The organism is Enterobacter sp. 168J2 (genome assembly GCF_034107265.1).
Lineage (GTDB): Bacteria > Pseudomonadota > Gammaproteobacteria > Enterobacterales > Enterobacteriaceae > Enterobacter > Enterobacter nematophilus.
This window is the reverse complement of the sequence record NZ_JAWNEB010000016.1, coordinates 1-52,065: the sequence shown is the minus strand read 5'-3', so window position 1 is coordinate 52,065 and position 52,065 is coordinate 1. Positions and strand designations below refer to the sequence as shown.

At 54.8% G+C, this 52,065-nt stretch carries 60 protein-coding genes; 48 read left to right on the top strand and 12 right to left on the bottom strand.

Going from position 1 to position 52,065, the window contains the following annotated elements; translation table 11 throughout:
• From USG84_RS22895 to USG84_RS22855, 9 genes are all read left to right on the top strand, one after another.
• Positions 1–276: transposase (locus tag USG84_RS22895; protein ID WP_320738468.1), on the top strand; the 276-nt coding region annotated here is incomplete at its 5' end.
• Between the two features lie 317 nt (positions 277–593).
• On the top strand, positions 594–1,019 hold the full coding sequence (locus USG84_RS24120; RefSeq protein WP_123061118.1) for a conjugation system SOS inhibitor PsiB family protein: 426 nt from the start codon (positions 594–596) through the stop codon (positions 1,017–1,019).
• Positions 982–1,227: a conjugation system SOS inhibitor PsiB family protein gene (locus USG84_RS22885; RefSeq protein WP_233469448.1), complete on the top strand. Its 246-nt coding sequence runs from the start codon at positions 982–984 to the stop codon at positions 1,225–1,227. Before USG84_RS24120 ends, USG84_RS22885 begins: the two co-directional genes overlap by 38 nt.
• 445 nt (positions 1,228–1,672) lie before the next feature.
• The gene (locus tag USG84_RS22880) at positions 1,673–2,047 is read left to right on the top strand and encodes a hypothetical protein (protein ID WP_095105040.1); all 375 of its coding nucleotides are present in this window, start codon (positions 1,673–1,675) and stop codon (positions 2,045–2,047) included.
• A 50-nt stretch (positions 2,048–2,097) separates the two neighbouring features.
• A complete protein-coding gene (locus USG84_RS22875; protein WP_228717766.1) occupies positions 2,098–2,388 on the top strand; it encodes a hypothetical protein in 291 nt (96 codons plus the stop codon).
• Between the two features lie 46 nt (positions 2,389–2,434).
• A complete protein-coding gene (locus tag USG84_RS22870; protein ID WP_095105042.1) occupies positions 2,435–2,779 on the top strand; it encodes a hypothetical protein in 345 nt (114 codons plus the stop codon).
• Between the two features lie 85 nt (positions 2,780–2,864).
• Complete coding sequence (locus USG84_RS22865; RefSeq protein ID WP_008324174.1) at positions 2,865–3,128, top strand: hypothetical protein; 264 nt, start codon at positions 2,865–2,867, stop codon at positions 3,126–3,128.
• A 42-nt stretch (positions 3,129–3,170) separates the two neighbouring features.
• Positions 3,171–4,001, top strand: coding sequence for an N-6 DNA methylase (locus USG84_RS22860; RefSeq protein WP_123061121.1), 831 nt, complete (start codon positions 3,171–3,173; stop codon positions 3,999–4,001).
• A 628-nt stretch (positions 4,002–4,629) separates the two neighbouring features.
• A complete protein-coding gene (locus USG84_RS22855; RefSeq protein WP_123061123.1) occupies positions 4,630–5,160 on the top strand; it encodes an antirestriction protein in 531 nt (176 codons plus the stop codon).
• 46 nt (positions 5,161–5,206) lie between these two features.
• On the opposite strand, the gene USG84_RS22850 is transcribed toward USG84_RS22855, so the two are convergent.
• Positions 5,207–5,683 carry a transglycosylase SLT domain-containing protein gene (locus USG84_RS22850; protein WP_151413349.1) on the bottom strand — a complete coding sequence of 159 codons (477 nt, stop codon included), beginning with the start codon at positions 5,681–5,683 and terminating at the stop codon, positions 5,207–5,209.
• 431 nt (positions 5,684–6,114) lie between these two features.
• Between USG84_RS22850 and traM the strand changes: the two genes are divergently transcribed.
• From traM to USG84_RS22655, 39 genes are all read left to right on the top strand, one after another.
• Positions 6,115–6,507, top strand: coding sequence for a conjugal transfer relaxosome DNA-binding protein TraM (gene traM, locus USG84_RS22845; RefSeq protein WP_063925875.1), 393 nt, complete (start codon positions 6,115–6,117; stop codon positions 6,505–6,507).
• Positions 6,508–6,695: 188 nt separating this feature from the next.
• Positions 6,696–7,385, top strand: coding sequence for a PAS fold family protein (locus USG84_RS22840; RefSeq protein ID WP_123061125.1), 690 nt, complete (start codon positions 6,696–6,698; stop codon positions 7,383–7,385).
• Positions 7,386–7,471: 86 nt separating this feature from the next.
• Positions 7,472–7,696 carry a TraY domain-containing protein gene (locus tag USG84_RS22835; RefSeq protein WP_008324165.1) on the top strand — a complete coding sequence of 75 codons (225 nt, stop codon included), beginning with the start codon at positions 7,472–7,474 and terminating at the stop codon, positions 7,694–7,696.
• Between the two features lie 57 nt (positions 7,697–7,753).
• A complete protein-coding gene (traA, locus tag USG84_RS22830; protein WP_123061126.1) occupies positions 7,754–8,104 on the top strand; it encodes a type IV conjugative transfer system pilin TraA in 351 nt (116 codons plus the stop codon).
• A 150-nt stretch (positions 8,105–8,254) separates the two neighbouring features.
• On the top strand, positions 8,255–8,560 hold the full coding sequence (traL, locus tag USG84_RS22825; RefSeq protein ID WP_060446825.1) for a type IV conjugative transfer system protein TraL: 306 nt from the start codon (positions 8,255–8,257) through the stop codon (positions 8,558–8,560).
• Between the two features lie 14 nt (positions 8,561–8,574).
• The gene (gene traE, locus USG84_RS22820; protein ID WP_151413348.1) at positions 8,575–9,141 is read left to right on the top strand and encodes a type IV conjugative transfer system protein TraE; all 567 of its coding nucleotides are present in this window, start codon (positions 8,575–8,577) and stop codon (positions 9,139–9,141) included.
• Positions 9,128–9,871: a type-F conjugative transfer system secretin TraK gene (gene traK, locus USG84_RS22815; protein WP_151413346.1), complete on the top strand. Its 744-nt coding sequence runs from the start codon at positions 9,128–9,130 to the stop codon at positions 9,869–9,871. Before traE ends, traK begins: the two co-directional genes overlap by 14 nt.
• On the top strand, positions 9,858–11,252 hold the full coding sequence (traB, locus tag USG84_RS22810; RefSeq protein WP_058670648.1) for an F-type conjugal transfer pilus assembly protein TraB: 1,395 nt from the start codon (positions 9,858–9,860) through the stop codon (positions 11,250–11,252). Before traK ends, traB begins: the two co-directional genes overlap by 14 nt.
• A gap of 21 nt (positions 11,253–11,273) precedes the next feature.
• Entirely contained in the window at positions 11,274–11,813 is a 540-nt protein-coding gene (traV, locus tag USG84_RS22805) for a type IV conjugative transfer system lipoprotein TraV (RefSeq protein ID WP_151413344.1), read from the top strand.
• A 119-nt stretch (positions 11,814–11,932) separates the two neighbouring features.
• On the top strand, positions 11,933–12,157 hold the full coding sequence (locus USG84_RS22800) for a TraR/DksA C4-type zinc finger protein (RefSeq protein WP_045379436.1): 225 nt from the start codon (positions 11,933–11,935) through the stop codon (positions 12,155–12,157).
• A 169-nt stretch (positions 12,158–12,326) separates the two neighbouring features.
• Positions 12,327–12,623, top strand: a complete 297-nt coding sequence (locus tag USG84_RS22795; RefSeq protein ID WP_151413343.1) for a hypothetical protein — start codon at positions 12,327–12,329, stop codon at positions 12,621–12,623.
• A complete protein-coding gene (gene traP, locus USG84_RS22790) occupies positions 12,613–13,179 on the top strand; it encodes a conjugal transfer pilus-stabilizing protein TraP (protein ID WP_045379430.1) in 567 nt (188 codons plus the stop codon). The genes USG84_RS22795 and traP overlap by 11 nt, the downstream gene beginning before the upstream one ends.
• Positions 13,172–15,802 carry a type IV secretion system protein TraC gene (gene traC / locus USG84_RS22785; protein WP_320738467.1) on the top strand — a complete coding sequence of 877 codons (2,631 nt, stop codon included), beginning with the start codon at positions 13,172–13,174 and terminating at the stop codon, positions 15,800–15,802. The genes traP and traC overlap by 8 nt, the downstream gene beginning before the upstream one ends.
• Positions 15,799–16,146: a type-F conjugative transfer system protein TrbI gene (trbI, locus tag USG84_RS22780; RefSeq protein ID WP_060446830.1), complete on the top strand. Its 348-nt coding sequence runs from the start codon at positions 15,799–15,801 to the stop codon at positions 16,144–16,146. Before traC ends, trbI begins: the two co-directional genes overlap by 4 nt.
• Positions 16,146–16,793: a type-F conjugative transfer system protein TraW gene (gene traW / locus USG84_RS22775; RefSeq protein ID WP_060446831.1), complete on the top strand. Its 648-nt coding sequence runs from the start codon at positions 16,146–16,148 to the stop codon at positions 16,791–16,793. The genes trbI and traW overlap by 1 nt, the downstream gene beginning before the upstream one ends.
• Positions 16,794–16,795: 2 nt before the next feature.
• Positions 16,796–17,782, top strand: a complete 987-nt coding sequence (gene traU, locus USG84_RS22770; protein WP_060446848.1) for a conjugal transfer pilus assembly protein TraU — start codon at positions 16,796–16,798, stop codon at positions 17,780–17,782.
• Between the two features lie 16 nt (positions 17,783–17,798).
• A complete protein-coding gene (gene trbC, locus USG84_RS22765) occupies positions 17,799–18,428 on the top strand; it encodes a type-F conjugative transfer system pilin assembly protein TrbC (RefSeq protein WP_049047529.1) in 630 nt (209 codons plus the stop codon).
• Entirely contained in the window at positions 18,425–20,305 is a 1,881-nt protein-coding gene (traN, locus tag USG84_RS22760) for a type-F conjugative transfer system mating-pair stabilization protein TraN (protein ID WP_151413341.1), read from the top strand. The genes trbC and traN overlap by 4 nt, the downstream gene beginning before the upstream one ends.
• 31 nt (positions 20,306–20,336) lie before the next feature.
• Positions 20,337–20,525 carry a conjugal transfer protein TrbE gene (gene trbE / locus USG84_RS22755; protein WP_058654348.1) on the top strand — a complete coding sequence of 63 codons (189 nt, stop codon included), beginning with the start codon at positions 20,337–20,339 and terminating at the stop codon, positions 20,523–20,525.
• Between the two features lie 30 nt (positions 20,526–20,555).
• A complete protein-coding gene (gene traF, locus USG84_RS22750) occupies positions 20,556–21,305 on the top strand; it encodes a type-F conjugative transfer system pilin assembly protein TraF (RefSeq protein ID WP_151413340.1) in 750 nt (249 codons plus the stop codon).
• Between the two features lie 16 nt (positions 21,306–21,321).
• Positions 21,322–21,570 (top strand): type-F conjugative transfer system pilin chaperone TraQ, encoded by a 249-nt coding sequence (gene traQ / locus USG84_RS22745; protein WP_045379412.1) that lies wholly within the window; start codon positions 21,322–21,324, stop codon positions 21,568–21,570.
• Positions 21,560–22,114, top strand: a complete 555-nt coding sequence (gene trbB / locus USG84_RS22740; protein WP_151413339.1) for a type-F conjugative transfer system pilin assembly thiol-disulfide isomerase TrbB — start codon at positions 21,560–21,562, stop codon at positions 22,112–22,114. Before traQ ends, trbB begins: the two co-directional genes overlap by 11 nt.
• Complete coding sequence (locus USG84_RS22735) at positions 22,107–22,535, top strand: conjugal transfer protein TrbF (RefSeq protein WP_151413338.1); 429 nt, start codon at positions 22,107–22,109, stop codon at positions 22,533–22,535. The genes trbB and USG84_RS22735 overlap by 8 nt, the downstream gene beginning before the upstream one ends.
• Complete coding sequence (gene traH / locus USG84_RS22730; protein WP_032672666.1) at positions 22,522–23,892, top strand: conjugal transfer pilus assembly protein TraH; 1,371 nt, start codon at positions 22,522–22,524, stop codon at positions 23,890–23,892. Before USG84_RS22735 ends, traH begins: the two co-directional genes overlap by 14 nt.
• Positions 23,892–26,756 (top strand): conjugal transfer mating-pair stabilization protein TraG, encoded by a 2,865-nt coding sequence (traG, locus tag USG84_RS22725; protein ID WP_151413337.1) that lies wholly within the window; start codon positions 23,892–23,894, stop codon positions 26,754–26,756. The genes traH and traG overlap by 1 nt, the downstream gene beginning before the upstream one ends.
• Before the next feature lie 16 nt (positions 26,757–26,772).
• Positions 26,773–27,204, top strand: coding sequence for a hypothetical protein (locus tag USG84_RS22720; RefSeq protein ID WP_151413336.1), 432 nt, complete (start codon positions 26,773–26,775; stop codon positions 27,202–27,204).
• Between the two features lie 74 nt (positions 27,205–27,278).
• A complete protein-coding gene (gene traT, locus USG84_RS22715) occupies positions 27,279–28,010 on the top strand; it encodes a conjugal transfer complement resistance protein TraT (protein WP_096198065.1) in 732 nt (243 codons plus the stop codon).
• Positions 28,011–28,377: 367 nt separating this feature from the next.
• Entirely contained in the window at positions 28,378–30,546 is a 2,169-nt protein-coding gene (traD, locus tag USG84_RS22710; RefSeq protein ID WP_151413335.1) for a type IV conjugative transfer system coupling protein TraD, read from the top strand.
• On the top strand, positions 30,546–35,786 hold the full coding sequence (gene traI / locus USG84_RS22705) for a conjugative transfer relaxase/helicase TraI (protein ID WP_172689893.1): 5,241 nt from the start codon (positions 30,546–30,548) through the stop codon (positions 35,784–35,786). The genes traD and traI overlap by 1 nt, the downstream gene beginning before the upstream one ends.
• A 1-nt stretch (position 35,787) precedes the next feature.
• Positions 35,788–36,525 (top strand): type-F conjugative transfer system pilin acetylase TraX, encoded by a 738-nt coding sequence (traX, locus tag USG84_RS22700; protein ID WP_151413334.1) that lies wholly within the window; start codon positions 35,788–35,790, stop codon positions 36,523–36,525.
• Between the two features lie 66 nt (positions 36,526–36,591).
• Positions 36,592–37,311, top strand: coding sequence for a fertility inhibition protein FinO (locus tag USG84_RS22695; RefSeq protein WP_151413333.1), 720 nt, complete (start codon positions 36,592–36,594; stop codon positions 37,309–37,311).
• Positions 37,304–38,095 carry a DsbA family protein gene (locus tag USG84_RS22690; RefSeq protein WP_172689894.1) on the top strand — a complete coding sequence of 264 codons (792 nt, stop codon included), beginning with the start codon at positions 37,304–37,306 and terminating at the stop codon, positions 38,093–38,095. The genes USG84_RS22695 and USG84_RS22690 overlap by 8 nt, the downstream gene beginning before the upstream one ends.
• A gap of 147 nt (positions 38,096–38,242) precedes the next feature.
• Entirely contained in the window at positions 38,243–38,788 is a 546-nt protein-coding gene (locus USG84_RS22685) for a phospholipase D family protein (protein WP_151413332.1), read from the top strand.
• Positions 38,789–38,939: 151 nt separating this feature from the next.
• The gene (gene repA / locus USG84_RS22680) at positions 38,940–39,179 is read left to right on the top strand and encodes a replication regulatory protein RepA (RefSeq protein ID WP_048960020.1); all 240 of its coding nucleotides are present in this window, start codon (positions 38,940–38,942) and stop codon (positions 39,177–39,179) included.
• Between the two features lie 246 nt (positions 39,180–39,425).
• Positions 39,426–39,503 carry a RepA leader peptide Tap gene (tap, locus tag USG84_RS24115; protein ID WP_011201829.1) on the top strand — a complete coding sequence of 26 codons (78 nt, stop codon included), beginning with the start codon at positions 39,426–39,428 and terminating at the stop codon, positions 39,501–39,503.
• The gene (repA, locus tag USG84_RS22670) at positions 39,484–40,359 is read left to right on the top strand and encodes an incFII family plasmid replication initiator RepA (protein ID WP_151413331.1); all 876 of its coding nucleotides are present in this window, start codon (positions 39,484–39,486) and stop codon (positions 40,357–40,359) included. Before tap ends, repA (USG84_RS22670) begins: the two co-directional genes overlap by 20 nt.
• 985 nt (positions 40,360–41,344) lie before the next feature.
• Entirely contained in the window at positions 41,345–42,250 is a 906-nt protein-coding gene (locus USG84_RS22665) for a hypothetical protein (RefSeq protein ID WP_172689891.1), read from the top strand.
• Positions 42,251–42,346: 96 nt separating this feature from the next.
• Complete coding sequence (locus USG84_RS22660; protein WP_172689892.1) at positions 42,347–43,168, top strand: hypothetical protein; 822 nt, start codon at positions 42,347–42,349, stop codon at positions 43,166–43,168.
• Between the two features lie 126 nt (positions 43,169–43,294).
• The gene (locus tag USG84_RS22655; protein WP_063941969.1) at positions 43,295–43,912 is read left to right on the top strand and encodes a DUF2913 family protein; all 618 of its coding nucleotides are present in this window, start codon (positions 43,295–43,297) and stop codon (positions 43,910–43,912) included.
• A gap of 55 nt (positions 43,913–43,967) precedes the next feature.
• Here the strand turns inward: USG84_RS22655 and USG84_RS22650 are convergent, their stop codons facing one another.
• From USG84_RS22650 to USG84_RS22600, 11 genes are all read right to left on the bottom strand, one after another.
• Complete coding sequence (locus tag USG84_RS22650) at positions 43,968–45,017, bottom strand: Abi family protein (RefSeq protein ID WP_166479508.1); 1,050 nt, start codon at positions 45,015–45,017, stop codon at positions 43,968–43,970.
• A 265-nt stretch (positions 45,018–45,282) separates the two neighbouring features.
• Complete coding sequence (locus USG84_RS22645; protein WP_151413636.1) at positions 45,283–46,155, bottom strand: restriction endonuclease; 873 nt, start codon at positions 46,153–46,155, stop codon at positions 45,283–45,285.
• Positions 46,152–46,802 (bottom strand): recombinase family protein, encoded by a 651-nt coding sequence (locus USG84_RS22640; RefSeq protein ID WP_151413637.1) that lies wholly within the window; start codon positions 46,800–46,802, stop codon positions 46,152–46,154. Before USG84_RS22640 ends, USG84_RS22645 begins: the two co-directional genes overlap by 4 nt.
• 423 nt (positions 46,803–47,225) lie before the next feature.
• Positions 47,226–47,450 (bottom strand): hypothetical protein, encoded by a 225-nt coding sequence (locus USG84_RS22635; protein ID WP_151413638.1) that lies wholly within the window; start codon positions 47,448–47,450, stop codon positions 47,226–47,228.
• A gap of 28 nt (positions 47,451–47,478) precedes the next feature.
• Positions 47,479–47,766, bottom strand: coding sequence for a type II toxin-antitoxin system RelE family toxin (locus USG84_RS22630; protein ID WP_000222768.1), 288 nt, complete (start codon positions 47,764–47,766; stop codon positions 47,479–47,481).
• A complete protein-coding gene (locus tag USG84_RS22625; protein WP_123061107.1) occupies positions 47,763–48,014 on the bottom strand; it encodes a type II toxin-antitoxin system Phd/YefM family antitoxin in 252 nt (83 codons plus the stop codon). Before USG84_RS22625 ends, USG84_RS22630 begins: the two co-directional genes overlap by 4 nt.
• 254 nt (positions 48,015–48,268) lie before the next feature.
• Positions 48,269–48,562, bottom strand: coding sequence for a CopG family transcriptional regulator (locus USG84_RS22620; RefSeq protein WP_123061108.1), 294 nt, complete (start codon positions 48,560–48,562; stop codon positions 48,269–48,271).
• Positions 48,562–49,200, bottom strand: a complete 639-nt coding sequence (locus USG84_RS22615; protein ID WP_123061109.1) for an AAA family ATPase — start codon at positions 49,198–49,200, stop codon at positions 48,562–48,564. The genes USG84_RS22620 and USG84_RS22615 overlap by 1 nt, the downstream gene beginning before the upstream one ends.
• A 152-nt stretch (positions 49,201–49,352) precedes the next feature.
• Positions 49,353–50,627 (bottom strand): Y-family DNA polymerase, encoded by a 1,275-nt coding sequence (locus USG84_RS22610; RefSeq protein WP_151413639.1) that lies wholly within the window; start codon positions 50,625–50,627, stop codon positions 49,353–49,355.
• Positions 50,627–51,049 carry a translesion error-prone DNA polymerase V autoproteolytic subunit gene (gene umuD / locus USG84_RS22605; RefSeq protein ID WP_123061113.1) on the bottom strand — a complete coding sequence of 141 codons (423 nt, stop codon included), beginning with the start codon at positions 51,047–51,049 and terminating at the stop codon, positions 50,627–50,629. Before umuD ends, USG84_RS22610 begins: the two co-directional genes overlap by 1 nt.
• Positions 51,050–51,228: 179 nt before the next feature.
• The gene (locus USG84_RS22600; protein WP_123061114.1) at positions 51,229–51,900 is read right to left on the bottom strand and encodes an SOS response-associated peptidase family protein; all 672 of its coding nucleotides are present in this window, start codon (positions 51,898–51,900) and stop codon (positions 51,229–51,231) included.
• Positions 51,901–52,065 lie beyond the last annotated feature (165 nt).

Genomic DNA, 52,065 nt, shown 5'->3' with positions numbered 1-52,065 from the left:
GACGTGCTGGCGTACTTCGGCTTCCCGAAAGCGCACCGGGTGAAAATCCACTCGACCAACACGCTGGAGCGCCTGAACAAAGAGGTGAAACGGCGTGCCGACGTAGTGGGCGTCTTCCCCAACGAAGACAGCATCATACGGCTTCTGGGTGCGGTCCTGACGGAGCAGAATGAAGAATGGTTGCTGCAGAACCGCTACCTGCCGCAACACAGCATGGCGGAGACAGACCAGCTCGCTGAAACCGAAGTAATCGACGCGCTGCCAATCAGCGCATAACAGGCTCATTGCCGGACCGGAAAGCTGTAACTGAATTTACACCACCTTGACGGACTCGACCTAATAGCTGTGATTACCGCGGGATATGGATATCTCATCATCAGTGTTTTTATGACCCGGAAGCGGGCATTTATTCTTCAGCTTTTGTCTCTTGCCGGACTCGGTGCGTTATTTTCATTTCTGGTGTTCAGGAGTGACAGTATGTGGTCAGGTGCTCCGGAAGTATCTCTGGCGATACTCATCGGCATGTTTACTGCGACGGTCATCTTTTACATGTTCTTTCTGCTTATTCGTGCCGTTGGTCGGCTAATACCCCAATGATATTCATGGTCAAAGGTGATGCAGAAACATGTGATGACGAACAGGAAGGTGGTAGCTCGACCAGACTATTATCGCGGAAAGTCTCACCGGTGAGTGTTGTTATTTCCCCTGCAAATCTTCGGGTCTGCAGGGGCCGGAGAGCAGTTGTAGTCTGCAGCTATAAAAGGAGACTGATTCTGAATAAAGGACTGACATTATCGGCGCTGGTTGCCATGACGCCGGAGGATTATGAGCTGTTTCGCTCTGATGGATGGACTTCACGCCAGGGGCTGACGCAGGCCGTTTTGCGGGCGCTGCTTTTGCCGGAGGGCTGGGTGGTTTCACCCGAATGCCACACTGAATACGATGGCGTATGGCCCGTTAGCCTGCGGTATGTTCCACCGCATGGCAGACACATGGTTCATGCTGACCAGCCCCGGTGAAGTCTGTGACCACTGGATGCTGTTGCTGCAGTCTGCCAGCGGACAGCGGATTAAATGTCTGCGCAGAATGCCGGTGCTGGACACTTTTCTGGTTAACAGACTGCTTCAGCGGGCTGATGTGCTGGATAAAAAGCGGTATACGCTGGCGGGTCTGGCTAATGAACTGGCTGTTTTCACAGAAACGGCAGAACGAGGGCGTCGTCCCTGAAGGGACACGGCTGTCGTGAACAGAGCCAGCAAGCTGTCTCTGCCCGGCCCTTCGGTAAACCTCAGGGCAGCGGGCTTCCATCCTGACGCAACGTCAAACCCTGCGCTTGCTGCGTCCGTAAACGGACGCGCCGCTTCACCCTGTCGGCGGTAAAACTGCCGACAGTCATCTGACGCCCCGTCGTTCCGCCGTGTCGGGTGTGTTCATCCTCTCCCTGTACCTCTGGTGAGCCCTCTCCCGTTAAGTCCCCGGGCGGAGGGCTGGTCGTAGCACCGTCGTGTCGTCATCCGAAGGGTGAAATGAACTCCGCCAAAACTTTTTGCGAAGGACCGCAAAAACTTTTGTCTCCGCCCTTCTCCTGCCGCCCCGCCGTCGCTCCTTTGCCCTTTGCCGCCAGGGAACTCACCGAGAGATGGATTAACCACCAGACAAGAGGAAAAGCAGAATGAACACACAGAACGTCAACGTCAAAACCGCCACCAAAGAATCTACCGAAAGATGGGTGAAAACCTCGTTCCTGCGTACTGATGGCTTTGTGCGCAATATCCATTCCCGTAACCCGTTCGATGTTATTCGCGCGGACGTGGTGCTGGCCCGTATGGAAATACAGGCTAACCGGGGGTGTGGCCTGCACTACGAGATTTATGAGTCCCGTCTGCTGGGTATGGCTATGCATTACCTGGCAGAACTGCCACTGAAAGACCGTCCTGTGTTTATGGGGGCGGCAGCGAAACGGGGTTACATGCTGACGACTGCGGAAGAAGAACGTGCCGATGGTGAATGTGCTGACCTGATGATCGAGCTGGCGGCGGATTACTGATTACTTAACCGGCTGGCGGCAGGGGATGCCGCCAGTCACAACGGAGAAACATGATGAGCAACAGCAACACGAACAGTACGTTCAGCTTCGACGCATGGGAGAAAAGCGCGCTCAGCGAGCTTGATACCCTGCAAAACCACGTCAGTAAAGCCCTGATGAAGTACCAGAGCAATACGGACAAAACGGCGCTGGGCGAGTCTGCAAACCGCTATATGGGCGAGCTCAGAACCGCTGTCACGCGCATCCTGAAAGCCACGCCAGCCATTCAGCAGAAAGTCGACGGGATTGCCGACATGCTGCACCTGATGGCGCATTTTTCCGGCATCACGCTCGACGAATAACCACCACGGCGAAATATCAACGCCATTAACCAGAAGGAGATAAACCATGCACTTAAATCTGACCGAATCCAGTGCCGAAGCAGGTATTTACGCGACCAGTGAGGCCGAACGCGCGTACTGGCTGAGCCGCGAAAAGTCATATCTGACCGCGCCCGTCGAAATCGACGTTCACGCCTTCCATGATGCGCTGGGGGTGATGTACCCGATGAACTGGCGCAGCAGTGAGAACGGCGAGTGTGAAACCTTCATGCTGGCGGAAATGGTCTGCGGCAATGTGACCGAAATCTACGCGCGGATCGGTATCCGTTATTACCGGATGCGTGACTACAGCAACCTTGACCACGCTGAGATTCTGGCACGCGTTAAGGAGGGAGTGCAGCGCCAGAAATGAGAAAAGCAGGCTTTCGCCTGCCTTAACCCGCCGGATTTACCCGCTTGCAACGATTAATCCGGCCTTCACCAAAAGGAACAAACCAATGCAATTCAGTGAAGTTTCGATTGTTACACCGACCGCCCTGTATGTCCAGATGCTTGAGGCGGAAAACGCACCCGTAAAAAAACAGGTGCGTATTAAACGCAGTGATATCGACCGTGACGACATCAGCGCCGAAATGCGGGCGCTGGGCCGTCACATAGCGCACTGCCGGAAGAAGGGGCGCGCCGTTCGTATTCCTGCCATGCGCGGGAGTGAGTGGGGGCAGGTGTTACGCACGCTCGAACTGAAGCGGGCATTTAACTGATAACTGAGCCGCTCCTTACGGGGCGGCATTTAAGGAGGAACTATGTCTCAACTCAGTTTTGCCCGCTTTTTTGACCAGGCGAAAGAGGCCGCACCAGTAACACCCGCTAAACCCGTCTTGCCCACAGTTAATGCGCAGCCGATACCGCACCGGATGATGACCATCGGGGAATCCCGCCGCCAGTTTGTCACCGTGTTCATGGACACCGCCCGCAGCCTGCGCCGCTGGGAGGTGTTCAGCGACTTTATCACGCTGGCGGCCAGTGAACTGGATATGGCGCAGATAAGAACGCCGGAGAACATTGAGCAGAGCCGTGAAATCTGCGCGAAGTACGGCGAGAGCGATATCAGCAATCTGCATACGCTTTTCTGCCTGATGGTCTGCGCACTGGAGGCCAAATTCCACGACTTCCTCGGCGCGATCTTCATGGAGCTTGAGCTTGGCGACGACCGCAACGGACAGTATTTCACGCCGTATCACGTCCAGTCACTGCTGGCGAGGCTGCTGATGCCGGACGTCGACGAAACGATACGCCGTGAGGGATTCGTGACCGTCAGCGATCCAGCAAGCGGTGCGGCGGGAATGATTGTGGCGTATGCGGAATATCTGTTGGAGGCGGGCTATAACCCGTCTGAGCATATGTTCGGAAGCTGCATCGATATTGATCCTGTTGCGGCCGATATGGCGTTTATTCAGCTTTCCCTGCTGGGTATTCCTGCCGAGGTGGTTACGGGCAATACGCTGACGATGCAGTTAAACAGGGTGCGGTATACGCCTGTGTACTACATCAACAACTTTGGTAAGCGGCTGGACGATCAGCGCCGTATCAGTGCCATGCGCGAATTTTTGCGCTGTATAAATGACGCTGCATAGCTATCCAGAAGGGCAGGGGAGTGTCCTGCCTTTCGTGGCATCAAAGGCCGCGCGCCTGCGGCGCAGAATAAGCAGGCTGCGCTGACGCGCTGCCTGCTTATTCCGGCGCGTGGTAGTCTGAAGTTCCTGTCTTTTGGCCAGGTGGTTAATATTCCTCATTCTCCTGCTGGCGATGGTCTTTATTATTCTGCCGTGGATATGATGGATATTATCCTTTCTTTTCCGGGCGTCGTCCCTGAAGGGACACGGCTGTCGTGAACGGAGCCGGTAAACCGTCTCCGCCCTTCGGGCGTCCATCCTGACGCAAATTCAAATTCACGCTTGCTGCATCCAGAATGGATGCGCCGCTTTCACCGTGGCGGTAATAAATTACCTCCACTCTGAAGCCCGTAACGGTAATTCGTCTTACGCCGATTTTACGTTACGGGATGTGTGCATTCTCCTGGTGTGACTATCGCCCGATTTCATCAGTTCGCGGAGGGCTGCTTTTAGCATCAGCCAGTAAGGAAATAAAGGGGTATATAAACGCTGCGCGCCCCTTTATTTCCTTACTGTCAGCTGCTCATTGCCCTTCGCCGCTCAGTGATGAAGTCGAACGATGTAATAACCCAATGAGGAGAAAACCAGAATGCACACATTAAACGTCAAAACCGCCACTCGTGAATCAGCCGAACAATTTAAAGTCGATAAACGCCAGCGCTACTCTGTTACAGATGGTGATGAACGTCTGGATTTTATTCCTGCGCTCTTTTTTACGCCTTCTGCTGATAACATGATTGCCAGCTGGTTACGTCAGCATTCAGATTATGATGGCGGTTTCTGGCGTTACTGGATTATTCCGCAGGGCACCGGAGGAAACGTGGCTCCGAACTGTGTCAGATTCACAACCGCGCAAACAGGATATATCGCACCGGAAGGAGAACAGCGCTATAACATGGTTATTCCCGGTAATTACTTTGAAGCAGAGGTCAGTGCCGATGCTGCCGGAATTATTGCGACCCTGATGATCATGAACTGGTTGTCCTGGCAGGTTGCAGATATGGGGCCTGAATATTCGAAAGTCTGTAAACACCTCGTCGCTCGTCAGGATGCACTGAAAGACTACATCAGTATCATAAAACACCCTGAAGCAGATTTAATTTTTCGGGCTATTGATTGACGACATAAATACTGGATGAATAAAAAGACCTCCTGTTGAGGTCTTTTTACTTTTTTGCAAGAGTCTGCGCTGTATTTTTATTATTCTTTATCGCCCGATATGTTGCCTCAATTTTTCTGGCATAGACATATCTTCTCTGCGCCTGTTCTTCTGTTTTCCTGAAACCTGCATTATAAGCGCCCACGGCCTGCCAGCTGACGCCCCACTTTTTGAATGCAATTGCAAGATAGTAAGCCCCGGTGTAGATATTCATACACGGATCGGAAATAAGGTGCTCCGGCTTTATTCCATAACGAGCCAGTTCGTTAAAGTGTTGGGAGTCCACCTGCATAAGTCCGGAGCCAAAGCCCGAAACAGGATTGTAGCCTTTAACGTCTGTGCGGAAGTTCGATTCATTCCAGGAGATTGCCCGAAGCAGATCCGGATCTATATGATAATCCCTTCCTGCCAGATCAAAACAATCAGCAGCGTTCAACATTCCAGAAAAAGCCAGCATTAAAAACGTAAGAGAAATCCGTTTCATTTCTTCCCTCCGGGCACCATGCCGGAAATACGTTAACCCATCCCATGCCCAGACTCAACTAATATGCACTCCTCACCACCAAAAGCACCACACCCCACGCAAAATTAAAATTTTGCTGATTGGCTCTTTAAATCATGCAGTTAGATAAAAAGTAATGTGAAATAATTTAATTTAATGTGTGTAAACAACTCGGTAGTGAGTTCTATTCGACTCGGTAAAAACTCTACTCAGAGTCATTTGTGACTATTTTTAATAAATCCATTGAGTTATGACTACGGCGAGTCTATATTCGAGTCGTGAATTTTTACAGTGTGTGTCGGCATGCAACTCGTCTGTTTTCTGGCAGAGAGTCTGTGCCGAGTCGTGCATTTTTAGCTTTTCAAAATATTCTGATGTACAGAAGTTTTGGAAATATAAATAAGGAGAAAATTATGGCCAGAGTTCAGGTCTATGTAAGCGATGAAGTGTCAGATAAAATAAGAGTAATCGCTGAAAAACGTCGCGCTGAAGGAGCGAGAGATAAAGATGTAAGTTTTTCTAGCATTGCATCAATGCTGGTCGAACTTGGTCTTCGGGTCTATGAAGCGCAGATGGAAAGAAAAGAGTCTTCCTTTAATCAGGCGCTCTATAATAAAACTATCCTTGAAAATGTAATGAAAACTCAATTTATTGTCAGCAAGCTGCTGGCGATGGAGTCGCTGAGTCCACATCTCGCAGGAAATGAAAAATTTGATTTCAGGGATATGGTTACGTGTATACGTGAAGATGTGCAACAGATTGTTGAAAAATTCTTCCCGCAGGAGGAAGAGTCTCAAGATAATTAGCTGAAAATGTTTGATAAATAGGGGTTGGAACTGCTGTTTTTGAGTGACTTTGGCGTCAGTAATTGATATATTTTATGCAGACATAAGTAAAATTTGATGCCCGCCATTCAATTTGGTGGGTCGCCGGTACACCGGGCTAGACCCCCGGGTGTACCGACTATACACAGAAACCTTTCAAGGAGGCTTCAATGCACCCGCGCGATCCTAGAGATCTCTCCCAATCAAGTCAATCATTAGATGATATTGTGAAGCGCTTTGATGCGCTCTATAAGTACTCACCTTTGCCTTTTTGCATTCGAGATCAATCCAGAAACACCATATATAAAAATGATGCATATTTAGATTTCTTCCACCCATTATCTAAGTGTTTTTCGGGTGTCAGTTTTGATCCTGATGAAGTAGAGCTTGATTTGTCGACAATTGAGTTGGAGGCCTTTGTTATGGGGCCAGATACAGCTATTTGTAGGACTTTTAATTTTAATGGTGAATTTTATCAGTTACGTGTTGAAATTCGCATGGTAAGTAAAGAATTATATGCTTTTTGGTTTGTTAATTACTTCCCGGATTATCAAGCATTATTCAATACCACGAATAGGAGTAAAAGTGATGAGTTTGATTTTGATATTTTCCTTTCGGGGTTGACAAATAAGAAAATGATTACGTTGTGTTTTTCAATTCTTGGTTTTCAACTTCATACAATGGCGCAATATTTAGGTGTTTCTGAAAAAGCAATTTCAAGCAGACTTTCTAGTGTGAAAAATGAGCTTGCGAAATATTTTACTGATTATGATGACTTCAGATTCTACTGCATGAGAATGGACGTATACAGAAAGGTGAGAATGGTTGTCCTTAAAGTTTTGAATGTTAAATTTATGTAAAAAATATAGTGGAATTTTTCGCGTATTGAATAAATTGTATTCAGTGTGTCACTATCCTGACGCAGGAATATGTTGAGAGGGAAAACATGATTAGACGTCACAGGCTTCGTGGCCCAACGGTAACTATGTCGATCTACCTTGACCCACAAACCGATCTTCTTATTTTGAAGGCGAAGGACAGAAGTGGTCGTTCTAAATCAGCTGAAGCGCTGATTCGGTTACGTGACCACCTGGAAAAATTCCCTGATTTCTATAACTCTGAAATGGCGGAGGTGATCCCAAACAATCTTGAACCCAAGTCACAAAACTAGTTTTTTAGGATTTTTATTTCAACAAATCTATCCGGTGTAATTAAAGGATTAATGAATATGACTGATGTGTCTGTTATTAACGCTGTACCCGCGACCCCTGCAAAGAAAAAACTCAGCAAAGTCGCGTTACTCAAAGCGCTGAAGTTTGCCCTGCCTGTCGCAGCCCTTGCTGCGTTTTTCCCTGAAACGGTTCTGGCCTCGACTGCGGGTAAAGATCTGATGGCCAGCGGCAATGAAACCGTTAAAGGAACATTTGGTAAAGATTCCAGTGTGGTTAAGTGGGTTATTCTTGCCGAAGTTCTGGTGGGGGCGGTGATGTATATGACGACCAAGAACCTCAAGTTCCTGGCGGGCTTTGCGATCCTGTCCGTATTCATCGCCGTAGGTATGTCTGTCGCAGGATACTGATATCCAGCGACAGCCGTTCAGAGCCACTTCCGACTATTAAATTCCGGTTTAATTCTGAATGCCCTTCACGAGCATTCACGGGAGGGCTTTGCCTGTAATCCGGCTGGCAGGTATTTCCATACTGCCAGCTGTACCGGAGACGGAACATATATGGCAGATGAATCTCTCAAAAAATATCGCTTTCCCGAAACCCTGACGAATCAGAGCCGCTGGTTTGGCCTTCCTGTGGATGAACTTATTCCGGCCATTATCTGCCTGGGGTGGGGATTCTGGACCCAGCATTATATTCCCGGAATTATCGCTGCCGTACTGGCCTATCTCGGAATCAAAAAGCTCAAGAAAGGGCGGGGCAGTTCATGGCTGCGGGACCTGGTCTACTGGTATATGCCGACCGTTCTTCTCAGGGGAATATTTCACGATGTTCCCGACTCATGCTACCGCCAGTGGATTAAATAGACAGGAATAATCAGATGGAACACGGAGCACGATTAAGTACACAGCGGGTTATTGCCATCGGCTTTATTGCCATGGGGGTGGTTATTCTGGGAAGCATCACCACCAATGTTATTCAGGCCGTCAACAACTACCGCCTTCAGAATGAGCAGAAGTCTGTCGTCACGCCAATGCTTTTCAACGCGCCGTTTGCCGTGTCGCAGAACCAGGCAGATGCCTCCTACCTGCAGCAGATGGCCCTGTCGCTTATCGCCCTTCGCCTGAATGTCACCCCGGAGACCGTTGATGCCTCTCATGAGCAGCTGCTGGCCTATGTCAAACCTGCGGCGCAGAACGAGCTGAAAATCCGGCTTGCTGAAGATGCGAAGCGCATTAAGGACAACAACGTTAACTCGTCTTTTTATATAACCAGCGTGAAGGTTTACCCGGCAAGCAGCCGCGTGGACGTGCGGGGCCAGCTGAAGACCTGGATAGGCGACTCGAAAGCGTATCCCGAGCTGAAACAGTACGTTCTCAAGTTCGAGCGTGAGGACGGCATCAGCTGGCTCAGTCACTTCGGAGAAATCACCGATGAACAAAAATAGTCGCCGTGCGCTGCTGGCGTTGCTGATGCTCGCGTCCGGTCAGACGGTCGCCGCACCCGCTGCGCTTTCTGCCACGATTGTTCCGCTGACGAACGGCGGACAGGCCAGCATCGCGGTCAGCAACACCGACCCGAACCTTTTTACGGTCGCAGGTGACCGCGTGACGGCCCTGACCAGCCTCGACGGTGAGCTGACGCGGCAGGAGCAGACGGCAAGCGGCGGTGTGATTGTCAGCACTCTCAACAAAAAGCCCTTCACGTTCATTCTGGAAACCGAACGCGGCCTCAACTTCTCGGTACAGGCCGTGCCGCGTGCGGGCGCGGGGCGAACCATCCGGCTGGTCAGCGAGCTGTCCGGCACGGGCGAAGCGGCGCGCATCTGGGAAGAGTCTTCCCCCTACGAGGCCACGCTGGTTTCCCTGAGCCAGCATCTGCTGGGCGGGCAGCTGCCGTCCGGCTGGCAGGCTATTCCCGTCACGCATGAAGCCCTCACCGCCCCCGCCGGACTGTCTGCAGTCCCGGAGCGTGTCTGGGTGGGCAATCACCTTAAGGTGGTGCGCTTTCGCGTCACCAACAATACCGGGATGGCCCGCAACATCGCGGAAAGCGACTTCTGGCAGAGCGGCATTCGCGGCGTGCTGTTTGGTGAAGCCTCGCGTCAGCTGATGGCGGGCGGCGCCCTGCAGGTCTTCATTATCAGCAGCGGAGGTGCGGCTGATGGCCAGCATTAATTCAGTGGTGAAGCGCAAGCAGTTTATCTGGCTGGGTATCGTGCTGGCGACCGTGGGCGTGGTGGGCGGCGGCGGCTGGTATCTGGCGGATGCACGCTACGAGGGCAGCAGCGATGCGGCAGCCGCCGGCGAGCCTGCACCCGATATGACCGGCGTGGTGGACAGCACCTTTGACCAGAAGGTGCAGCAGCATGCCACGACCGAGATGCAGGCTACCGCCTCCGAGATGCAGAAGCAGTATGCCGAAATGCGCCGCGAGCTTGAGCTGCTCAGCAAGGGGCAGGCAGGCTATCAGCACCAGATTGACAAACTCAGTCAGGATAATGCGGCGCTTTCCGCTCAGGTCAGCGCGCTGGGGGCGAAACCCGTCACCGCATCGGGTGAGCCGGCCCCGCAGCCGCCAGTGCCTGCGCCGGGGCCTGAAGGTGAGCCGCAGCCGACCGGTTTCCCGCCGCAGACGGGGGCCGTCCCGCCGCCGACCGCGTTCTATCCGGGTAACGGCGTCACGCCGCCGGCGCAGGTACAGTACCAGCCCATTCCCGTACCCAACCAGCTGCGCCGGCAGTCTTTTGCCCGCAGCGACGAGAGCAAAGGTCCGTCCCTGCCGTACATCCCGTCGGGCAGCTTCGCCAAATCGATGCTGATTGAGGGGGCTGATGCCAACGCCTCCGTAACCGGTAACGAGTCCACGGTGCCGATGCAGCTGCGCATTACGGGCAGGGTGGAAATGCCCAACAGCAAAAGCTACGACCTGACCGGCTGCTTCATTGGGCTTGAGGCCTGGGGCGACGTGTCCAGCGAACGCGCCATCGTACGCACCCGCAACATCAGCTGCCTGAAGCACGGCGTCACCATCGACCAGCCCATTGCCGGACACGTGAGCTTCCGGGGTAAAAACGGCATCAAGGGCGAAGTGGTGATGCGAAACGGCAAAATCCTCGGCTGGGCATGGGGTGCGGGTTTTGTTGACGGCATCGGTCAGGGGGTGCAGACCGCGTCCCAGCCTTCGGTCGGACTCGGCGCCACTGCATCCCTCGGCGCGGGTGACGTGATGAAGATGGGGATTGGCGGAGGCGCCTCCAAAGCCGCCCAGACCCTCAGCGACTACTACATCAAACGCGCAGAGCAGTACCACCCCGTCATTCCTATTGGGGCGGGTAACGAAGTGACCGTTGTCTTTCAGGACGGTTTTCAGCTGAAAACCATTGAAGAGCTGGCGCACGAGAATGACAGAAGCAAAGCGGAGGGCAGCGACCGCAGTCCGGTTCCGCCGCCGTCAGTCCCGCAGGGCGGCATGAACGGGTTCAGTACCGACCAGATGCTCAACCAGCTGGGCAGGCTTAACCAGAGCCAGTTTATGCCGAAGGCCGACTCACAATAACCCCACGTAAAGGAACCGCAAATGAACAAGACAGTGCCTGTTGCGCTCACGCTGGCCAGTCTCCTGACGCTGTCGGGATGTGCCGGTACAACGAGCGATTTTGAGTGTAACGCGACGACATCCGACACCTGCATGACCATCGAGCAGGCCAATGAGAAAGCCAAGCGACTGGAGGAGGCCAGCACGGTAAAGCCGGGTGCGACATCGCTGCCACGCCTGGCTGAGGGTAATTTCCGGACCCGGTCCGTGCAGCCCCTCACGCTGGCGGCTGAACCGGTGCATGCCATCGCATCCAGAAATACACCGCTGACGGGCGCGCCAACTCTCCCCCGCCCGCAGCCGCACTCAGCCTCACGGGCGCCGCTCTCCACGGTCACGCCGGTTACTGTGCCGCCGCCAGGGCGCGAGTCCATCGTAGACCCGAGGCCGCTTCGCGTCGGTGAAAAGACGGCCGGGCTGTGGATCGCGCCCTATATCGATACGCAGGACGTTTATCACCAGCCGACGCGGGTGTTTTTTGTTGTGAAACCCTCAGCGTGGGGAACCCCGCGCGTTAACTGAAACCTGAACCGCCACCGCGTGTGGCACCCATTTTAACAATCTGTCGTTATCACGCGTGCCCTGAAACGTGAAAAGGGATGGGCGGTAGCGTGTCCGGACAGTGTGAGCAGGGAGCGTTGATGGCAGACGAACTCGATCTCCTGCAGGAGCAGGACGAATTGCTGAACCAGCTTCATATACAGGCCGCGAGGCAGCGATCCTGCCTGCAGGGCAAAAGCCGTAAACGGTGCGAATGCTGTGGCAATCGCATCCCCCTCAGGCGGCAGCAGGCCATCCCGGGCGTGTGTACCTGTACGGAATGCCAGCGGGCTTTTGAAATACGACAAAAACAGTATCTGAGGTGACCGATGAGTAAAGCAATCTCCGGGCAGGGCAATTTTATGGTCCCGGGCAGCACGGGAAGCGGTAAGACGGTTTTCTGCGCTCAGATAGTACAGGCGCTTCTGTCAGGAAAGCGTTCTGACAGCGGGTGCAAACTCATTGAGAAAAAAGACAACGATTCAGGAGAGCGCCATGACAACCAGGGATAACGGTGGTCCGGGGAAAACCCGTCACCTTAACGATATTGCGGCCTGCTGCGAGGCGCAGGGGATGCGTGTCATCTGTGTTAATGCCGCAGAGTGCGACTCAGGTTCCGATATGGGCGTAACAAAACAGCATATGGCCCGGGTTTTCCTGGCGAAGTCTGACGTCAGCCAGATTAAAGCGCTGTACAGCGGTGAGGACGGGGAGAGGCTGGCGAAGGCTATCAGACACAACTGCAGCGTCTGGTTTCCGCTGAATCCCGGAGGTAACGGGAATGATGCTTAAGCTTCTGTCCGTCCTGCTGTATTGCCTTAGATGGCTTGCCTGGGCTTTTCACTATCTGATTATCTGGCCTGCCGCCACGCTGATGCTGCTGGTTGCCATGCTTTTGTGGATGGAGAACACCACGCCCGGAGAGGCGATGGCGCAGGAAATTATAGCCGTCACGCATAACGTCAGCAGTGGCGAGTTTCGTATTGCGGCCTGCCGCGATGAACCTTTAGACCCCTTTATACCGCCAGCCCCGCAGGGCAAGTCCTCCGGCCTCACGCTGCATGATGCTCCCTCAGCTGTCTGCCATAACCGGGGCAGCGTCGTCACCGATGCTAAAGGATATGCCGGTCATGTTGACGGATCGCTGAGTGCGTTTAAGTTGCTGTGGATTGTGATGGCCATTGTGTTTTCAGGGGCGGCGCTGCTTATGGGATGCCGTCCGTATTTCTGCCTGTACGGTCAGATGCGCTCAGCGCGTTTTCGCTACGGTATCCCTGCCAGCCGCCCGGCCCCTGCGACGGAAACGGTAAAAACGGCCGACAATAAAAAGGAGGATAACCGTGAGTAATCCACTGGATACCGTCACCCGCACGGTCAACTCGCTGCTGACGGCGCTGAAGATGCCCGATGCGTCCTCTGAGGCGAACGATGTCCTCGGGCAGATGCGCTTCCCGCAGTTCAGCCGTGTGCTGCCGTACCGCGACTACGATGCGGAAACCGGCCTCTTCATGAACGAGAAGACGATGGGCTTTATGCTGGAGGCGCCGCCCATCAACGGCGCCAACGAAACTATCGTGTCGTCGCTGGAAAACCTGATGCGCACCAAGCTGCCCCGTGAGGTGCCGGTGGCCGTTCACCTGGTGTCCAGCCATCTGGTGGGTCAGGATATCGAGTATGGCCTGCGCGAGCTCTCCTGGACGGGGGAAAAGGCCGATACGTTCAACGCCATCACCCGCGCCTACTATCTCAGGGCCGCAGAAGAAGGGTTCCCGCTGCCCGATCACCTCAACCTGCCGCTGACCCTGCGTAACTACCGGGTGTACATCTCCTGCTGCGTCCCCCGTAAGCGCGGAAGTAAGGCCAGCGTGATGGAGATGGAAAACCAGGTCAAAATCATCCGCGCTTCGCTGCAGGGGGCGCAGATAGCCACCCGCAGCGTGGACGCGGATGCCTTTATCCGCATTGCGGGCGAAATGATTAACCACAACCCGGATGCGTTGTATCCCACCGAACGGGAACTGGACCCGCTCAAGGATCTGAACTACCAGTGCGTGGACGATACCTTTGACCTGAAGGTGAAGGCCGACTACATGACGCTGGGGCTGCGCGGTAACGGTCGCAACAGCACCGCGCGCATCATGAACTTCCAGCTGACCAAAAATCCGGAGCTGGCCTTCCTCTGGAATATGGCCGACAACTACAGCAACCTTCTCAACCCGGAACTGTCCGTTTCGTGCCCGTTTATCCTGACGCTCGTCCTCAGCGTGGAAGACCAGGTAAAGGCGCAGAACGAGGCCAACCTGAAGTTCATGGATCTTGAGAAGAAGTCCAAGACCAGCTACGCCAAGTTCTTCCCGGGCGTGGCGCAGGAGGCAAAAGAGTGGGGCGATCTGCGCCAGCGCCTGTCGTCCGGGCAGTCCTCGCTGGTGAGCTATTTTCTGAACGTGACCCTCTTCTGCCGCGATGACCAGGAAACTGCGCTGAAGGTCGAGCAGGACGTGCTGAACAGCTTTCGCAAAAATGGCTTCGAGCTGATTTCCCCGCGCTTTAACCATATGCGCAATTTTCTCGTGAATCTGCCGTTTATGGCGGGCGGCGGCCTCTTTAAGCAGCTGCGCGAGTCCGGCGTGCTGCAGCGCGCCGAAAGCTTTAATGTCGCCAATCTGATGCCAGTGGTGGCGGACAGCCCGCTGGCCACTTCCGGCCTGCTGGCGCCGACCTACCGCAACCAGTTGGCGTTTATCGACCTGTTCAGCCGCGGCATGGGTAACACCAACTTCAATATGGCGGTCTGTGGCACCTCCGGCGCGGGGAAAACCGGGCTTATCCAGCCCCTGATACGCAGCGTCATCGACTCCGGCGGCTTCGCCGTGGTGTTCGACATGGGCGACGGCTACAAGTCCCTGTGCGAGAACATGGGCGGTGTCTACCTCGACGGCGAGACGCTGAAGTTTAACCCGTTCGCTAACGTCACCGACGATACCATCGATGAGATGGCCGAACGCCTGCGGGACCAGCTGTCCGTGATGGCCAGCCCCAACGGCAACCTGGACGAGGTGCACGAAGGTCTGCTGCTCAAGGCGGTGAAGGCCACCTGGCTTACGAAGAAAAACCAGGCGCGCATTGACGACGTGGTGGACTACCTGATGATGGCCCGCGACAGCGAGGAGTACAGCGGATCGCCAACCATCCGCAGCCGCCTCGATGAGATGGTGGTGTTGCTGACCCAGTACACCCGCGACGGGGTGTACGGCAGTTACTTTAACTCCGACGAACCGTCCCTGAAGGACGAAGCCCGGATGGTGGTGCTTGAGCTCGGCGGACTGGAGGACAGGCCGTCCCTTCTGGTGGCGGTGATGTTCTCGCTCATTCTCTACATTGAGAACCGCATGTACCGCACGCCGCGCAGCCTGAAGAAGCTCAACGTGATAGACGAAGGCTGGCGCCTGCTGGACTTCAAAAATAACAAGGTCGGGGCGTTTATCGAGAAGGGCTACCGTACCGCCCGTCGCCATACCGGTTCGTACATCACCATTACGCAGAACATCGTCGACTTTGACTCGGAAACGGCCTCCAGCGCCGCCCGCGCGGCATGGGGTAACTCGTCCTACAAAATTATCCTCAAGCAGTCGGCTAAAGAGTTCGCCAAGTACAACCAGCTGTACCCGGACCAGTATTCGCAGCTGCAGCGCGACATGATTAAGGGTTTTGGCAGCGCGAAGGACAACTGGTTCAGCAGCTTTATGCTGTCGGTTGAGCACCTGACGTCCTGGCACCGCCTGTTCGTCGATCCGCTCAGCCGGGCAATGTACTCCTCGGACGGTCCGGACTTTGAATTTCTGCAGCAGCGACGCCGGGAGGGGCTGAGTATTCACGAAGCCGTCTGGGAGCTGGCGTGGAAAAAATCCGGGCCGGAAATGGCCGCGCTGGAGCGCTGGCTTCACGAGCATGAAGGGAAGACCATCTCATGAAAAAACACGTACTCATTAACGCCGCGCTGATTGCCGGCATGCTGGCTGCGAGCGCAGGCGTCAGCTGGCTGGTCTGCCAGCTTAACCGTCCTGTGGTTGTGGCCTTCAACATGAAATCCACGGTGGATGCCTTCTTTGACAGCGCCGGTCGCCGTTCGCTGGACGAGGCGCAGACAAAAGCACTCTCAGACCGCTTTAACGCGTCACTGGAGGCCAGCCTCCGGGACTGGCAGATCCGCCATCGTGCCCTCATCCTTGTCGCACCTGCCGTGGTGCAGGGGGCGCCGGATATCACGCGTGAAATCCAGTCTGACGTGGCCCGCCGGATGAAGGAGGGGGCGTGATGCGCGCCCTTGCCCTGGGCCTGACGCTGCTGACCGGCAGCGTGACGGCCGCTGACCTCGGGACGTGGGGCGACCTCTGGCCGGTGGCGGAGCCGGATATGCTGACCGTTATCGAAAGCCGGCTGCAGACGCTGGCGCAGTCCGGCGAGATGGACAAAAAGATGGCGGAGTTTAAGGCACGCGTGGTGCGCAACAGCCAGCGCCCGCCTGCCGTTGAGGGAATAACCCGCGCGGTGCGCTACGAGCGGCGCTGGTTTGACCCGAGCGTGCGGGTGGACAAGGCGCTTGCCGACGACAGGGGCAACGTGTTTGCTCAGGCCGGGCAGGTCTTTAATCCGCTTGATGTGGTGCCGTTTAACGAAACCCTGCTGTTTATCAACGGCGACGATGCGGAGCAGCTCGCGTGGGTACAGCGACAGAAGCCTGACACCCTGATCACCCGCATCATTCTGGTTCAGGGCAACATTCCGCAGACGTCGGAGAAGCTCGACAGCCGCATTTTCTTCGACCAGAACGGGGTGCTGACCGCCCGGTTCGGCATAAGCCAGGTGCCGGCGCGGGTAACGGCGGCACCCAGCGGGAAGCGCCTTCAGGTGGAAATTATTCCGCCCGATATGGAGCAGTATGACGCAGGAGGTGCCCGGTGAAAATGCTGACTGCGTGTCTGTTCGGGCTGCTTCTGTTGGGCAACAGCCCCGTGGCTTCGGCGGACGCCGCCTGCGAAGGGCGTTTCGTCAATCCGATCACCGATATCTGCTGGCGCTGCATGTTTCCTCTGTCGCTCGGCAGCACAAAAGTCACGGGCGGAGATTTACCGGACACGTCCAATCCCGGGAGCCCGATACAGTTTTGTCCCATGCCGCCCCCGGTATTTCAGCGCATCGGCCTGGCAATAGGGTACTGGGAGCCCATGGCCATGACCGATGTGGCGCGTTCTCCAGGCTGCATGGTGAACCTCGGTGGATTCACCATTAACCTGGGGAAAATGGGGATGGGCACCGCAAAAAAGGATGAAAAACAGGTGAACGGCGCGTTCTACCACGTCCACTGGTACAAATATCCGCTGACGTACTGGCTCAACATCATCACCTCCCTCGGGTGCCTGCAGGGCGGCGATCTGGATATCGGATACCTGTCTGAAATCGACCCGACATGGGGGGACAGCGCCCTGACCTCCATTCTGAATCCGGAGGCGGTCATTTTTGCCAACCCCATCGCGCAGGGCGCATGTGCGGCCGACGCGGTGGCCAGTGCAGCAAAAACGTCGGTTGACGCGCTGTTCTGGTGCGCCGGATCGCAGGGGTCAATGTATCCCTTTAACGGCTGGGTGAGCAATGAGTCCAGCCCCCTGCAGTCTTCCGTTCTGGTCAGCGAGCGCATGGCGTTCAAGCTGCACCGTCAGGGGCAGATAATGGAGAGCATCGGGGAGGATAAAAAGGTCTGCTTCGAGTATCCGTCACCCATTATTCCCAAAACGCGCTGGCGCTATCAGATGGTGAATATGTATCCGGACGTGGCGCAGTGCCATCCCTTCGGCCGAACGGTCATGCGCTGGGAAACGGGGCGTAACCCGCCGAACACGAAGAAAAACTACGGCTATCTGCTCTGGCGCAAGCGCAACTGCGTCTTCCTCTGAGAAAAAGGAAACTTCCATGAAAACTCTGTCCGGTCTGACGGCGGCGCTGCTGCTGTCAGCATACTGTTGCACTGCGCTGGCGTCAGGGGCTGATGAGGCGAACCGCGAGTTTATTCGTCAGCAGGAGTCTTTCAGCCAGCAGCTGAGGGGGCAGGACAACGCGCCGCTGCGCCAGATTCTGGAGCAGCAGGTGCGCCAGAACCCTCTTTCAGCAGACGACGCGCGATTTATCGGGGAGCTGAAACAGCGCCAGCGCGAGAACCTGCAGGATAAACCGACGCACGGCGCTCTCTATTTCGTCTCCTTTGCCATCCCGCAGGCGGGGCTTAAGCGCATGCTGACCGAGGCGCGCCGCTACGACATTCCCGCCACCCTGCGGGGCATGGTCAACAACGACATGAAAACGACGGCAACCGCCGTGATGGCGCTTGTTCAGGACGGTTCAGCCAGCGGTGTTGCCATCGATCCCACCCGCTTTCGTGAGTACGGGATCACCAGCGTGCCGTCCCTGGTGGTGTACTGCGAGGCGGGCCACGACGTGATTCGCGGCAATCTTCATCTGAAGCAGGCGCTGGAAAAGGTGGTGGAGAAGGGCGAGTGCAGGGATGAGGCGCAACAGCTGCTTAGTAAAGGAGAGGCCCGATGAAAAGAGCAATACTGATGCCGGTGCTGGCCATTGCCACCACGATGGCGGGCGTAAATGCATTTGCCGATGCTGACGCGCAGTACAGAGCGGGGGCTGATTTTGCCCGTCAGGTACAGGGGCAGGGGGAGAGCAGCCTGAAAAACTTTAACCCCTCAGCGTCTATCCCCAACTATACCGCCTCGCCCGGTGAGAAGAAGTACTATGGCGGCGTGACGGCGACCGGTGATGGTGCGCTGAAAGCGGACGGTACCACGGGCTGGACTACTAATGAGGCTACAAAAGCCGTCACCGACTCGTTTGTTAACAACCCGAAGGAGCCCATTTCACCCGACGCGCCGTTTATTAAGGCCAGCCAGGATGTCCAGTCCCGCGCCGATACCATCATCGGCAAAACGGGGCAGACGCAGTGCGAAGCGCAGAACATCAGCCGCAGCGAGTTCACCAACTATACCTGTGAGCGCGACCTGCTGGTTGAGCAGGCCTGTACGCGCACGGCCAGCATTACCGGCCACTACGAAAACACCACGGTGACGCGCACCTGGACGGTGCCCAACAGCGACTTTACCTATACATACGACGGCAACAAGACGGTGAACTTCAGCTTCCGTGCGCCTGCAACCGGTACCGTGCTGAGCGCGTCGGTTGCCGTCCATTTTAATGACAAAAATATGTACTACGGCTTCTCGTGGTGGGGCGTAAATGCGGATTCTGTGGCTAAAAGGGATAACGGATGGGCGCTGCCCGGTGCCGCGGGGGCTGCGCTGACCGCAGGACAGTACTCTCCACAGGGGGCAATGCTCAACAAAAACTGCCTGAGCGGTAAACAATCCCGCTGTCGGGAATATGCTCAGAAGACGCTGTCCTGGATGCAGGGCGGTACGCAGGCCTGGATGACCGCCACCCTGACCATGCAGGTGACGGACAAAAAATGGGTGCCGGACGTGGTCTGGAACGAATCCTGCCCGTTCAGCAAGAGCGAAGGTACGCTCAAAAAGACCGAATGTATTGAGCCGGGGAGCACAAAAACGGTGGTGGTTGACGGGGTGTCATACCCGGTCACGCAGGCTTGCTGGAAGTACAAAGACACGTATATGACCCAGGCTGCTGACAATGGCACCTGCAAAACCTACATGAACAATCCGGCCTGTACGCTTGCCTCACGCACCTGCGCCTTCACGGCAGAAGACGGCAGCGGCTGCCTGCATGAATACGCGACGTACTCCTGTGAAACGCGTACTTCCGGTCAGGTGATGATATGCGGCGGCGACACCTTCTGTCTTGATGGTGACTGTGAGCGGGCGCAGAACGGTAAAAACAACGATTTTGCACCTGTCGTTTCGGCACTCGCCGCGCTGGCCGCTGCGGGCAAGGACGTGGCCGCCATTAACAGCGTTAACGTGCGCGCCTTTACCGGCAGCGCGAAGTTCTGCAAGAAGTTTGCGGCAGGATTCAGCAACTGCTGTAAAGACGGCGGCTGGGGCCAGGACGTCGGGCTTGCCAGGTGCAGCAGCGAGGAGAAAGCGCTGGGCAAGGCCAAAGAGAATAAGCTCACGGTCAGTATCGGTGAGTTCTGTTCAAAAAAAGTGCTCGGCGTCTGTCTCGAGAAAAAGCGCAGCTACTGTCAGTTTGACTCTAAGCTGGCTCAGATAGTGCAGCAGCAGGGACGTAACGGTCAGCTTCACATCGGCTTTGGTAAGGCCAGCAGCCCGGACTGTCGCGGCATCACCCAGACCGAGCTGCAGCAAATTAATTTTGAAGCGCTCGACTTCTCGAACTTTTTCGACGATCTGCAAAAGAACAAGAAAATCCCGGATAACGACACCCTGACGAAGCGCGTCCGCGAGGAAATCGCCGCGCAGCTGAAGAACAAACAGTAAGCCACTCATTACTCACTCAGGACTCTCCATCATGAAAATTAAAGGATTTACTGGACGCCTTATCATCAGCCTGATTGTCGCCTCACCGGTGCTTTACTGGTGCGGGAATATCGTTGATGAAACAACCCGCATCGATGTGTTTTTTATGGCGCTGATGGTTGTGCTTTTCGTGGCGGGAGTTCTGCTGGCGTGGCTGTTAAACCCGCTTTTCAAACGATAACCGACCTGCTTCGGGATAAGGAAGGTTCCAGTGAAAAAGAGAAAGACAGCGTTAGCGCTGCTGCTTCTTGGCAGCGTTTTTTCCGCCACAGGAAAAGATGCCGGCTGGCAGTGGTACAACGAATCGCACAGAATGCCGGAGGACGACAAATCCTCTTCAGCACAGCCTCAGCAGGCCTCGCCGGACATCATGGAGAAGCTTGCCACGCTTCAGCAGGCCACGAAGCGCGCCATGTACGAGGCCATTCTGTATCCGGGCGTGGAGAACTTTACCCGCTACTTCCGCCTGCAGAACTACTGGACGCAGCAGGCCGGACTGTTCTCGATGAGCGCCAAAAAAGCCATGCTCGAGCACCCCGAACTGGACTACAACCTGCAGCACAGCCACTACAACGGTACCGTGCGCAACCAGCTGGCGGCGGACTTTGCCGACCAGCGCCGCGCCATTGAAACGCTGGCTCAGCACTATGGCGTGATGTTCTTCTACCGCGGACAGGACCCGATCGACGGCCAGCTGGTTCAGGTCATTAAAAACTTCCGCGAGACGTATCACCTCAGCGTCATTCCGGTCTCCGTGGACGGTATCGTGAATCCACTCCTGCCGGATACCCGAATGGACGGTGGACAGGCCAGCCGGCTGGGTATTCGTTACTTCCCGGCGCTGATGCTGGCCGATCCTAAAAGCGGGACGGTCAAACCCGTCTCGTATGGCTTTATCAGCCAGGATGACCTGGCGAAGCAGTTCCTCAACGTTTCCACAGATTTTGCCCCCAACTTTTAATACAGGGAGAGTTCGCATGCGTAAATTCCGTTTTCGCCTGCCTGAGTTCGATGTGCCCGGATTATGGGTGCTGAGCCTCGGGATATGGTTTCACATTGTTTCCCGCCTGGTCCGGCGCGAGCCGGAGATGGCCATTCTTCTGGCGCAGATAATCGGCGTATCTATGGTGCTCTGGGGGGGCTACCGCATCATCAACCGCTGGATTGATGCTGCCCGTGAGGCCGAAAAGGCCCGTGATGCCGGAGGATACCGACATGAACCTTAGACATACCGTGTTTACCGTGGCGCTCATGACCCTCAGCCTGGCCACACAGGCTTCCACAATGGACGAGATCAAATCGTTATGGCATCCACAGGGGGCGCGAGCGTCGGGATCTCTGCCAACATCCCCGGAAGACCCTGAAGCTAAGCCACTTCAGGCGAAGCAGCCGGTCTGGTACCGCCTCAGCAACCGGCGCCAGGTCAATCTGGCCGACTGGAAGGTCGTGCTGTTTATGCAGGGACACTGCCCGTACTGCCACCAGTTTGATCCGGTCCTGAAGTCGCTGTCGGCACGGGTGGGTTTTGGGGTGATGGCCTACACCATCGACGGTCAGGGGGATGCGTCCTTTCCCGATGCGCTGCCCGCGCCGCCAGAGGTGATGAAAACCTTTTTCCCTAACCTGCCCGTGGCCACGCCAACCACCTTTCTCGTCAACGTAAACACCCTTGAAGCCCTGCCCCTGCTGCAGGGCGCGACCGACGAACAGGGCTTTATGGCCCGCATGGATACGGTCCTTCAGATGCGCGGAGTGGGTAACAATGGCTGATCAGAACAATGCAGAGGAACACGACATGATGACTTCCGGAATGCTTCAGAGAGCTACGACGCCAGAGTTAATCGCGCTCAGGGCACGGAAAGAGGACGCACGGTTCGGCGTTTATGCTGAGTGGGCGGGCATTTTGCTCATTGCCGGCGTGCTGTCGCGCGTCTTTATGACATACGTTTTCAATGCCTGCGTCGGCGACTGGCTCAGGGACGGTCACCTGCAGCTGAAAGATTTGTGGAACGTGTTGATGTACGTCATTCCACTGATATTTATCGCGCTGAGCGGCGGGCTTGCCGTTGCAGGTGGCGTTTATGCAATCCTGAACTCGCTTTATACGAAAGGGCAAATGTTCATACTAAAACGAAAAATGGGAAAACTCGCCCTGCAGGCGAGTCGGGAGGGTGCCGATGTTCGTCCGTAAACCTCTCTCCATACTGTGTGGCCTCCTTCTTGCGTGTTCAGCGAGCGTGAGTGCCGACGTGAACAGTGACATGAACACCTTCTTTAATAAGCTGGGCTTTGCGTCCAACACCAGCCAGCCACAGGTCTGGCAGGGCCAGGCCGCGGGCTACGCCACGGGCGGCTCACTCTACGCGCGCACGCAGGTGAAAACCGTCCAGCTTATCTCCATGACGCTGCCCGACATCAACGCCGGCTGCGGCGGCATCGATGCCTATCTGGGCTCCTTCAGCTTTATTAACAGCGATCAGTTGCAGCGTTTCGCCAAGCAGATTATGTCCAATGCGGCCGGATACTTCTTCGATCTGGCGCTGCAGACCACGGTACCGGAAATCAAGACTGCTAAAGACTTCCTGCAGAAGATGGCCAGCGACATTAACAGCATGAACCTCAGCTCCTGCCAGGCGGCGCAGGGGATTGTCGGCGGTCTGTTTCCGCGCACCCAGGTCTCCCAGCAGAAGGTCTGCCAGGACATTGCCGGCGAGAGCAACATGTTTGCAGACTGGGCGGCATCCCGGCAGGGCTGCACCGTGGGCGGCAGCCTCGACAAGGTGCGCGACAAGGCCGGTACCGCTGATAAAGAGCGCATCACTAAAAACATCAATATCATCTGGAATGCGCTCGGCAAGAACGGCATGTTCAGCGGGAATAAAGAACTCAGGGAGTTCATCATGACGCTCACCGGCACCCTGATTTTTGACGAGAAGGGTAACATCACGCCGCTGCCTGCCCGCACCACGGATCGTGACATTATTAAGGCCGTGATGGAGGGCGGCACGGCGAAAATTTACCACTGCAACGACAGCGAGAAGTGCCTGAAGGTGGTGGCCGACGCGACCGTCACCATAACCGAAAAGAACGCGCTGAAGAATCAGATCAAGGACATTCTCTCCAGCATCCAGAACAAGGCTGCAACCGACACAAAGCTGACCGAGAAGGAGAAGGGCTTTATCTCCGGCACCACCATCCCGGTGTTCAAGTACCTGGTGGATCCGATGATGCTGGGCGTCTCGGACAGCCTCGTCTACCAGCTGACGGACTATATCGGCTACGACATTCTGCTCCAGTACATCCAGGAGATGGTGCAGCAGGCGCGCGCCTTGATGGCAACGGGCAACTATGACCAGGCCGTTATCGACAGCATCAATAACAACCTCAACGAGGCCACGCGACAGATAGCCTCATTCCAGGCGCAGGTGCAGGTACAGCAGGATGCGCTGCTGGTTGTTGACCGCCAGATGAGCTACATGCGCCAGCAGGTTTCGGCGCGGATGTTGCAGCGCTATCAGAACAACTATCACTTCGGGGGAGCGCGCTGATGCAGGCGATTTACGTTATCGCGGGCGGCGACTGGCTGAGCCAGACGCTGAACGCCATTGTGGCCTTTATGAACACGGACAACTGGGTCATTATCCGCCGGATCGTGACCGCGCTGTCTGTGCTCGTCGTGGCCATCACCTGGATACGCCGTCACAACGTGATGGATATGCTGGGCTGGATAGGTACCATCGTCCTGATGTCCCTTCTGGTGAGCGTGCGCACGCCGGTACAGATTATTGACAACAGCGATCTGACGAAGGTTTATCAGGTTGACAACGTGCCCGTCGGGCTGGCGTTGCCGGCGTCGCTGACGACCACCATCGGGCACGCGCTGGTGCAGGGCTATGAGATGGTCTTTTCTCAGCCGGACAGCGTGACCTACAGCAAGACCGGGATGCTGTTCGGCGCGAATCTGGTCGCGCGCAGCACCGACTTTTTGTCAAAAAATCCTGAAATCACCACGCTTTTTGCGGACTATGTGCAGAACTGCGTGATGGGCGACATCTTCCTCAACGGGAAGTACACCCTGGACGAACTGATGAACAGCACCGATCCCTACACCATTATCTTTTCTAAACCCAGTCCGCTGCGTCAGGTACAGAACTATAAGAAGTTTACGACCAGCGGTGATAACGGACAAACGGAGATAAAGGCGTTTTTATCCTGCGAAGAAGCCGCAGTGATCCTCAAACAGAAGCTGGGCCTTGATACCCAGACCGGAGGAAAAAGCTGGAGCTACTACGCACGCTGGCTGTTTGGCGGACGTCCGAATCCCGACCTGCTCCTGAGCCAGATGCTCGGCGAAAGCTATAACTATTTTTATAACTCCGGGCAGAGCGCCTCGCAAATTATCCGCCAGAACGTGACGATGAATGCCCTGCGCGACGGTATCATGGGCTATGCGGCCCGCAACGGCGATACCTCAAGCCTGCTCAACATCGCCACCACGTCCTCAATGGAGAAGCAGCGGCTCGCGCACGCAACGGTCGGGCAGGTGGCCCTGCGCTCGTTGCCCATGTCCCAGACGCTGATAGTCGGTCTGATTATCGGGATATTCCCCCTGATGGTACTGGGCGGGATGTTTAACGCCGTTACCCTTAATGTGCTGAAGGGGTACGTGCTGGCTATCATGTGGGTGCAGAGCTGGCCGCTGCTTTACGCCATCCTCAACAGCTGCATGACCTTCTATGCGAAAGCCAACGGCTCGCCGGTGGTGCTCTCTGAGCTGTCGCAGGTGCAACTTAAATACTCGGATCTGGCCACCACGGCGGGCTATCTGTCGATGCTTATCCCGCCACTGGCATGGGGGATGCTGAAAGGTCTGGGCTCCAGCTTCTCGAATCTGTACAGCCACCTGGCGTCCTCGGCCATCAGTCCGGCGGCAACGGCGGCGGCAGGGTCAATCGACGGGAACTATTCCTACGCCAACATGCAGACCGAGAATGTGAGCGGCAACAGCTGGAATACCAACAGTTCGACCATGTTTGGCCAGATGAGTCAGCAGCTGGGCAACGGAGCAACGTCCACACAGATGCGTGACGGCAGTACCGTGACTGACTCCACCCAGGCCGCGAGTAAGCTGCCCGTGAGTATTAATTTTGCCCGTCAACTGGCCTCAGCGCAGCAGGAGATGGCGCGCGAGGCCCAGACGCAGTCCCAGAGCGCGATGCAGAGCTTTAGTAGCAGCATGTCAAGCACGTGGCAGACTCTCAGCCAGTTTGGCACCAACCGGGGGAGCAGCGATTCGATGACGCAGGGCGCCGACAGCACGATGAGCGCGCAGGACTCCATGATGGCCAGTAAGATGCGCAGTGCGGTCGAGAGTTATGCGAAAGCGCATAACATCAGTAATGATCAGGCGACTCAGGAATTGGCGACCAGAAGCACACGTGATTCACTTGGGATTTACGGCGATGTAAATGCTAAAGGAAGCACGGGGCTCAAGATTTTAGGGAATGGCGTTGAATTAAGCGGCCAGGCTGGTGTTAAGGCCGGTATTGATTTTACTGATGATGACATGCATCAAGCAAGCAGTAGTTCACGTTCAAGTCAAGATGCGCGTCATGATGTAGATGCGAAAGCTTCTCAGGACTTTAAAGAGGCCAGTGATTACTTTACCAGCCGCAAGGTCAGTGAGTCCGGAAGCCATACTGATAACAACGCCGCCTCACGCGCCGACCAGCTGTCTGCGTCACTTAGCTCTGCAAAACAAAGTCTCGAGCAGTACTCGACCAGCCAGGCGCGCAGCAAGGAATATGCTGAAATGGCGTCCCGTACCGAAAGCATGAGTGGTCAGATTAATGAGGACCTGAACCAGCAGTTTGCCCAATACGTTCGTAAGCAGGCACCACATGATGCCGACACGCTGCTGACAGATACTGCTTCGCCTGAAGTGGCTAGTAAGCGCAGAGAGCTTGCCTGGTCGTTCGTTCAGGAGCAGGTTCAACCAGCTGTTGATACGGCGTATTCCTCAGGACGATCGGAAATTGGGACCTCGATGCAGGGGATTTCATCGGGCGGAAACAAAGAGGCTGTTATGGCTGACCACCAGTCTCACCGGGATGCAATAGAGGAACGCACAATGTCCAGTGGAATAACAGACAACGTTAAAGATAAGGTAGACAACATGGTCTCTGTTAACAATCAAAGTATCGGCGGAACGCACGTTCAAATCACTGGAAAATCAGAAAACATTGAAAATGAGTACAACACCTTAAAAAAACATCATAAAAAAGAGGACATGACGCAGGATAATAAATATACTGCTGAAGTAAGTGCGCAGAAAAGTTTACCCGGCGCTGACAGCCCTGAAGAATTGATGAAAAAGGCTGAGGAGTATCAAAAAAATTATCGCAAAGATTAGCGATTAAGGGGGATAAATGAGAAATGTCTTTCAGATATGTCTGGTGACCGTTGTTCTGCTTATTGCATGTGTCATCGCTGGCTGGGAACTTCCAGAAACAGTTTTCATGGCTTCGTTTGTTTTTATCTGGCAGCTTCTGTTCATTTTATTGATGATGAAAATCAGATCGAGACGACATGTTTCTAAACATAACAGTTTTGCTAATTTTTTCTGGTTGTTAATATTTCCAGTTTTCGCGATTTTCACACCTATTTTTGTAGTGACGGCATTCATTGCTGGGACAATATGGGATTTAATCAAGGCCCAAGGGGAAACTAGAATGAATCGTTGGGTTGAGAGAAGGAAGGGTAAGGATGCTTCTTCAATCAGCCAAGAATCAGTACCGCCATCTTTCGAAAGAATTAATTACAATAGCGAAAATAATTATCCTATGGGATGGAAATTTTAGGAGGGTAATTTACAGGTCAGATCGTTCTTAGGAATATTAAAAAGCATAACTAAGTAGATAACAAGGAAATCAGGATGAAGTTAAATAAGTATACTTCTGTAATTTTATTAGGTGCGATTCTCTCCCTCTCAGGGTGTGGTGCGATGAGCACAGCAATTAAGAAACGTAACCTTGAGGTCAAAACGCAGATGAGCGAAACGGTCTGGCTTGAACCATCAAGCGAGCGTACCGTTTTCCTGCAGATCAAAAACACGTCTGATAAAGACATGAGCGGGCTCCAGTCTAAAATTACCGAAGCTGTTAAAGCCAAAGGCTACCAGGTCGTGACCTCGCCGGATAAAGCCTACTACTGGATTCAGGCGAACGTACTTAAGGCCGATAAAATGGACCTTCGTGAGTCACAAAGCTGGCTCAGCCGTGGCTACGAAGGTGCAGCGGCAGGGGCCGCGCTGGGTGCCGGTATTACCGCCTATAATTCCAGCTCTGCCGGAGCCACTCTGGGCGTAGGACTTGCTGCCGGCCTTGTTGGCATGGCCGCTGATGCGATGGTCGAAGACATCAACTACACCATGATCACGGATGTGCAGATTGCCGAGCGTACCAAAGCGACCGTGACCACGGACAACATCGCCGCCCTTCGCCAGGGAACCTCTGGTGCCAAAATTCAGACCAGCACCGAGCAGGGGAACCAGCATAAATATCAGACCCGTGTGGTATCAAATGCGAACAAAGTTAATCTGAAATTCCCCGAAGCCCAGCCTGTGCTTGAAGATCAGCTGGCTAAATCTATCGCGAACATTCTTTAATTAATACCAGGGGCGGTTTCTTCCGCCCTTTTCTCTGGATCACTCAGTCCGAATAGCATCTGTTCTCCTCATTCTCTGTTGATATAAGAAAAACGCTGAGCGGTGGCGCAAATCCTTTGTGCTGCCGGGAAGGGTTGCCGGCAGGGCCGGTGAATAAAGAAATTAATATGTCAGTATTTGCATTAGTAGTGAGTATCGAAAGTGATTATCCGAATGCTTTATTTGCTGTTCCATTTTCAGTTCTGTTAATACTGCTGTGGATATTTTTTCGTAAGTGACATCTTATTTGCCAGGCCAGTAAGTAGCCGTTCCTGAATGTAGCCTTATCATAACCGTCTAAACCCCATTTATACCGGACCCATACATCATGAGTTTTAATGCAAAGGATATGACCCAGGGCGGTCAGATCGCGAGCATGCGCATCCGTATGTTCAGTCAGATCGCCAATATCATCGTGTACTGTCTCGTCATTCTCTTCGGCATAATTGTCGCGATTACGCTGTCGGTTAAACTGACCTGGCAGACGTTCGTGAACGGCATGGTTTATTACTGGTGTCAGACGCTGGCCCCCATGCGCGATATTTTCAAATCCCAGCCTGTCTATACCATCCGTTATTACGGCCATGAGCTGAAGTACAACGCGCAGCAAATACTGCAGGACAAATATATCCAGTGGTGCGCCGACCAGGTCTGGACGGCCTTTATTCTTGCCGCCATCATCGCGGCCGTGGTGTGCGTTATTACCTTCTTTGTCACCACCTGGATTCTGGGCCATCAGGGTAAGCATCAGAGTGAGGACGAGATAACGGGAGGGCGCCAGCTGACTGATGACCCGAAAGCGGTGGCGAAAATGCTCAGGCGCGACGGTCTCGCATCCGACATCAAAATCGGTGAGCTGCCGCTTATTAAGGACTCGGAGATCCAGAACTTCTGTCTGCACGGTACCGTCGGGGCCGGTAAATCAGAAGTTATCCGCCGTCTGATGAACTACGCCCGCCAGCGTGGCGATATGGTCATCGTGTATGACCGCTCCTGTGAGTTCGTCAAAAGCTACTATGATCCGGCCACAGATAAAATCCTTAACCCGCTGGATGCGCGCTGCGCTGCATGGGACCTGTGGCGGGAGTGCCTGACGCAGCCTGACTTCGACAACGTTTCCAACACGCTTATTCCTATGGGCACGAAGGAAGACCCCTTCTGGCAGGGGTCGGGACGTACCATCTTTGCCGAAGCCGCTTATCTGATGCGCAACGACAAGGACCGCAGCTACAGCAAGCTGGTCGACACGCTGCTTTCCATCAAGATTGAGAAGCTGCGCTCGTACCTGAAAAACTCCCCGGCGGCGAACCTGGTGGAAGAGAAAATCGAGAAAACGGCCATCTCCATCCGCGCCGTGCTGACCAACTACGTCAAGGCCATCCGCTACCTGCAGGGCATCGAAAATAACGGCGAGTCATTCACCATACGCGACTGGATGCGCGGCGTTCGTGAGGATGGTAAAAACGGCTGGCTGTTTATCTCCTCCAATGCTGACACCCACGCTTCCCTCAAGCCGGTTATCTCCATGTGGTTGTCCATCGCCATTCGCGGGCTGCTGGCGATGGGTGAAAACCGTAACCGCCGCGTGTGGATCTTCGCCGACGAGCTGCCGACCCTGCACAAGCTGCCGGACCTGGTTGAGATCCTGCCGGAGGCGCGTAAGTTTGGCGGCTGCTACGTCATTGGCATTCAGTCCTACGCCCAGTTGGAAGATATTTACGGGCAGAAGCCGGCGGAAACGCTGTTCGACGTGCTGAACACCCGTGCCTTCTTCCGCTCGCCGTCGCGCAATATCGCCGAGTTCGCCGCTGGCGAAATCGGTGAAAAAGAAATCCTCAAGGCGTCCGAGCAGTATTCCTACGGTGTGGACCCGGTACGCGACGGTACCTCGGTCGGCAAGGACATGGAGCGCGTCACCCTGGTGAGTTACTCCGACGTCCAGACGTTGCCGGATCTCTCCTGCTACGTCACGCTTCCCGGACCTTATCCTGCCGTGAAAATGGCGCTGAAGTATCAGCAGCGTCCAAAGGTGGCACCGGAATTCATTCCGCGCACCATCGACGGGAAAGCGGAGGAACGCCTGAATGCCGCGCTGGCTGCACGTGAACATGAATCCCGCAGCATCGCCATGCTCTTTGAACCGGATGCCGATGTTGTCGCGCCAGAGGGCGGTGCGGAGAATGCTGGTCAGCCACAGCAGCCACAGCAACTGACGCCAGCGCCCCGCGCTGCAGACACCGCATCCGCTACGGCATCCGTAGCGGGTGCCGCAGGCACTGGCGGCGTGGAGCCTGAGCTGAAGACAAAGGCGGAAGAGGCTGAACAGCTGCCGCCTGGCATCAGTGAAAGCGGTGAGGTGGTGGATATGGCGGCATGGGAGGCGTGGCAGGCGGAGCAGGACGAACTGTCTCCTCAGGAGAGGCAGCGTCGTGAAGAAGTGAACATCAACGTTCACCGGGCGCCTGAAAAAGATCTTGAGCCGGGAGGATACATCTGATGATGAGCATCGGATCGGTAAAATCCGCCGGCAGTGCGGGCAATTATTACACCGACAAGGACAACTACTACGTTATCGGCAGTATGGGCGAGCGCTGGGCCGGAAAAGGGGCTGAAGCGCTGGGGCTCAGCGGCGGGGTGGACCAGAAGGTCTTTACGAAGGTTCTGGAGGGACGCCTGCCGGACGGCAGCGACCTCAGCCGGACTCAGGACGGGGCGAACAAACACCGTCCGGGCTACGACTTCACCTTCTCTGCGCCCAAAAGTGTCTCCGTGATGGCCATGCTGGGAGGCGACAAGCGTCTTATTGAGGCACACAACCGCGCGGTGGAGACCGCCATTAAGCAGATAGAGGCAATGGCCTCCACGCGGGTTATGACGGAGGGCAGGAGCGAGACGCAGCTGACCGGCAACCTGGTGATGGCGCTGTTTAACCACGATACCAGCCGCGACCAGGAGCCGCAGCTGCACACCCACGCGGTGGTGGCCAATGCCACTCAGCATGGCGATGAGTGGCGAACGCTCAGCAGCGACAAAGTGGGTAAAACCGGGTTTATTGAGAATAGCTACGCCAACCAGATTGCCTTTGGCCGCCTGTATCGTGCCGCGCTGAAGGATGACGTCGCGGCGATGGGCTATGAGACTGAGACGGTCGGCAAACACGGCATGTGGGAGCTGAAGGGCGTACCGACGGAGCCGTATTCCAGCCGCAGCAGGACCATCAGCGAGGCGGTCGGGGATGACGCGTCCCTGAAGTCCCGCGACGTGGCGGCGCTCGATACCCGCCAGTCGAAGCAGAAGGTTGACCCCGAACAGCGCATGGCCGAGTGGATGCAGACCCTGAAAGAGACGGGGTTTGACATTAAAGCCTACCGTGAGGCGGCAGACCTGCGGGTTGTGCAGGGGAATATTCCCGCAACGACGCCTGAAGCCATTGATATTAACAGCAACGTCGGGCAGGCCATCGCGATGCTGAGCGACCGGCGGGCGCGGTTCACGTATTCCGAACTGCTGGCCACCACCCTCGGGCAGCTGCCCGCGCGGTCGGGCATGGTGGAGATGGCGCGTGACGGCATCGATGCGGCGATAAAAAATGAGCAGCTCATCCCGCTGGATAAAGAGAAGGGGCTGTTTACCTCGAACATCCACGTGCTGGACGAGCTGTCGGTGTCGGCGATGACCCGCGATTTACAGCGGACGGGGCAGGCTGACATTTTTCCGGATAAAAGCGTGCCCCGCAGCCGGTCATACAGCGATGCCGTGAGCGTTCTGGCCCAGGACCGTCCGCCCGTGGCGATCATTTCGGGTCAGGGCGGGGCGGCCGGTCAGCGTGAGCGCGTGGCGGAGCTGACGATGATGGCGCGCGAACAGGGGCGTGACGTGCAGATTATCGCCGCCGACAGGCGCTCGCGCAGCGCCCTTATGCAGGATGAGCGCCTCAGCGGCGAGCATATCACCGACAGGCGGGAGCTGACGGAGGGCATGACCTTTACGCCCGGCAGCACGCTGATTGTGGATCAGGGGGAGAAGCTGACCCTGAAAGAAACGCTCACGCTGCTCGACGGCGCGCTGCGCCATAACGTCCAGCTGCTGATTGCCGACAGCGGCCAGCGCACCGGGACCGGCAGCGCCCTGACCGTCATGAAGGAGGCGGGAGTTAGCACGCTCGCGTGGCAGGGCGGTGAGAAGACGCAGGTCTCGGTTATCAGCGAGCCTGACCGGCGGCAGCGGTATGACCGCCTGGCCGCTGACTTTGCCCGAAGCGTCCGCGCAGGTGAACACAGCATGGCGCAGGTCACCGGTCCGCGCGAGCAGGCGGTGCTCGCAGGCGTAGTCCGCGAGGCGCTTAAGGCGGAAAAGGTGCTGGGCGAGCGGGAGGTCAGTATCACTACGCTGGAGCCGGTCTGGCTCGACAGCCGCCATCAGCAGGTGCGCGACCACTACCGGGAGGGGATGGTCATGGAGCGCTGGAATGCCGAAGCACGCAGCCGGGAACGCTTTGTCATTGACCGCGTGACGGGCCGCAACAACAGCCTGACGCTGCGTAACGCCCAGGGTGAAACGCGGGTGACCCGCCTGTCTGAACTCAACAGCAGCTGGTCGCTGTACCGCACCGGCACGCTGCAGGTGGCCGAAGGCGACCGTCTGGCAGTGCTGGGTCAGGCGCAGGGGACGCGGCTCAAGGGAGGCGATACGGTGACCGTTAAGGCGCTCGGGGAGGCGGGGCTCGTCGTCAGCCTGCCGGGGTGTAAGGCGGACGTGGTCCTGCCCGCAGGCGGCAGTCCGTTCACCGCCGCGAAGGTGGGGCAGGGCTGGGTGGAGTCGCCGGGCCGCTCGGTGAGCGACAGCGCCACGGTCTTTGCCTCGCTGTCGCAGCGCGAGCTGGATAACACCACGCTGAACAAACTGGCGCTCAGCGGCCGGGCGGTGCGGCTCTATTCCGCGCAGACGGCGCAGAAAACGACGGAAAAGCTGTCGCGTCAGTCGGCCTGGAACGTCGTGTCTGAACAGATTAAGGATGCGGCCGGGCACGGGCGTCTTGATGATGCCCTGGCGCACCAGAAAGCCGGGCTGCACACGCCGGAGCAGCAGGCTATCCATCTGGCCATTCCGGTGCTGGAGGGTAACGGCCTGGCGTTCACGAAGCCGCAGCTGATGGCCGCCGCGAAAGAGTTTGAGCAGGACAGCCTCAGCCTGCAGGCCATCGAAAAGGAGGCGGACCGGCAGATACGCAGCGGCGCCCTGCTGTCGGTGCCGGTATCGCCGGGAAACGGCCTGCAGCTGCTGGTCTCACGCCAGTCGTATAACGCGGAGAAAAGTATCCTCCGCCACGTTCTGGAGGGAAAGGAGGCCGTCACTCCGCTGATGGCGGGCGTGCCGGACGCGCAGCTGGCGGGCCTGACCGACGGGCAGCGGAACGCCACGCGCATGATACTGGAATCCCCCGACCGCTTTACCCTGGTGCAGGGCTACGCCGGGGTGGGTAAGACGACGCAGTTCCGGGCGGTCATGTCGGCTATCGGCACGCTGCCGGAACGGGAGCAGCCGCGCGTTATCGGCGTGGCCCCCACCCACCGTGCGGTGAGCGAGATGCGCGATGCGGGCGTGCCGGAAACGCAGACGCTGGCAGCCTTTATTCACGACACGCAGCAGCAGCTGCGCGGCGGCGAGCGGCCGGACTTCAGCAACGTGCTGTTTCTCGTGGATGAAAGCTCGATGGTCGGTAACGCCGACATGGCGAAGGCATACAGCCTGATTGCCGGGGGCGGCGGTCGCGCGGTCTCCAGCGGCGATACCGACCAGCTGCAGTCCATCGCCCCGGGCCAGCCCTTCCGCCTGCTGCAGAAGCGCAGCGCCATTGACGTGGCGGTGATGCAGGAGATTGTCCGCCAGACGCCGGAACTTAAACCTGCCGTCTACAGCCTGATTAACCGCGATATCGGCAGCGCCCTGACGACCATTGAGAGCGTGGCGCCGGCACAGGTGCCGCGCAGGGCGGATGCCTGGCAGCCGGACAGCTCCGTCATGGAGTTCAGCCGCGAACGGGAGGAGGTCATCGCGAAAGCCGTGGCGGCCGGCGACATGATGTCCGGCGGGCAGCCCGCGACGCTGCTGGAGGCCATAGTGAAGGACTACACGGGGCGCACGCCAGAGGCGCAGGCGCAGACCATCGTTATCACCGCCCTGAACGCCGACCGCCGCCAGGTGAACGCCATGATTCATGACGCCCGTCAGGATGCCGGCGAGGTGGGCGAAAAAGAGGTCACGCTGCCGGTCCTTACGCCAGCCAATATCCGCGACGGGGAGCTGAGGCGCATGGCAACGTGGGAGGCATCCCGCGACAGCCTGGCCCTGCTGGACAGCACCTATTACAGGATTGAGTCGCTGGACGGGGACGCGCACCTGGTGACGCTGAAGGATGCGCAGGGCAACACCCGCAGCCTGTCGCCCGCGCAGGCGGCGACAGAGGGCGTCACGCTCTACCGTCAGGACACCATTACCGTGTCGGAAGGCGACCGGATGCGCTTTTCGAAAAGCGACAACGAGCGGGGCTTCGTGGCCAACAGCGTCTGGTCGGTCAGTGAGATAAAAGGTGACAGCGTCACGCTGTCGGACGGGAAACAGACCCGTACGCTCACGCCGTCAGCCGAGCAGGCAGAGCAGCACATCGACCTGGCCTATGCCGTCACCGTTGAAGGCTCACAGGGAGCGAGCGAACCCTTCTCCATCTCCCTGCAGGGCACGGACGGCGGACGTAAGCGGATGGTGAGCTTCGAGTCTGCCTACGTGGCGCTGAGCCGCATGAAGCAGCACGCGCAGGTCTATACCGACACCCGGGACAAGTGGGTGGCCGCGATGGAAAAATCGCAGGCGAAAAGTACGGCGCATGACATTCTGGAGCCGCGCGGCGACCGCGCCGTCGCGAATGCCGTCCGCCTGACGGCGACGGCAAAAGCGCTGGGTGAGGTGCCTGCCGGTCGCGCCGCGCTGCGCCAGGCCGGGCTGCAGCCTGAGGGCTCAATGGCGAAATTTATCTCGCCGGGGCGTAAATATCCGCAGCCGCACGTGGCGCTCCCGGCCTTCGACCGCAACGGCAGGCAGGCGGGCGTCTGGCTGAGCGCCCTGACGTCCGGAGACGGGCAGCTTAAGGGGCTCGCTGGTGAAGGCCGGGTGATGGGCAGCGGGGACGCGGCGTTTGCGGGTCTGCAGGCCAGCCGTAACGGCGAGTCGCTGCTGGCGCGGGATATGGAAGAGGGCGTGCGGCTCGCGAGGGAGAATCCGCAGAGCGGCGTGGTGGTGCGGCTCGAAGGCGAGGTGCGACCGTGGAACCCCGGCGCCATTACCGGCGGTCGGGTCTGGGCCGACGGCCTGCCCGATGGCACCGGTACGCAGCCCGCAGAAACGGTGCCGCCGGAGGTGCTGGCACAGCAGGCCCGGGAGGCTGAGGTGCAGCGGGAGCTGGATAAGCGTGCTGAAGAGGCGGTCCGCGAGATGGCCCGCAGTGGCGACAGGCCGGCCGGAGGATCTGACGTCGCCGTCCGGGATGTGGTACGGGATATGGATCGGACAAAAGAAACGTCGGCATCTCCCCTCACGCTGCCGGATACGCCGGAAGAACGCCGCCGGGATGAGGCGGTGTCTCAGGTGGTGCGTGAGAACGTGCAGCGGGATCGCCTGCAGCAGATGGAGCGCGAAACGGTGCGAGACCTTGAGCGTGAAAAGACCCTGGGAGGCGACTGATATGCGCGCTGAAAACCATCCGCTCTTCCCCCTTGTGGTGGTGGCCGACTGCTGGCTGCAGCGTCTGCTTGTGTGGACGCCGGGCCAGACCGACCTTATCAAAACCGTGGCGCTCCTCCTGATGGTGGCCGACCACATCAGCATGCTGTGCGGACTGGATAATGACTGGCTGCGTCTTGCCGGTCGGGGAGCGTTTCCGCTCTTTGGTCTGGTCTGGGCCATGAACCTCGCCCGCCATCCGCAGATTCAGCAGCGCGCCCTGAACCGGCTCTGGATATGGGCCGGGGTAGCGCAGGGCGGCTGGATACTGGCCGGGCTGCGCCCGGACCTGGGCAATATCCTGTTTGCCTTTGCGGTCAGCGGACAGGCACTGGCGCTGATGCAGCGGCACGGGCCGCGCACGTGGCCGCTCTCCCTGATGCTGGTTCTGGCCTGGCTGCCGTTTTCGGCGGGAAGCTACGGGCTGGCGGGGGTAGTGATGCTGATGCTGGCCTGCGGCGTCTGTATGACGGGCCGGCGCACCACGCGCACGGGGCTGGCGCTGTGTCTGGCACTGGCGATACTCGCGCTGAATGCCGCGGACAGCCCCGCCTTTGCCATCGCGGGTCTGGTAATACCCAGCGTTACCCTGACGGTGCTGAGTCGGACCTGTTGCCGCGTGCCGAGGTTCTGGCCGCGCGAATTTTTCCCGCTGTTCTACGCGGTGCACCTTGCCGTCATCGGACTGATGGTGATGTGATATCTACCGTGTCAGAATAGGGTCAGTCAGGGGAGTATACGTGAAACAGATTTATCCGGAGGCAGGATGACAGAGCAGGGGCGCCCCACGCTGACGCTGCGCCGCAAAGCGGAGCCAGAAGGTCAGCGTGCCGTAAGCAACAGTGAACCGGACGGTGCGGGTCCGGGCCGGGTCACGCGTAAAAAGACCGTGGTGGTGAACACGACGCCTGCCTGGAAGGTCAGGAAGCAGGCGGTGGATGAGAGCGCGAAAAAGGCGCAGGCGGACGAGAAGGCCGCCAGAAAAGCAGAGAAAGCCCGGCAGTGGGCTGAGCGACAGGCCCAGGAGAGGGAGGCCATGCGGGCGGCCAGGCGCAAACCTGCCCCGGAACCGGTGTACCGGAAGGTCATGCCGCTTGCGGACGCGCTCGCGCTCCTGAAGCGTTGCTGGCCAGCCCTGGTGACGGACGGCCAGCCGCAGCTCCTGGCGGTCAACATCCGGGAGGCAATGGTCAATGACATTCGCCGGCGCGGGCTGGAGGTTTCCGTGAAGACGCTGAAACGCTGCCTTGCCGCCGTCACCCGCTCGGATGCGTATCTGGGCGCCATGACGGTGGGCGCGTGGCGTAAAAACCTTGCCGGTGAACCGGTCGCAGCGGTGAGTCCAGAGGAGGCGGCGTATGCTGTGGAGCGCAGGGCTCAGGAGCACGCTAAACGACAACGCAGGGCGGTCAGAAGCGTCGCCACCCGTGCACGAAACGAACTGATAACAACCGAGAAGAGAAAAACACAGGATGAACATGAATAAAACCCTTTCAGTCATGCTTGCCGCAGGCCTTCTGGTCTCCGGCGTGGCGGGGTCAGCAGAGAAACCTGCCGCTGCCTTTACCCCGGAGCAGGAAGCCCGCATTGGTGAAATCGCGAAAGACTACCTGCTGGCCCATCCGGAAGTGCTGGTTGAGGTCAGCCAGAAGCTGCAGGCCCAACAGCAGGAGAAGCAGCAGCAGGCGATGACGGCCGCCGTGGTTCAGAATCAGGCAGCGCTGCTGAACGATAAAGGCACGCCGTCATATGGGCCGGCCGACGCAAAAGTCACTGTCGTCGAGTTTTTCGATTACCAGTGCATCTACTGTGCCCGCCTGGCGCCGGAGCTGGAGAAGGTAATAAAAGCAAACCCGAACGTGCGCTTTGTGTTCAAGGAATTCCCGATATTTGGCCAGCGCTGGCCGGCGTCGCTCAGTGCGGCGAAAACCGGGCTCCAGGTCTGGAAGCAGAAGGGGGCCGATGCTTACCTTAACTATCACAACGCGATTTACGCCACCGGCCACAACGAGGGTAAGCTGACCGATGCTGATATCAGCGCGGCCGCAAAAGCCGTGAAGTTCGATGCGAAAACAGCCCCAGATGTTCAGGGGACCCTGGATGGCATAAACACACTTGCGCAGCAGCTGGGCTTCAGCGGTACCCCGGCCCTGGTGGTTCTCCCGTCAGCCGGCGCCAGTGCTGATAACGTGACGGTTATTCCGGGATACACCAGCGCGGAGGCCCTGCAGCAGGCCATCAGTCATGCTGCCGGTGATACCAAAAAATAATCAGGCGTCCGCCAACTGATACCGCTAAAAGAGACTGACGCCTTCGCCGTGCTCAGTTGTCCAAACCCGGAGAAGGGTAAAAGCAAGTTTTCCCCGTCTCCGGCGTTTCTGGTTAACACATCCGAACAGTATTTCTGAGGTTATTTAATGCGTAAGTTCACCTTTCGCCAGCTGGCCGTGTCCGGTCTGGTATGTCTTTCGCTGAGCTGTATTCAGCCCGCAGCAGCGGCATCCTCCGTTCAGGTCGGCTTTTCACCTGAAGGCAGCGCGTTGCAGCTGGTCCTTAAGACGATTGAGTCAGCACAGCAGGAAATTCGGCTGATGGGCTACTCATTTACGTCTCCGGAGGTGGTTAGTGCGCTTGTCAGGGCAAAACGTCGTGGTGTGGATGTGAAGATAGTGCTTGATGAAAAGGGCAACCGGAGCAAAGCCAGCCAGGCGGCGATGAACGTCGTGGTGAACGCGGGAATTCCGCTGCGCACCAACGGTCGCTACGCCATCATGCATGACAAAGTCATTATTGTTGATAATCATACAGTTGAGGCTGGTAGCTTTAACTACACTCGCTCTGCTGCATCGCGGAGTAGCGAGAATGTGCTGGTTATTAATGAGGTGCCGGAAGTGGCACAAACCTACCTTCAGCACTGGCAGTCGCGCTGGGACGGAGGAACTGAGTGGCATTCTTCATACTAAGTCGCATCGTCATTTGATCCGCAATCTACATCCATCCAGGTGAGTCATGCGCCAACATGGCTCACACTTACGCGTAAAGTTAAGTCGCTGATTTCAGATATCTGTAGTATTCTCTGCAAACGATCCAAGTTTGATCCTTGAGGAGGCAGAGATGTCACAAGCCGAAAATGCAGTTACTTCCTCATCGAATGGAAAACGAACGTACCGTAAAGGTCACCCGCTGAGTGCTTCAGAGCGGCAACAAAGTTTTGTTGCCCGTAAGCGTGAAACGCACAAAGAAATCAAGATCCTTGTGCCCAATGAGCTCAAGAGTAAATTTCAGGAAATGTGTGCTGAGAGTGGCCTCAGCCAAGCAGAACTGTTTAGTCGTTTAATTGATAAAGCCGAGTGAACTAGCGTTATGGGCTGACAATCTTGCTTGCTAGGATATGTAGTGCTAGATTACTGATCGTTTGACAGAATTATTTGGTTGGCCACACCACAAGGTGGCAGGGAACTGGTTCTGCTGAGGTATCAACCCGGAACCAGAAAAGCAAAAACCCCGATAATCTTCGACTTGTTTGGCGACGCGAAGAAGATTAACGGGGCCTACTTAAACTGTATAGAAGCTGTTGCTCTATGCAGGGAGTATAGTTTTATGCTCAGAAAACTGCAATACCCGTTTCTGTGCCATTTGCTCCTTCCGTGCAACATAAGTGCGGGAAGGTGTGACTGACGCTCAGGCCCTGTTCTCCCATTACCGTCAGGTTAAAAACCCGAATCCGGAATTCACGCCGCGAGAGGGGAAAAAGACCCTGCCGTTCTGCCGTAAGCTGATGGCGAAAGCCGAGGGCTTTACGTCCCGTTTTGACTTTTCCGTCCATGTGGCGTTCGTTCGCTCGCTGGGTAAACGTCATCGCATGCCGCCGTTGTTGCGTCGTCGAGCCATCGATGCCCTGCTCCAGGGACTGTGCTTCCATTATGATCCGCTGGCCAACCGAGTACAGCGCTCTATTACCAACCTAGCTATTGAGTGCGGCCTGGCCACAGAGTCGAAAAACGGTAATTTATCCATCACCCGCGCCACCCGGGCGCTGAAGTTTATGGCGGAGCTGGGGCTGATTACCTACCAGACCGAATATGATCCGCAGATTGGCTGCAACATCCCGACCGATATTACCTTCACGCCGGCGCTGTTCTCCGCGCTCGACGTCTCTGACGTGGCTGTGGTGGCCGCCCGCCGCAGCCGTGTCGAATGGGAAAATCAGCAGCGTCAGAAGCAGAAGCTGAAGCCACTGGAGATGGACGAGCTGATAGCGAAGGCCTGGCGATTTGTGCGCGAACGGTTCCGCAGCTACCAGTCCGAGCGTAAACAACATGGCCTGAAACGTGCCCGCGCCCGCCGTGACGCGACCAGGACCCGCCAGGATATTGTGACCCTGGTGAAGCAACAGCTGACGCGTGAATATGCCAGTGGCCGCTTTATCGGCGGTCATGAAGCACTGAAGCGGGAGCTGGATCGGCGCGTGAAAGAGCGCATGCTGATGTCGCGTGGCAACAACTACACGCGGCTGGCCACCGTCCCCATATAACCCTTCCTGTGTGAAAAATCCGGCTGGCGCCGGAGGGTTTCGCACGTCTGCAGCTCCCGGCTGACGGTTTTCTGCACGAAATGACGGCCGTCCTTCCTGACATTCACCCCATTCCGCCATCAGAATGGCCAGAAATTGCATCAGAGTGGCCACATCTCGTCGCCAGATTCAGTTACCCACAAATAACTGCAAGGGACCTTTCTATAAGGTTACAACCGTTATGCTTACAGAGCGCCAGCCGACCTGATTTCAAAGTGCGTGGTTTCCTTTAAAAACCAGCTCTGTACTTCTTTTAAATAAATAATCTTTCTCTCTTATAAATAAATAACCTGTTCGTCGCCTGACCTGTGGACAGGCTCCTGAAAATGCCCGCCCTTGCAGCGGACTACGTCCGCGCCGGTTCGGCAACTACCTGAAGTAGCTCCCATCGCTACGCGACGGGCCCCCAAACGCTCTAGTAGTTACAACATTCAAAATAATCACCTAAAGGCACTCACAGCGCCCGTCTGAAACCTCACGCCCCTCCCCCACCACTGAAAAGCGAGACCGCCCCGGGCCAAAGGCCCGGAACAACGTCGCTTTTAATGATGGATGTTGTAACTAGATTCCGAGTGGCTGTGAGTGGTGTCGCTGGAGGTTTTGAGTACACGCCCGTAAGCGGCCCTCACGGCCCGCTAACGCGGAGATACGCCCCGACTGCGGCTTCGCCTTGTCGTGACCACTCCGACGGCGCACAAAAGCTTCTGTATCGCTTTTAGCGGGTTTTGGTCTTGCAGTGGGAAAGGATGGATTGGTGAAACCTGTCAACAATGTAACCGGCTGCGCCGGGCTACGGCGCCACTCACTCACAGTGCCATATTCAATACCAGCAGGCGCCTCCATGCCGCTAAAGCGGCATTCAGTGGACAGGCTGCGCACTGCTCGCCTGTCCGGTATGCATGTGATATAAACGATTGTGTTTATAAACACTTCTGTGGATATCGTTATGCTGCTGACCGACTACATTGACAGCGTGTACGGAACAGCGCGCGGAAACCGGGCGCGTTTTCTGAAGGACAATCCGGATATCCTTCCCCAGGAGCTGAGCCGCTGGCTTAAGGCTGGCCTGAAAATCAGGCCGGAGACCGGCGAAATCTACAAGCCCGTAACACGCCGCGTCAGGATACCGTCGGCGGTCGCCGCCGGGGCTGGCGTCTTTCTCTCTGACGACCTGCATGAACGTGTCGCGTCACTGGCCACCGCACAGAACGTGACAACTGATGCCATGCTGAATGCCCTGGTGGAGCGCGAGGAACTGTGTCGTAAACTGTCCCATCAGACGGAGAATGGTGACGCCGTGCCGGAACAGCAGATTGCCGGCATTGTCAGCCGGTACTTTTCAGCACTGTCTGAGCGCAGTGAAACCAGAGCCTGGCACAGGGTGCTGGAGGTGCTGGTCCGGGAACTGACGGAATCTGGCCTGCTGTCATTCCATACCGGTAATATTGCCGAGAGCCGCCGCCTGAACATCCCCCGCACCGCGTATTACTGGTACGGCGGTTTCGTGGCAAAACGCGTGGCCATGATGCTGGGCTGCTACGATATCTACCTGTGGAACGAAATGATGTACCCGGACAGCGATGTGGTCTTTGTGGGGGATGCGCGCAACGTCGTCGCTTGCTACTTCATCTGCCAGCAGATGTGCCGCCTGCTGAAAGCCGTGCGGCTGAACTGGCGTAAGCAGCAGGGCGCGTGGGGGAGCCGGGCTGAGCTGGATGAGGCTGCGCACCGGTATACGCAGCGGCTGGCCGAGGGGGTTATGGATAACGGTATTTTTATTGGTGGCGACGAACAGAACTCTTACCGGCTGTACAACTATGCGGAAAAACATTACGCCTGGGCTATGCGCTGAGAAGGGCACAACAGGTAAGAGAGAAAAAGTAATGTGTTATATTGAGGGGATTTTAATTATATTTTAAATAACAAAATAACAGGAGGTGACTTTACTATGTTTAATAGTATTTGTACTTTTGGTGGTGTCGATAAGTGCTACTCAGTTATCGATTTCCAAAAATTACCTGAGAAAGAAATAGAGAAATTAAGGCATTCACTGGTATGCCCTGGTTGCCGTGAACAGGCATTCTACAGAAAAAAAAGTGTTGATGGTAAACAGGCCTGTTTTGGGTCCCGGTACAGCACCTGCAGGGAAAGTACACTCTCACCGCAACGACAAAGGGAAGTCAGAAATGCTTCTGAAGTTCAGCAGATGATCGCAGAGTCAGATACAATTAAAATAAGCTTCAATTTTGACAGTGCTTCTTCAGCAGGCAGCGAACCGTCTGGTTTAAGCGGGAAAACGGAGATAACCGGGACGGGGCACAATAAAGCTCACACCATAAAGTCAGAACAAAAGCGAGTTCCGACAGTTTCACTTCAAAAAATACTGCACAGCTTAATTCGGGGGACAGGACTGGCGACGTCTGATACGATCATCCCGTTCGGCGACTTCAAGTATAAAGCCAAAAATTTATTTGTGAAATTTCCTGATGCTGAACCCATGACTAAAAATGCACTCAGGTTTTACTGGGGGACGCTATATAACTCGAATAATGATATTGAATGGCTTAATCCTGCTGAATGCAGGGATGTTGGAATACCCTTAGGCGATCTGCGTGATGCAATAATCGAAAAATTTAATATTTCAGATTCTGAAAGTCTCGAAGGGGCTGCAATTATTTTTGCAGGTCGTTGTCACTGGAATAAAGATAAAACTAAAAGGATAATAAATATATATGACAGTGAACGTATATTCATTTCTTTAGCTGATTAACTATGGAAGGCATTGAATAAATTTATAGTAATCGCTTAGTTTCATATGACTGGCTGCCTCCTTTACGGTTAAAATATGCCAGAGTGATGCATGAACAACCAGGAACAGAAAGGAGAAGGACACGCAGTGACGCTGACAGAAAAATCGGGCCACCTGGCTTGGTGTGCCCTGGTGGCGCTTGCGCTGGCCAGACAAAAAGGTGATGTGTTATCACCGGCGCAGGAAAACCTTTTTCTCACACGCTGGCTGGCTACCGCACTGAAGCAACGGCGTTTTCCGCGTGATGTTGCCCCCGATATCGAGTGGCTTCTGAAACAGGGACGCCAGCTGGGCGTCAGCGCGAAGCTGGCCAGCAAGCTGAATTACCTCTGGCGCTCCTGCACTGGCGAGCTGACTGAACAGAACGATCTGTTCCGGCTGACCTATGCGCTGGAAACAGCGAAAGATATGCACTGGAACTACCGTCTGCTTAGCGATCGGGAATGGTCCGGCCGGAATGCTGTGGCGCTCAGTGCGGGCGTGAACGGCATTTATCTCTCACGGGCCAACCTCGATGTCGCTTTTGACGACAGCGGCCAACAGATAAATCCGCTGACAGCGCGTCTGACGGGAAACGTAGCGGGGGTGATGAAGCTGTTTCATCGCTGTGGCTGGCAGGCAGAGCCTGAGTCTGGTGCCTCCCTGCCCCACCAGTATACGCTTATAGCCGGACAGGGAGTGCCAGAAAAGGTGATTAGTGGCTGATCTGTGCCAGATCGTCTTCAGTCAGACCGGTCATTTTCATGACATTACTGAGGTATTAAAGCTTCATTATATTCTTTGCATTAGGATATTTTGCGGAGCTTGCTTCTGGCGTGAATCGAACCTTATCATTAAGGGCAAAGGTATTGATTCCGCCCTGCATAGCCCTGTCCGCTCCATAAAAAATGGCCTGATTTTTGTCACTTTTGATCAACACATTCGCTGCAGTAATGTTTATTATTTCGCCCGTATGTTCAGGATTGATTTTAACTCCTTTAGACCAGTCTTTTCTCACTTGCAAAGTGGGAATTCCTGCAGGGAGTTGTTTATTCTTCCAGAGAGCATGTAATGAACAAAGTTCAGACATTCTTGTATTACTCTCAATTATGTCAAGTAATTTGAGATTAGAGGGGTTTATCCAATATATTACTTTCAAACATCTGTCATAATGTTCAATTACTTTGTTTATTATATCCTCAACCTGATATGCTTTCTTATTGCGCCATAAAGGCTCGTGATGAGAGAGCCGGTTTCTTATCTTATTGATATCTTTGAGTTCATTACCTATGCTGTTTATTGACAATGGAGAGCCGGAGGTCGAATCGACAGCGTTCGGGAATACACGATGCCTTAAATGTGGCCATAATGTGAGATAGGAGTTTTTTTGTACGTCGAAATCTTTTTGTACCAGAGATACCCAAAAGCCCAGAGTTAATTTTGAAATGAAGTTTTCTGCGGTTAAAGGTTTATTTTCATAATTAAGCTGTTTTACCGCTGTTTGGATATTACTCCATGCGATAAAGTTATTCTGTCTTGTAAATGTATTAACAAACCAAAGCTTGTCAATTTTAGCTTTTTCTGTCACCCAATCATGCGGCTGGAAATTCAGCTCAACCTGCTCTTCTTCGTGTGCTATCCAGGACTGATAGATAGCGTTGCGAAGCGAAATTTCAATAATTTGAAGCGCTGGTAGAAAAGCACTGGCAAGTTGCTTATTCCAAAGATAGATGCCAAGGCATTGTTCTGGCGAGGCCCCGCCAAGGATAGGTAGTTGGTATGTTGAGAACCTGGCTGTAGAAAGGGACTCTGTAATCGCTTGAATTGTCATTGTTCTGATCCATAAGGTTTCATAGATTCAGTATACCTTCCATGAACTTAGACAAAAATGCCAAATTTGTGGTTAGCGCGTGTCTATGTTTGTGACAGATTGAGGTTGACATGCTGCACCTAGACAATCATAATCTTTCCCCAGAGGCAACTCTATATATGTAAGCGCCCGCCCCTACTCAACGATGGTCGGAACGCGAATAAATTTTTCAAAAAAGGCTTCCTGATGGAGGCCTTTTTTGATCCTGTGACACAAAAGCGCATGTTCATTTAACAATATCAGGATAAATTTCGTCAATCTTGATATATAAGTTGCCCGTTTCGGCTGCTCGTCTGATTTTTTCTTCCATCAACATTCTGAAACTGATGTTATTTTTTAACATGAGAACAAGATCATAACCGCTGACACAGATGACCTTCTTTCCCCTCCCCCATGCATCCAGACCACTTTTTGTAAATCCAGCCCAACTGATAAATACGCCGCGAGCCCATGAAATTTTCTGATCCAGCTTGCCATGAAATGCATGGAGATCAGCGTTTCCTGTTTTAGTACTATGCCACTTTGCTTCCACAAGATAGGTTTCATTATTTAACAGAAAACTGCCGTCAATCTGTTCGCCCTTCAACCTGAATGCGCCTTTAGGGGATAGATAGAAGGCGGTAAATAGTTCGTTAAGCCATAATTCAAAGCTATGTCCCCGTTGGTGAGGCGGTTGGTTATGGAGGGTTTCCAGACCTTTAAGAAAATAATTATTATCGATGCCGGTGGGGACAATCAATGCAGGCGTTTTGCCGGCTGCTGCAAGACTGTCTGCCCCCTGAATTTTGGATATCAATCTACCGTAGACAGCATCATCCTGAGCAGTGATCACGTTATCAGGTATTGTTTTCCTGTATTCCCAGAGTCGAGTGACCACTCTAAGAACTGTTTCCCTGTCATCTTGCTTCAAAAGGCAACGCAATCGCTTCATTTTTGAGTCGCCATCTTTCCGATAGATGTCGTTGTCTATATCGATTGACAGCTCAGATTCGAAAAACTCGCGCATCGATTTATTTGTGAAATTCAGTACATAGCCTGCATTATTTGGGTCTTCAAAAAGCTGGTTTATATTTTTGATATCACTTTCTGTCAATTTCATTCTTTATCACCGTAAATTGTAGCCTGCCCAGGCTGACTGTTTTTACAGACGCGAATAACAGTCATTCTGGAAACTCCAGCCAATCGAGCTGTCTCATTTATCGATTTTCCGTTTTGCAGGCGTAACGTTCGTATTAGCTCATGTTTAGCCTTATCTGCCTGCCGACCAGCATACTTACCTTCTAATCTGGCTTTTTCAACACCCTCTTTCTGTCGTCGGCGACGATCCTCATAGTCTTTTCGAGCGATAGCGGCCAACATGTCCAGCATCATGCCATTAACAGCCCGCAGCATACTTCTCGTGAAGTTATCCGAAGCAGTATGAGTAAGAGCAATATGACTGGTAGGAAGGTCAAGACTAATGACCGATAGCTCCTTTTCAAACATACGTCGTTTGAGTGTGTCCCAGTCACCATCACTGAGGCGAGAAAGGCGATCTACCTGCTCAATCAGAATCACATCACCTGATTCCATATCAGACAGCATCCGATTTAGTTCCGGACGGTCGAGCGATGCTCCCGATGCGTTTTCAACATACCAGCCGGCAATACGTTGGCCATGATGCGCCGCAAATTCCTTCAGCCTGTTTTTTGCGCGAAGCGCATCCTGTTCAATTGTCGACGCGCGAAGATACGCATAAATGTACATTTTATCGCCTTCGGTAACTTTTAAGTGGTATTAGAATTTTAAGTAACTTTTGAATAGTATCTTAGCAGGGTTTTAGATTCTAAGTCGCTAGTATATTTTGGGGATACCCAATTGTTACAACCTGACGCGCCCGGTGGGCTTGTCCAACCCCTCCCCTGTTCAGAAACGAGTTCTGAACAGACTCACGGTTTGCGCGGCTGGTCAACAAAATAAAATACGATCACCTGAAATATTTTGTGGACACTTTTTCTGATAGTGCCGAAATGTCCAATATGGATAGCATTTTTGTGCATTACAGAAGGGCCGCTACAAGTGGATTAAGATGGCAAACATAATGCTGGGCAGAATGCGCTGAATGTCTAACCGCGCGGGGTATTAAACGGGAGGCGTCAAAAAGGCCGCTGGCGCGGCTTTGTCTGAAAACTAAATTTCATCAAAAATCGCAAGGCGACGACCAGGTTTTTTTCCTGCGAAGAAACGCCCCCGGGGCAAGCGATCATTTCTATTAAGGTGCTCAATCCAGTCCTGAAAGGCTGGCCGAGGCTTATTTCGACCAAAGGAAGTTAAGGACTGAGTAACCATAACAGTTTGACTGCTGTATTTTCTCATTTCGCTGAAAGAATCTTTCATAAGAGAACGGTAATCCATTATGACCTCCAAACGTAAAAATGAATGATTATCTCATTCGTTCACTGGCAAGATTATAAACGTCACTACGTTCACGTTTTCCTACAGCTACAACAGCGATAATTAATTGATCGTCAATCACCTGATAGACCAGACGAAAGCCAGAGGCTCGAAGTTTGATTTTGTAGCAGTCCTTTATCCCGCGCAGTTTTGCTGAAGGGATGTGCGGATTTTCACTGCACTTCTTTAGCTTTTTCGCAAATTGCTGTTGAATGACTTTATCCAGCTTCAGCCACTCTTTCAGCGCATCATCCCTGAATTTGACCGTATACGTCATAAGTAACTATCCAGATCCACGTCATGCAGCTGCTGGTTGCTGCGTTCGGCGACAAGCTTAACCAGTTCCTGATCGTCCAGGGCATCGAGCATTTTCTCGTATAGCTCTGCCGGAACACAGTAAAAGGCGGGCTGGTTGCGGTTAAGAATAGCAACCGGGTAGCCATCACCGGAGTTGACAGTTGCCATTGGGTTTTTCTTAAGTTCGCTGACACTGGCGCTTGTGTCACTGAGAATGATGTTGGGCATAGATTACCTTTTGAGACCGTTTAACCAGTTTCTAAAATACACCTGCAAAGACCTATTAACAAGTCTTTTTGCGCATTTATTGTGCAGGTGGGCAAAATCACCTGAACGTCAAGGCTGGCGCGAAAAATAAAAATTTTTCGATGTCTCGGCACACCACCGCGTCAACTTTCAGATTAGAGGTTTGGAAGCAGCGGTCTTTTATTATATTTTATGCCATACTTCATACTTCATACTTCATACTTCATACTTATGGGTTATGATTCTTCGTTTTTCAGATAAAGTTCCAGTGCTTCCCTGACAATGGCGCTTACATTCTTCGGCTCTTTACCGTTCCGTTTGTTCTTCAGTGCCAAATCCTCTACTTTCAATAACATTGATTCATATAGAGAAATTGTTGTTCTACATTGTTTTTCCGGTTTTTCTTCCTCGGGAGCAAATTTTGCAGGATCACCATAGGGTTTATCGGCGAGACGTCTTGCCAGTTCGTCGGCTTGTTCTGGTGTAATCGGAGGTCGTGAAGAAGCCTGTTGGCTGGGTTTCTTAACCATTATCCAAATACCTCTTCCATTAATTTTTCCATTTCCGATTTTGCAGCAGCATTATCAGTCTCTAACACCCCCAAACCAGTACTCATGCAGTCACGGTAGACCTTCCTGAAACAAATTACCGACTCAAGTCTTTTTATCGATTGGAATTCTTCAAGATACTCAATAAATTCCTTTCGTTCATTACCTCTTAAAACTGGATTTGTTGTTGCCATGCTTTGCAGGCAATACACTTTTAAGTCTGGGTTGAGATCTCTCATGCCTTCAACTTGTTGCTGCAACTCAATCAGCGTATCAAGGTCTGGTTGCGAACATTGCAGTGGTGCGATTATTTGGTGAGCGACCACCCCACTGGTAATGAACTCTCTGGAGTTTCGGCCTGCAACATCAACGATTACGTGCTCATACTTGTCATCTAGTGCGCGAAGCGTTTGAGAGAGATTATCGAATTTCTCAATAAGAGTGATAGTTGGCTTTACTTCTGCAGCTTCACGCTCAGCTAGGTGTTTTGCTGCTGTTCGCTGTAGATCTCCATTCACCAGACATACATCCTTGCCTCTGAGAGCCAGACCTATCGCGAGGTTTACAGCGGTGGTGGTTTTCCCTGACCCACCTTTATTACCACCAATTACAGTTATCATATCTATACCTATTTATGAAATGTGAAGTATGAAAGTTTTTATTCTTATTTGGTAACGAAAGTATCATACATCATAATTCATAAATAGGAAGTGTGATGTCTTAATTTATACATCATACATCATACATCATATGGCAAAGGTTTTAGGTATGGCTACAAAAGCCGAGCCACAGGAATATCACTCCAGCGCGTTGTGTATGCAGGGGACAACATTTCTCGTTTCATTTGCCACTCAGGAGCAATGCCTCGTCCCGCAAACCAGACTTTCCCAAGTCCTGAATGGTTAATACCGTCCACGACTTTCATCAGCTGATTACTGTTGCTTCGGGGCTGGGTATCATCGAACAGATTCAGCTGCGAAACCCCGGTAGGGGTGAAATCATTGAGCATGCAACCCGCTTTTGCATATCGATGGCCATTCACCCAGATCCGGTCCAGTGCTTTCACCGCTGAGGCTATGATGTCTCTGGTATCCTGCGTGGGAGTCATCAGCTTCTCACTGGCCACATTCCCGTAATACGGTTCGTTCACGGCGAACGGTGATGTTTTCACAAAAACGGCAATATGCCTGCAGAACTGCCGCTCGCCGCGCAGCTTTTCTGCTGCACGCTCAGCGTACTGACAGACTGCCTGCCGCATGGCTTCATATGTTGTGACTCGCTCACCAAAAGACCGGCTGCAGACTATCTGCTGTTTCGGCGGCGGCGCTTCTTCCAGCGAAATACAGCTATCACCGTTGAGTTCCCGGACGGTTCTCTCCAGCACAACACTGAAATTCTTCCTGATAAATACAGGGTTCGCACGCGCCAGCTGCAGTGCTGTGGTGATACCCATGGTGCTCAGTTTCCTGGATATCCTGCGGCCGACGCCCCAGATTTCTTCCACCGACTGCAGTGAGAGCAGTTTCTCAGTTCGCTTCAGATTGTGTGGCGTCAGGGCAAGTACGCCCCCGAACTGTGGCCATTCTTTGGACGCCCACTGCGCGCTTTTAGCCAGCGTTTTGGTCGGCCCCATCCCGACGCCGATTGTCAGCCCCGTTCCGGAGCGAACATGTTCGCGCAGCTGCCGGCCGAAGTCCTCATAATCGATGCAGCTGTCTATACCGCGGATATCCAGAAACATCTCGTCGATGCTGTACTGCTCCACGCGCGGCGCCAGCTCCTCAAGGTGAGACATAACCCTGTTCGACATGGATGCATAGAGCTCGTAATTGCTCGAGAACGTAATGACCGGCTCCGGGAATTGTGCCGTCTTCAGCTGGAACCAGGGGACGCCCATTTTAATACCCAGCCGCTTCGCTTCGGCACTGCGTGCGATGACGCAGCCATCGTTGTTGCTGATCACCACAACGGGCCTGTTACGCAGATCCGGACGAAACACCTTTTCACAGCTGGCATAGAACGAGTTCACGTCAGCGAGCGCAAACATCAGTTCGTACCCCGCGTCTTGTGTATGAATGCCGTCACCACGCCGAAGATCTGCAGTTCCTCCGGATAGAGAGTGGGGTAGGCGGGATTCATCGGCAGCAGGGCAATCCGGGGTTTAAGCTGCAGGCGTTTAACGGTGAATTCACCATCTGTTTCTGCGATGACAATATCCCCCTGCATGGGTTTTTCGGCCTTGTCGACAATCATCAGGTCGCCGGAGTGCAGGCCCATATCTTTCATCGAATCGCCAATGGCACGGACAAAGTAGGTCGCGCTGGGGCGACGGATACAGTAGGCGTTCAGATCCAGTTCGTCTTCGGTGTAGTCCGCTGCCGGTGACGGAAAACCTGCCGGACAGCGCTCTGTGAAAAGTGGTGCGGTGAACAGTGCTGGCTCAGATGCGGGAGCGACAAAAAGGATCATGGCTTACCTCTTAAAATACCTGTTTTTATATACAGTATTATTTAAGATATTTTCCGTCCTGCAAGGAGAATTTTACCGGCTACTGTCAGGTCATTGTTCTGGCGGATAAAACAGGCTGTGGTTTATCCACAGAAACGGTGCATAACCCTGTGAGTGGATGCCGCGTATCTCAGCGTCTGCTAAGCCAGTGGCTCAATAAGTTTCCGGCCCTGGTTACCGGGATTGCCAACTGCCCGGCTGACGGGGTGCCATGTGAAATCTTCGGCGGAAAGACTGCCCTCTCGGGCAATGTCTTTCGCCTCTTTACCGGTTGTGTTTTCGCTGAGCCATTGACGTGCGGCATCAGGTGAGTACACGAGCGGTCGCCGATCGTGAATGTCCAGCAGTCCCTCATCCGCAGCTGCTGTGACGATCAGGAATCCTTCCTGGTCATTGCCGTTTTCAAAGGGTTGTTTCCCGATGGCTGCGAGCAGGAGTGGATTTCCGTCCTTACGGTAAATGAAAAACGGCTGTTTCACGCCGTTTTGCTGTTTCCACTCGAACCAGCCGTCGGCAAAAACAATAGCCCGTCCGTGCTCCCAGAGTAGCCTGAACATCCGGCTGCCGGCCGCAGTTTCACTTCTGGCGTTGATGAGAGCGGGCTTGTTCCACCACTCCGGGGCATAACCCCAGTGAACAGGATCAAGATGCAGCTGCGAACGGCGTTCACTCAGCAGCAATACCCGGGTTCCGGGCGCGACGTTGTAGCGGCCGACGGGCTCCGGATCATACGGAATATCCCGTTCAGCTTCTTCTCCGAGAAAGGCCAGGTACTCCTCGCGGGAGTTGTACTGCGTAAACCGACCGCACATTGTGTTTCTCCGCTGTGGATCTCTAATCAGGGTTCACCTCAGTTCTGAACATAGGGGTAGAGTCTTAGTGCGTGGTGTAAATTCGGAAGGATGGTGAGAGCCATCGGCTTATCCGGTAAGGTAATGGTTAATCAGACAATTATCTTAGAAGGAGTCAACCGATGG

Bases quoted from the DNA above. Each gene is read 5' to 3' on its own strand.
- traA (WP_123061126.1), top strand. From the start codon at position 7,754: ATGACTGATGTGTCTGTTATTAACGCTGTACCCGCGACCCCTGCAAAG.
- USG84_RS22615 (WP_123061109.1), bottom strand. From the start codon at position 49,200: ATGATAACTGTAATTGGTGGTAATAAAGGTGGGTCAGGGAAAACCACC.
- traV (WP_151413344.1), top strand. From the start codon at position 11,274: ATGAACAAGACAGTGCCTGTTGCGCTCACGCTGGCCAGTCTCCTGACG.
- USG84_RS22800 (WP_045379436.1), top strand. From the start codon at position 11,933: ATGGCAGACGAACTCGATCTCCTGCAGGAGCAGGACGAATTGCTGAAC.
- trbB (WP_151413339.1), top strand. From the start codon at position 21,560: ATGAACCTTAGACATACCGTGTTTACCGTGGCGCTCATGACCCTCAGC.
- USG84_RS22650 (WP_166479508.1), bottom strand. From the start codon at position 45,017: ATGACAATTCAAGCGATTACAGAGTCCCTTTCTACAGCCAGGTTCTCA.
- traH (WP_032672666.1), top strand. From the start codon at position 22,522: ATGTTCGTCCGTAAACCTCTCTCCATACTGTGTGGCCTCCTTCTTGCG.
- USG84_RS22645 (WP_151413636.1), bottom strand. From the start codon at position 46,155: ATGAAATTGACAGAAAGTGATATCAAAAATATAAACCAGCTTTTTGAA.
- traG (WP_151413337.1), top strand. From the start codon at position 23,892: ATGCAGGCGATTTACGTTATCGCGGGCGGCGACTGGCTGAGCCAGACG.
- USG84_RS22640 (WP_151413637.1), bottom strand. From the start codon at position 46,802: ATGTACATTTATGCGTATCTTCGCGCGTCGACAATTGAACAGGATGCG.
- USG84_RS22600 (WP_123061114.1), bottom strand. From the start codon at position 51,900: ATGTGCGGTCGGTTTACGCAGTACAACTCCCGCGAGGAGTACCTGGCC.
- traB (WP_058670648.1), top strand. From the start codon at position 9,858: ATGGCCAGCATTAATTCAGTGGTGAAGCGCAAGCAGTTTATCTGGCTG.
- traT (WP_096198065.1), top strand. From the start codon at position 27,279: ATGAAGTTAAATAAGTATACTTCTGTAATTTTATTAGGTGCGATTCTC.
- traN (WP_151413341.1), top strand. From the start codon at position 18,425: ATGAAAAGAGCAATACTGATGCCGGTGCTGGCCATTGCCACCACGATG.
- trbC (WP_049047529.1), top strand. From the start codon at position 17,799: ATGAAAACTCTGTCCGGTCTGACGGCGGCGCTGCTGCTGTCAGCATAC.
- USG84_RS22855 (WP_123061123.1), top strand. From the start codon at position 4,630: ATGCACACATTAAACGTCAAAACCGCCACTCGTGAATCAGCCGAACAA.
- USG84_RS22840 (WP_123061125.1), top strand. From the start codon at position 6,696: ATGCACCCGCGCGATCCTAGAGATCTCTCCCAATCAAGTCAATCATTA.
- USG84_RS22630 (WP_000222768.1), bottom strand. From the start codon at position 47,766: ATGACGTATACGGTCAAATTCAGGGATGATGCGCTGAAAGAGTGGCTG.
- traL (WP_060446825.1), top strand. From the start codon at position 8,255: ATGGCAGATGAATCTCTCAAAAAATATCGCTTTCCCGAAACCCTGACG.
- traU (WP_060446848.1), top strand. From the start codon at position 16,796: ATGCTGACTGCGTGTCTGTTCGGGCTGCTTCTGTTGGGCAACAGCCCC.
- USG84_RS24120 (WP_123061118.1), top strand. From the start codon at position 594: ATGATATTCATGGTCAAAGGTGATGCAGAAACATGTGATGACGAACAG.
- trbI (WP_060446830.1), top strand. From the start codon at position 15,799: ATGAAAAAACACGTACTCATTAACGCCGCGCTGATTGCCGGCATGCTG.
- trbE (WP_058654348.1), top strand. From the start codon at position 20,337: ATGAAAATTAAAGGATTTACTGGACGCCTTATCATCAGCCTGATTGTC.
- traE (WP_151413348.1), top strand. From the start codon at position 8,575: ATGGAACACGGAGCACGATTAAGTACACAGCGGGTTATTGCCATCGGC.
- USG84_RS22690 (WP_172689894.1), top strand. From the start codon at position 37,304: ATGAATAAAACCCTTTCAGTCATGCTTGCCGCAGGCCTTCTGGTCTCC.
- USG84_RS22850 (WP_151413349.1), bottom strand. From the start codon at position 5,683: ATGAAACGGATTTCTCTTACGTTTTTAATGCTGGCTTTTTCTGGAATG.
- traP (WP_045379430.1), top strand. From the start codon at position 12,613: ATGATGCTTAAGCTTCTGTCCGTCCTGCTGTATTGCCTTAGATGGCTT.
- traI (WP_172689893.1), top strand. From the start codon at position 30,546: ATGATGAGCATCGGATCGGTAAAATCCGCCGGCAGTGCGGGCAATTAT.
- traW (WP_060446831.1), top strand. From the start codon at position 16,146: ATGCGCGCCCTTGCCCTGGGCCTGACGCTGCTGACCGGCAGCGTGACG.
- USG84_RS22860 (WP_123061121.1), top strand. From the start codon at position 3,171: ATGTCTCAACTCAGTTTTGCCCGCTTTTTTGACCAGGCGAAAGAGGCC.
- USG84_RS22695 (WP_151413333.1), top strand. From the start codon at position 36,592: ATGACAGAGCAGGGGCGCCCCACGCTGACGCTGCGCCGCAAAGCGGAG.
- USG84_RS22685 (WP_151413332.1), top strand. From the start codon at position 38,243: ATGCGTAAGTTCACCTTTCGCCAGCTGGCCGTGTCCGGTCTGGTATGT.
- USG84_RS22620 (WP_123061108.1), bottom strand. From the start codon at position 48,562: ATGGTTAAGAAACCCAGCCAACAGGCTTCTTCACGACCTCCGATTACA.
- USG84_RS22875 (WP_228717766.1), top strand. From the start codon at position 2,098: ATGATGAGCAACAGCAACACGAACAGTACGTTCAGCTTCGACGCATGG.
- traQ (WP_045379412.1), top strand. From the start codon at position 21,322: ATGCGTAAATTCCGTTTTCGCCTGCCTGAGTTCGATGTGCCCGGATTA.
- USG84_RS22885 (WP_233469448.1), top strand. From the start codon at position 982: ATGGCAGACACATGGTTCATGCTGACCAGCCCCGGTGAAGTCTGTGAC.
- USG84_RS22880 (WP_095105040.1), top strand. From the start codon at position 1,673: ATGAACACACAGAACGTCAACGTCAAAACCGCCACCAAAGAATCTACC.
- USG84_RS22660 (WP_172689892.1), top strand. From the start codon at position 42,347: ATGTTTAATAGTATTTGTACTTTTGGTGGTGTCGATAAGTGCTACTCA.
- tap (WP_011201829.1), top strand. From the start codon at position 39,426: ATGCTCAGAAAACTGCAATACCCGTTTCTGTGCCATTTGCTCCTTCCG.
- USG84_RS22795 (WP_151413343.1), top strand. From the start codon at position 12,327: ATGACAACCAGGGATAACGGTGGTCCGGGGAAAACCCGTCACCTTAAC.
- USG84_RS22865 (WP_008324174.1), top strand. From the start codon at position 2,865: ATGCAATTCAGTGAAGTTTCGATTGTTACACCGACCGCCCTGTATGTC.
- USG84_RS22625 (WP_123061107.1), bottom strand. From the start codon at position 48,014: ATGCCCAACATCATTCTCAGTGACACAAGCGCCAGTGTCAGCGAACTT.
- traK (WP_151413346.1), top strand. From the start codon at position 9,128: ATGAACAAAAATAGTCGCCGTGCGCTGCTGGCGTTGCTGATGCTCGCG.
- traD (WP_151413335.1), top strand. From the start codon at position 28,378: ATGAGTTTTAATGCAAAGGATATGACCCAGGGCGGTCAGATCGCGAGC.
- USG84_RS22720 (WP_151413336.1), top strand. From the start codon at position 26,773: ATGAGAAATGTCTTTCAGATATGTCTGGTGACCGTTGTTCTGCTTATT.
- USG84_RS22735 (WP_151413338.1), top strand. From the start codon at position 22,107: ATGGCTGATCAGAACAATGCAGAGGAACACGACATGATGACTTCCGGA.
- USG84_RS22835 (WP_008324165.1), top strand. From the start codon at position 7,472: ATGATTAGACGTCACAGGCTTCGTGGCCCAACGGTAACTATGTCGATC.
- repA (WP_048960020.1), top strand. From the start codon at position 38,940: ATGTCACAAGCCGAAAATGCAGTTACTTCCTCATCGAATGGAAAACGA.
- umuD (WP_123061113.1), bottom strand. From the start codon at position 51,049: ATGATCCTTTTTGTCGCTCCCGCATCTGAGCCAGCACTGTTCACCGCA.
- USG84_RS22870 (WP_095105042.1), top strand. From the start codon at position 2,435: ATGCACTTAAATCTGACCGAATCCAGTGCCGAAGCAGGTATTTACGCG.
- USG84_RS22665 (WP_172689891.1), top strand. From the start codon at position 41,345: ATGCTGCTGACCGACTACATTGACAGCGTGTACGGAACAGCGCGCGGA.
- traM (WP_063925875.1), top strand. From the start codon at position 6,115: ATGGCCAGAGTTCAGGTCTATGTAAGCGATGAAGTGTCAGATAAAATA.
- USG84_RS22610 (WP_151413639.1), bottom strand. From the start codon at position 50,627: ATGTTTGCGCTCGCTGACGTGAACTCGTTCTATGCCAGCTGTGAAAAG.
- traX (WP_151413334.1), top strand. From the start codon at position 35,788: ATGCGCGCTGAAAACCATCCGCTCTTCCCCCTTGTGGTGGTGGCCGAC.
- USG84_RS22635 (WP_151413638.1), bottom strand. From the start codon at position 47,450: ATGGATTACCGTTCTCTTATGAAAGATTCTTTCAGCGAAATGAGAAAA.